At 73.1% G+C, this 56,874-nt stretch carries 43 protein-coding genes and 5 pseudogenes (2 of these 48 cut by a window edge); 15 read left to right on the top strand and 33 right to left on the bottom strand.

What is annotated here, in order from left to right:
• The 4 genes from ACZ8ZB_RS27785 to ACZ8ZB_RS27770 form a co-directional block, all read right to left on the bottom strand.
• A protein-coding gene (locus ACZ8ZB_RS27785; protein ID WP_470740358.1) for an XdhC family protein crosses the window boundary here: on the bottom strand, positions 1-1,076 show its 5' portion. 76 nt of this gene lie to the left of the window's left edge; 1,076 of the gene's 1,152 nt are visible here — the first part of the coding sequence; its start codon is at positions 1,074-1,076; the stop codon falls past the left edge of the window.
• A gap of 66 nt (positions 1,077-1,142) precedes the next feature.
• Positions 1,143-3,530, bottom strand: a complete 2,388-nt coding sequence (locus ACZ8ZB_RS27780) for a xanthine dehydrogenase family protein molybdopterin-binding subunit (RefSeq protein WP_470740357.1) — start codon at positions 3,528-3,530, stop codon at positions 1,143-1,145.
• A gap of 2 nt (positions 3,531-3,532) precedes the next feature.
• Positions 3,533-4,051 carry a (2Fe-2S)-binding protein gene (locus ACZ8ZB_RS27775; protein ID WP_470741594.1) on the bottom strand — a complete coding sequence of 173 codons (519 nt, stop codon included), beginning with the start codon at positions 4,049-4,051 and terminating at the stop codon, positions 3,533-3,535.
• Positions 4,051-4,941, bottom strand: coding sequence for an FAD binding domain-containing protein (locus tag ACZ8ZB_RS27770; RefSeq protein WP_470740356.1), 891 nt, complete (start codon positions 4,939-4,941; stop codon positions 4,051-4,053). Before ACZ8ZB_RS27770 ends, ACZ8ZB_RS27775 begins: the two co-directional genes overlap by 1 nt.
• Before the next feature lie 343 nt (positions 4,942-5,284).
• Between ACZ8ZB_RS27770 and ACZ8ZB_RS27765 the strand changes: the two genes are divergently transcribed.
• Positions 5,285-6,958 (top strand): PucR family transcriptional regulator, encoded by a 1,674-nt coding sequence (locus ACZ8ZB_RS27765; protein ID WP_470740355.1) that lies wholly within the window; start codon positions 5,285-5,287, stop codon positions 6,956-6,958.
• A 155-nt stretch (positions 6,959-7,113) separates the two neighbouring features.
• Complete coding sequence (locus tag ACZ8ZB_RS27760; protein WP_470741593.1) at positions 7,114-7,881, top strand: hypothetical protein; 768 nt, start codon at positions 7,114-7,116, stop codon at positions 7,879-7,881.
• Positions 7,882-8,013: 132 nt separating this feature from the next.
• On the opposite strand, the gene ACZ8ZB_RS27755 is transcribed toward ACZ8ZB_RS27760, so the two are convergent.
• Positions 8,014-8,841 carry a GntR family transcriptional regulator gene (locus tag ACZ8ZB_RS27755; RefSeq protein WP_470740354.1) on the bottom strand — a complete coding sequence of 276 codons (828 nt, stop codon included), beginning with the start codon at positions 8,839-8,841 and terminating at the stop codon, positions 8,014-8,016.
• A 167-nt stretch (positions 8,842-9,008) separates the two neighbouring features.
• On the opposite strand from ACZ8ZB_RS27755, the gene ACZ8ZB_RS27750 reads away from it, so the two are divergent.
• Positions 9,009-9,869 carry a (2Fe-2S)-binding protein gene (locus ACZ8ZB_RS27750; RefSeq protein ID WP_470740353.1) on the top strand — a complete coding sequence of 287 codons (861 nt, stop codon included), beginning with the start codon at positions 9,009-9,011 and terminating at the stop codon, positions 9,867-9,869.
• A gap of 302 nt (positions 9,870-10,171) precedes the next feature.
• The gene (locus ACZ8ZB_RS27745; protein WP_470740352.1) at positions 10,172-11,215 is read left to right on the top strand and encodes a DUF2637 domain-containing protein; all 1,044 of its coding nucleotides are present in this window, start codon (positions 10,172-10,174) and stop codon (positions 11,213-11,215) included.
• Positions 11,216-11,252: 37 nt separating this feature from the next.
• On the opposite strand, the gene ACZ8ZB_RS27740 is transcribed toward ACZ8ZB_RS27745, so the two are convergent.
• The 3 genes from ACZ8ZB_RS27740 to ACZ8ZB_RS27730 all read right to left on the bottom strand — a co-directional run bounded on the left by ACZ8ZB_RS27740 (position 11,253) and on the right by ACZ8ZB_RS27730 (position 15,105).
• Complete coding sequence (locus ACZ8ZB_RS27740) at positions 11,253-11,654, bottom strand: ATP-binding protein (protein ID WP_470740351.1); 402 nt, start codon at positions 11,652-11,654, stop codon at positions 11,253-11,255.
• A gap of 166 nt (positions 11,655-11,820) precedes the next feature.
• Positions 11,821-13,563 carry a pyruvate dehydrogenase gene (locus ACZ8ZB_RS27735; protein ID WP_470740350.1) on the bottom strand — a complete coding sequence of 581 codons (1,743 nt, stop codon included), beginning with the start codon at positions 13,561-13,563 and terminating at the stop codon, positions 11,821-11,823.
• Between the two features lie 66 nt (positions 13,564-13,629).
• The gene (locus ACZ8ZB_RS27730; RefSeq protein WP_470740349.1) at positions 13,630-15,105 is read right to left on the bottom strand and encodes a protein phosphatase 2C domain-containing protein; all 1,476 of its coding nucleotides are present in this window, start codon (positions 15,103-15,105) and stop codon (positions 13,630-13,632) included.
• 171 nt (positions 15,106-15,276) lie between these two features.
• Between ACZ8ZB_RS27730 and ACZ8ZB_RS27725 the strand changes: the two genes are divergently transcribed.
• Complete coding sequence (locus ACZ8ZB_RS27725) at positions 15,277-15,759, top strand: DUF456 domain-containing protein (protein ID WP_470740348.1); 483 nt, start codon at positions 15,277-15,279, stop codon at positions 15,757-15,759.
• A gap of 9 nt (positions 15,760-15,768) precedes the next feature.
• Here ACZ8ZB_RS27725 and ACZ8ZB_RS27720 read toward each other — a convergent pair whose 3' ends face one another.
• From ACZ8ZB_RS27720 to ACZ8ZB_RS27700, 5 genes are all read right to left on the bottom strand, one after another.
• The gene (locus ACZ8ZB_RS27720) at positions 15,769-16,263 is read right to left on the bottom strand and encodes a methylated-DNA--[protein]-cysteine S-methyltransferase (RefSeq protein ID WP_470740347.1); all 495 of its coding nucleotides are present in this window, start codon (positions 16,261-16,263) and stop codon (positions 15,769-15,771) included.
• Positions 16,264-16,265: 2 nt separating this feature from the next.
• Entirely contained in the window at positions 16,266-17,708 is a 1,443-nt protein-coding gene (locus ACZ8ZB_RS27715) for a bifunctional transcriptional activator/DNA repair enzyme AdaA (RefSeq protein WP_470740346.1), read from the bottom strand.
• 11 nt (positions 17,709-17,719) lie between these two features.
• Positions 17,720-18,823, bottom strand: a complete 1,104-nt coding sequence (rsgA, locus tag ACZ8ZB_RS27710; RefSeq protein WP_470740345.1) for a ribosome small subunit-dependent GTPase A — start codon at positions 18,821-18,823, stop codon at positions 17,720-17,722.
• A gap of 434 nt (positions 18,824-19,257) precedes the next feature.
• A complete protein-coding gene (locus ACZ8ZB_RS27705; RefSeq protein WP_470740344.1) occupies positions 19,258-20,709 on the bottom strand; it encodes a cellulose binding domain-containing protein in 1,452 nt (483 codons plus the stop codon).
• A gap of 225 nt (positions 20,710-20,934) precedes the next feature.
• Positions 20,935-22,257 carry a radical SAM protein gene (locus ACZ8ZB_RS27700; protein WP_470740343.1) on the bottom strand — a complete coding sequence of 441 codons (1,323 nt, stop codon included), beginning with the start codon at positions 22,255-22,257 and terminating at the stop codon, positions 20,935-20,937.
• Between the two features lie 155 nt (positions 22,258-22,412).
• On the opposite strand from ACZ8ZB_RS27700, the gene ACZ8ZB_RS27695 reads away from it, so the two are divergent.
• From ACZ8ZB_RS27695 to ACZ8ZB_RS27685, 3 genes are all read left to right on the top strand, one after another.
• The gene (locus ACZ8ZB_RS27695) at positions 22,413-23,666 is read left to right on the top strand and encodes a D-arabinono-1,4-lactone oxidase (RefSeq protein ID WP_470740342.1); all 1,254 of its coding nucleotides are present in this window, start codon (positions 22,413-22,415) and stop codon (positions 23,664-23,666) included.
• A gap of 128 nt (positions 23,667-23,794) precedes the next feature.
• On the top strand, positions 23,795-25,021 hold the full coding sequence (locus ACZ8ZB_RS27690) for an ROK family transcriptional regulator (protein ID WP_470740341.1): 1,227 nt from the start codon (positions 23,795-23,797) through the stop codon (positions 25,019-25,021).
• 259 nt (positions 25,022-25,280) lie between these two features.
• On the top strand, positions 25,281-28,145 hold the full coding sequence (locus tag ACZ8ZB_RS27685) for a glycoside hydrolase family 2 TIM barrel-domain containing protein (protein ID WP_470740340.1): 2,865 nt from the start codon (positions 25,281-25,283) through the stop codon (positions 28,143-28,145).
• Positions 28,146-28,151: 6 nt separating this feature from the next.
• On the opposite strand, the gene ACZ8ZB_RS27680 is transcribed toward ACZ8ZB_RS27685, so the two are convergent.
• Together ACZ8ZB_RS27680 and ACZ8ZB_RS27675 are read right to left on the bottom strand one after the other, a co-directional pair.
• Positions 28,152-28,661: a hypothetical protein gene (locus tag ACZ8ZB_RS27680; protein ID WP_470740339.1), complete on the bottom strand. Its 510-nt coding sequence runs from the start codon at positions 28,659-28,661 to the stop codon at positions 28,152-28,154.
• Positions 28,658-30,388: a PHP domain-containing protein gene (locus tag ACZ8ZB_RS27675; RefSeq protein ID WP_470740338.1), complete on the bottom strand. Its 1,731-nt coding sequence runs from the start codon at positions 30,386-30,388 to the stop codon at positions 28,658-28,660. Before ACZ8ZB_RS27675 ends, ACZ8ZB_RS27680 begins: the two co-directional genes overlap by 4 nt.
• Positions 30,389-30,558: 170 nt before the next feature.
• Here ACZ8ZB_RS27675 and ACZ8ZB_RS27670 point away from each other — a divergent pair, with 170 nt between their 5' ends.
• On the top strand, positions 30,559-31,146 hold the full coding sequence (locus ACZ8ZB_RS27670; protein WP_470741592.1) for a TetR/AcrR family transcriptional regulator: 588 nt from the start codon (positions 30,559-30,561) through the stop codon (positions 31,144-31,146).
• 13 nt (positions 31,147-31,159) lie between these two features.
• Here ACZ8ZB_RS27670 and ACZ8ZB_RS27665 read toward each other — a convergent pair whose 3' ends face one another.
• The 8 genes and pseudogenes from ACZ8ZB_RS27665 to ACZ8ZB_RS27630 all read right to left on the bottom strand — a co-directional run bounded on the left by ACZ8ZB_RS27665 (position 31,160) and on the right by ACZ8ZB_RS27630 (position 36,848).
• On the bottom strand, positions 31,160-31,948 hold the full coding sequence (locus ACZ8ZB_RS27665) for an isocitrate lyase/PEP mutase family protein (RefSeq protein WP_470740337.1): 789 nt from the start codon (positions 31,946-31,948) through the stop codon (positions 31,160-31,162).
• Complete coding sequence (locus ACZ8ZB_RS27660) at positions 31,945-32,406, bottom strand: hypothetical protein (RefSeq protein WP_470740336.1); 462 nt, start codon at positions 32,404-32,406, stop codon at positions 31,945-31,947. Before ACZ8ZB_RS27660 ends, ACZ8ZB_RS27665 begins: the two co-directional genes overlap by 4 nt.
• Positions 32,407-32,511: 105 nt before the next feature.
• Complete coding sequence (locus tag ACZ8ZB_RS27655) at positions 32,512-33,579, bottom strand: rhamnogalacturonan acetylesterase (RefSeq protein ID WP_470740335.1); 1,068 nt, start codon at positions 33,577-33,579, stop codon at positions 32,512-32,514.
• 1 nt (position 33,580) lies between these two features.
• On the bottom strand, positions 33,581-34,663 hold the full coding sequence (locus ACZ8ZB_RS27650; RefSeq protein ID WP_470740334.1) for a glycoside hydrolase family 43 protein: 1,083 nt from the start codon (positions 34,661-34,663) through the stop codon (positions 33,581-33,583).
• Positions 34,664-34,796: 133 nt separating this feature from the next.
• Entirely contained in the window at positions 34,797-35,627 is an 831-nt protein-coding gene (locus ACZ8ZB_RS27645; protein WP_470740333.1) for a class II glutamine amidotransferase, read from the bottom strand.
• Between the two features lie 37 nt (positions 35,628-35,664).
• Positions 35,665-35,868 carry a hypothetical protein gene (locus ACZ8ZB_RS27640; RefSeq protein ID WP_470740332.1) on the bottom strand — a complete coding sequence of 68 codons (204 nt, stop codon included), beginning with the start codon at positions 35,866-35,868 and terminating at the stop codon, positions 35,665-35,667.
• A gap of 134 nt (positions 35,869-36,002) precedes the next feature.
• Positions 36,003-36,110, bottom strand: a pseudogene (locus tag ACZ8ZB_RS27635) (DUF7144 family membrane protein); the annotation flags it as partial.
• Positions 36,111-36,194: 84 nt separating this feature from the next.
• Complete coding sequence (locus ACZ8ZB_RS27630; protein ID WP_470740331.1) at positions 36,195-36,848, bottom strand: HdeD family acid-resistance protein; 654 nt, start codon at positions 36,846-36,848, stop codon at positions 36,195-36,197.
• Positions 36,849-37,039: 191 nt separating this feature from the next.
• On the opposite strand from ACZ8ZB_RS27630, the gene ACZ8ZB_RS27625 reads away from it, so the two are divergent.
• Positions 37,040-38,287, top strand: a complete 1,248-nt coding sequence (locus ACZ8ZB_RS27625; protein ID WP_470740330.1) for a DUF2252 domain-containing protein — start codon at positions 37,040-37,042, stop codon at positions 38,285-38,287.
• Positions 38,288-38,307: 20 nt separating this feature from the next.
• Here the strand turns inward: ACZ8ZB_RS27625 and ACZ8ZB_RS27620 are convergent.
• The 3 pseudogenes from ACZ8ZB_RS27620 to ACZ8ZB_RS27610 form a co-directional block, all read right to left on the bottom strand.
• A pseudogene (locus tag ACZ8ZB_RS27620) lies at positions 38,308-38,502 on the bottom strand (hypothetical protein); the annotation flags it as partial.
• Positions 38,503-38,538: 36 nt separating this feature from the next.
• Positions 38,539-38,721 (bottom strand): annotated as a pseudogene (locus tag ACZ8ZB_RS27615) (response regulator transcription factor); the annotation flags it as partial.
• Positions 38,722-39,027: 306 nt separating this feature from the next.
• A pseudogene (locus ACZ8ZB_RS27610) lies at positions 39,028-40,422 on the bottom strand (winged helix-turn-helix domain-containing protein); the annotation flags it as partial.
• Positions 40,423-40,810: 388 nt separating this feature from the next.
• On the opposite strand from ACZ8ZB_RS27610, the gene ACZ8ZB_RS27605 reads away from it, so the two are divergent.
• Positions 40,811-41,632, top strand: a complete 822-nt coding sequence (locus tag ACZ8ZB_RS27605) for an ATP-binding cassette domain-containing protein (protein WP_470740329.1) — start codon at positions 40,811-40,813, stop codon at positions 41,630-41,632.
• Entirely contained in the window at positions 41,629-42,285 is a 657-nt protein-coding gene (locus ACZ8ZB_RS27600; RefSeq protein ID WP_470740328.1) for a hypothetical protein, read from the top strand. Before ACZ8ZB_RS27605 ends, ACZ8ZB_RS27600 begins: the two co-directional genes overlap by 4 nt.
• Before the next feature lie 106 nt (positions 42,286-42,391).
• Here ACZ8ZB_RS27600 and ACZ8ZB_RS27595 read toward each other — a convergent pair whose 3' ends face one another.
• Complete coding sequence (locus ACZ8ZB_RS27595) at positions 42,392-44,176, bottom strand: hypothetical protein (RefSeq protein WP_470740327.1); 1,785 nt, start codon at positions 44,174-44,176, stop codon at positions 42,392-42,394.
• Positions 44,177-44,326: 150 nt separating this feature from the next.
• Between ACZ8ZB_RS27595 and mmuM the strand changes: the two genes are divergently transcribed.
• Positions 44,327-45,238 (top strand): homocysteine S-methyltransferase, encoded by a 912-nt coding sequence (mmuM, locus tag ACZ8ZB_RS27590; RefSeq protein ID WP_470740326.1) that lies wholly within the window; start codon positions 44,327-44,329, stop codon positions 45,236-45,238.
• A 1-nt stretch (position 45,239) separates the two neighbouring features.
• Here mmuM and ACZ8ZB_RS27585 read toward each other — a convergent pair.
• Positions 45,240-45,668, bottom strand: a pseudogene (locus tag ACZ8ZB_RS27585) (ATP-binding protein); the annotation flags it as partial.
• A gap of 82 nt (positions 45,669-45,750) precedes the next feature.
• On the opposite strand from ACZ8ZB_RS27585, the gene ACZ8ZB_RS27580 reads away from it, so the two are divergent.
• A complete protein-coding gene (locus tag ACZ8ZB_RS27580) occupies positions 45,751-46,569 on the top strand; it encodes a helix-turn-helix domain-containing protein (RefSeq protein ID WP_470740325.1) in 819 nt (272 codons plus the stop codon).
• Positions 46,566-46,829, top strand: coding sequence for a DUF397 domain-containing protein (locus tag ACZ8ZB_RS27575; protein ID WP_470740324.1), 264 nt, complete (start codon positions 46,566-46,568; stop codon positions 46,827-46,829). Before ACZ8ZB_RS27580 ends, ACZ8ZB_RS27575 begins: the two co-directional genes overlap by 4 nt.
• Before the next feature lie 35 nt (positions 46,830-46,864).
• Here ACZ8ZB_RS27575 and ACZ8ZB_RS27570 read toward each other — a convergent pair whose 3' ends face one another.
• The 5 genes from ACZ8ZB_RS27570 to ACZ8ZB_RS27550 form a co-directional block, all read right to left on the bottom strand.
• On the bottom strand, positions 46,865-47,320 hold the full coding sequence (locus tag ACZ8ZB_RS27570; RefSeq protein WP_470740323.1) for an SMI1/KNR4 family protein: 456 nt from the start codon (positions 47,318-47,320) through the stop codon (positions 46,865-46,867).
• A gap of 154 nt (positions 47,321-47,474) precedes the next feature.
• Complete coding sequence (locus ACZ8ZB_RS27565; RefSeq protein WP_470740322.1) at positions 47,475-48,068, bottom strand: SMI1/KNR4 family protein; 594 nt, start codon at positions 48,066-48,068, stop codon at positions 47,475-47,477.
• Between the two features lie 31 nt (positions 48,069-48,099).
• Positions 48,100-50,721: an RHS repeat-associated core domain-containing protein gene (locus ACZ8ZB_RS27560; RefSeq protein WP_470741591.1), complete on the bottom strand. Its 2,622-nt coding sequence runs from the start codon at positions 50,719-50,721 to the stop codon at positions 48,100-48,102.
• Positions 50,630-56,530: a LamG-like jellyroll fold domain-containing protein gene (locus tag ACZ8ZB_RS27555; RefSeq protein ID WP_470740321.1), complete on the bottom strand. Its 5,901-nt coding sequence runs from the start codon at positions 56,528-56,530 to the stop codon at positions 50,630-50,632. Before ACZ8ZB_RS27555 ends, ACZ8ZB_RS27560 begins: the two co-directional genes overlap by 92 nt.
• Positions 56,531-56,614: 84 nt before the next feature.
• On the bottom strand, positions 56,615-56,874 hold the final stretch of the coding sequence (locus ACZ8ZB_RS27550; RefSeq protein WP_470740320.1) for a DNRLRE domain-containing protein. 1,675 nt of this gene lie beyond the right edge of the window; only the last 260 of its 1,935 coding nucleotides appear in the window; its start codon lies off the right edge, out of view; the stop codon is at positions 56,615-56,617.

The raw sequence follows: 56,874 nt of genomic DNA, 5'->3' as shown, positions 1-56,874 counted from the left end.
GGCGCGCCGCTGCCGCCGCACCGGTTCGCGACGATCTCCGCCGCGATGGACAGGGCGGTCTCCTCCGGTGTGCGGGCGCCCAGGTCGAGGCCGATCGGCGACCTGAGGCGGGCCAGCTGCGGGCCGGTCACGCCGGCCTCGCGCAGGCGGGCCTCGCGGTCCAGGTGGGTGCGGCGGGAGCCCATCGCGCCGACGTAGGCCACCGGCAGACGCAGGGCCAGTTCCAGCAGGGGCACGTCGAACCTGGGATCGTGGGTGAGGACGCACAGGACCGTGCGCGCGTCGACGGGCGTGCGTTCCAGGTAGGCGTGCGGCCACTCGACGACGATCTCGTCGGCCTCCGGGAAGCGGGCGCGCGTGGCGAACACGGGGCGGGCGTCGCACACCGTGACGTGGTGGCCGAGGAACTTGCCGGCCCGGACCAGTGCCGACGCGAAGTCGACCGCCCCGAAGACGATCATCCGGGGCGGGGGGACGGAGGACTCGATCAGCAGCGTGAGCGGTGCTCCGCGACGCGAGCCCCGCTCACCGATCTCCAGGGTGCCGGTGCGGCCGGCGTCCAGGAAGGCGACCGCCTCGGCGGCGACCGTGCGGTCCAGCTCCGGACGGCCGCCGAGGCCGCCCTGGTGCGAACCGTCCGGGCGGACCGTCAGCGCGCGGCCCCTCAGCTCCGCCGGGCCGTTCACGATCCGCGCCACCGCCGCCGCCTCCCCGCGCGCGGCGGCGGCGAGCGCGGCGGCGAGCACCGGGCGGGCGGGATCCGCCGCCCGTACCGGTGCGACCAGGACGTCGATGACCCCGCCGCAGGTCAGCCCCGCGGCGAAGGCGTCCTCGTCGCTGTGGCCGAAGCGTTCCAGGACGGTGACGCCGTCCCTCAGCGCCTGCTCGCACAGCTCGTACACCGCGCTCTCCACGCACCCCCCGGAGACCGAGCCGACGGCCGTCCCCGCGGCGTCGACCGCGAGCGCTGCGCCGGGCCCGCGGGGCGCGCTGCCGCCGGCCGCCACCACGGTGGCGACCGCGAAGTCACGGCCCTGCTCGACCCACCGGTCCAGCTCCTCGGCGATGTCCAGCATCTCTCGCTCTCCTCGGCTGCGGTCGGGCGGACGGTGGAGGCACGGCCGCCCGCAGCGGCGGCGGGGTCACACGGCCCCGGTGGTGAGGTGTTCCGGGCGGACCGGGGTTCTCCTGAGTTCCAGGCCCGTCGCGGCGCGGACGGCCGCGAGGACCGCCGGGGTCGAGGAGAGGGTGGGGGCCTCACCGACGCCGCGCAGGCCGTACGGGGCGTGGTCGTCGGCGAGTTCGAGCACGTCGACGGGGATGGCCGGGGTGTCGAGGATGGTGGGGACGAGGTAGTCCGTGAAGGACGGGTTGCGCACCTTCGCGGTCCTCGGGTCGACGACGATCTCCTCCATGACCGCCATGCCCAGGCCCTGGACGGTGCCGCCCTGGATCTGACCGGTCACGGACAGCGGGTTGAGCGCCTTGCCGACGTCCTGCGCGCAGGCCAGCTCGACGACCTTCACCAGGCCGAGTTCGGTGTCGACCTCGACGACGGCGCGGTGCGCGGCGAAGGAGTACTGGACGTGTCCGTTGCCCTGGCCGGTGCGGGGGTCGAAGGGTTCGGTCGGCCGGTGCCGCCACTCCTCCTCCGCCTCGACGGCCTCGTCGCCGAGGACGTCCACCAGGTCGGCGAGCACCTCGCCGTCGTCGGTGACGACCTTGCCGTCCTCCAGCAGGAGTCCGGCGTCCGCCCAGGCCGGGTGGTACGGGCCCAGCTTGCGCCGGCCCAGCTCCAGGACCTTCCCGCGCACCAGCTCGCAGGCGTTCCTGACCGCGCCGCCGGTGACGTACGTCTGCCGGGAGGCGGACGTCGAACCCGCCGAGCCGACCCGGGTGTCGGCCGGGTGGACGGTCACCCGGGCGACGCCCAGTTCGGTGCGGGCGATCTGGGCGTGCACGGTGACGCCGCCCTGGCCGACCTCCGCCATCGCGGTGTGCACGGCGGCGACCGGCTCACCGCCGGCCACCTCCAGGCGGACCCGGGCGGTGGAGTAGTCGTCGAAGCCCTCGGAGAAACCGACGTTCTTGATGCCGACCGCGTAGCCGACCCCGCGGACGACGCCTTCGCCGTGCGTGGTGTTGGACAGGCCGCCCGGCAGCCGGCGCACGTCGACGCCTTCGCCGGACTCCCACCGGCGCTCCGGGGGCATGGGCATCGCCTTGACGCGGCGCAGGAGTTCGGCGACCGGCGCCGGGGAGTCGACGGGCTGCCCGGTGGGCATGAGCGTGCCCTGCTCCATGGCGTTGAGCTGTCTGAACTCCACCGGGTCCATGCCGAGCCGCGCCGCCAGCCTGTCCATCTGCGCCTCGTACGCGAAGCACGCCTGGACCGCGCCGAAGCCGCGCATGGCGCCGCAGGGCGGGTTGTTGGTGTAGAGGGCGAGGGCCTCGATGTCGACGTCGTCGACGGCGTACGGGCCGACGCCGAGCGAGGCGGCGTTGCCGACCACGGCCGGGGAGGAGGAGGCGTACGCGCCGCCGTCGAGGACGATGCGGGCCTTGACGTGGGTGAGCCTGCCGTCCGCGGTGGCGCCGTGCTCGTAGGACAGCTTGGCCGGGTGGCGGTGGACATGGCCGAAGAAGGACTCGAAGCGGTTGTAGACGATCTTGACGGGCTTGCCGGTGCGCAGGGCGAGCAGACAGGCGTGGATCTGCATCGACAGGTCCTCCCGGCCGCCGAACGCGCCGCCGACGCCGGCCAGCGTCATCCGCACCTTGTCCTCGGGCAGGCCGAGCACGGGCGCGATCTGGCGCAGGTCGGAGTGGAGCCACTGGGTGGCGATGTGGAGGTGGACGCCGCCGTCCTCCTCGGGGACCGCGAGACCGGACTCGGGTCCGAGGAAGGCCTGGTCCTGCATGCCGAAGGTGTACTCGCCCTCGACGATCACGTCCGCGCGGCGCCGGGCGGCGTCCACGTCGCCGCGCACGACGGGCTGGCGGTGGACGATGTTGGGGTGCGGGACGCGGCCGGCGTGGTGGTCGGCGCGGTTCTCGTGCACCAGCACCGCGTCCGGGGCGGTGGCGGAGGCCTCGTCGGTGACGACGGGGAGTTCGCGGTAGTCGACCTCGATCCTGGCGGCGGCGCGGCGGGCGGTCTCGGGGTGGTCGGCGGCGACGATCGCGACCGGTTCGCCGTGGTGGCGGACCTTGCCGTGCGCGAGGACGGGGGTGTCCTGGATCTCCAGGCCGTAGTTCTTCACGCCGGCCGGCAGGTCGTCGTACGTCATCACGGCGTACACGCCGGGGGTGGCGAGGGCCGCACCGGTGTCGATGGACACGATCTCGGCGTGGGCGACGGTGGAGCGCAGGATGTGGCCCCACACCATGTCCTCGTGCCACATGTCGGAGGAGTACGCGAACTCGCCGGTGACCTTGAGGGCGCCGTCCGGGCGGAGGGTGGACTCACCGATGCCGCCCTTGGTCCCCGAGCCCTGCGTGAGGGCGGTGGGAGTCCCGTTCGTCGGCATGCTCAGACCTCCTCGGACCGGCGGGCGGCCGCCAGGCGGACCGCGTCCATGATCTTCTCGTAACCGGTGCAGCGGCACAGGTTGCCCGACAGGGCCTCGCGGATGTCCTCGTCGGTCGGGTCGGGGTCGCGCTCCAGCATCTCGTCGGCGGCGACCAGCAGACCCGGCGTGCAGAAGCCGCACTGGACGGCGCCGGCGTCGATGAACGCCTGCTGGACCGGGGAGAGCCCGGCGCCCCGGCCGGTCCGCGCGCCGGTCCCGCGGGAGCGCCGCCCGGCGAGGTCCGCCAGGCCCTCCACGGTGACGACCTCGCGGCCCTGGACCTGGCCCGCGGCGACGAGGCAGGAGCACACGGGCACGCCGTCGAGACGCACGGTGCACGATCCGCACTCGCCCTGTTCGCAGGCGTTCTTGGAACCGGGCAGGCCGAGCCGTTCGCGCAGCACGTACAGCAGGGACTCGCCCTCCCAGACGTCGTCGGCCCGGCGGGGGCGTCCGTTGACGGTGAGGTCGATGCGCATCACGCGGCCCCCTCCGTGGTGCGGCGGGCGCCGCGGTACGACTCCCAGGTCCAGGTCAGGGTGCGGCGGGCCAGGACACCGACGGCGTGGCGGCGGTAGGCCGCGGTGCCGCGCACGTCGTCGACGGGGGCGCAGGCGGCGGCGCACAGGTCGGCGAACCGCCTGACGAGGGACGGGGCGACGGCCTTCCCGTTGTCCCAGAGGCCGCCCTCCTCCAGGGCCGCGTTCAGGAACTCCTCGGCGGTCCGCGCCCGGACCGGTGTCGGGGCGGCCGAGCCGATCCCCGTCCGTACCGTCCGGGTCCGCGGGTGCAGCGCGAGACCGAAGGCGCACACGGCGATGACCATGGCGTTGCGGGTGCCGACCTTGGAGTACTGCTGCGGGCCGTCGGCCCTCTTGACGTGGACGGCCCGGATCAGCTCGTCGGGCGCCAGCGCGTTGCGCTTCACGCCGGTGTAGAACGCGTCGATCGGGATGCGGCGCGATCCGCGCACCGACTCGGCCTCGACCTCGGCCCCTGCGGCGAGCAGCGCCGGGTGGGCGTCGCCGGCCGGTGAGGCGGTGCCGAGGTTGCCGCCGACGCCGCCGCGGTTGCGGATCTGCGGGGAGGCGACCGTGCGGGAGGCGAGGGCGAGGCCCGGCAGCTCGGCGCGCAGGTGCTCCACGATCCGGGCGTACGGGACGGAGGCGCCGAGCCGTACGCCGTCCTCGCCGACCTCCCACTCGTACAGGTCGCCGACGCGGTTCAGGTCCATGAGGTACTCGGGCCGGCGGTGGTCGAAGTTGATCCCGACCATCACGTCGGTGCCACCCGCGATCGGCACGGCGGCGGGGTGCTCGGCCTTCGCGGCGAGCGCCTCCTCCCAGCTGGCGGGGCGAAGGAAGTCCATGACCGGCTCTCTTCTTCGTCTCGTGGGGCGTACGGATCAAGCCAATCCGGGTGCGGCGGGGCCGGCTCGTCCCGGTGCGGTTCGCTCGGGGTGCGGCCAGTACACCGCCGTGCGCTCCGTGGGGTCAGTCACGGAAGCCATGAAGGAGTTGGCTGGCCAGCGAGGTCATCTTGTAGATTCATATGAACGGAGGTCGCCTGTGATCTCCCCACTTTCCTCCGGAAACAGGGGACACGGTCCAGGACACGGCCGACACCCCTGATCGGCCACCCGAGGGGCCCTCTCCGGGAGGTCCCTCCACGGTCCATCGCAGGTATCGAGACAAGAAACGACGGAGACGAGAATGCGGCTGCGCGCACTGCTGGACACCGACGCGCTGGGCCTGAGGCTGCTCGGCGGCGAGGACGAGCTGGAACGCGGTGTGCGCGGGGTGATGACCACCGACCTGAGGGACCCGAGCCGCTACCTCTCCGGCGGGGAACTGGTGCTCACGGGCCTGGCCTGGCGCCGGGACGCGGCGGACTCCGAGCCGTTCGTGCGGATCCTGGCGCAGGCCGGGGTGGCCGCCGTCGCGGCCGGCACGGCGGAGCTGGGCGACGTGCCGGACGACCTGGTCGTGGCCTGTGCGCGGCACCGGCTGCCGCTGTTCGCGGTGCACGAGTCGGTGGCCTTCGCGACCATCACCGAGCACGTCGTGCGGCAGGTGTCGGGCGAGCGCGCCGGTGACCTGGCGGCCGTGGTGGACCGGCACCGGCGGATGATGACCTCCGGGCCGGCGGGCGGCGGCCCGGAGGTCGTGCTCGACCTGCTGGGCTCGGACCTGGACCTGCGGGCGTGGGTGCTCTCGCCCACCGGCCGGCTGGTCGCCGGGGCGAAGACGGCGGGCCCGGCGCTGCCCGCCGACGTGTGCGCGGGGCTCGCCGCGGAGCATCTGGCGGCCGCCCGCACCGGCCGGCGCGGCCCGCACCGGGTCACGCGGGACCAGACGACGTACAGCCTCTTCCCGGTGCACGGCAGCGGACGCTCCGCGTCGGCGCCGCACGACGTGCGCGAGACGGTGCTGTCGGACTGGGTGCTGGTGGTCGAGGCGGACGCCGGGGACTGGGCCGAGGAGCGGCTGGACCTGCTGCACGGCGTCACCCAGCTGATCGCCGTCGAGCGGGACCGCAGGGACGCGGCGCGCACGGTGCGGCGCCGGCTCGCGCAGGAGGTGCTGGAGCTGGTGCAGACGGGCGCAGCGCCCGCGGAGATCGCGGCGCGGCTGCGGGTGGCCGCGCCGGTGCTGCTGCCCGGGCTCGGGACCGCGCCGCACTGGCAGGTCGTGGTGGCCCGCGTCGACTGGGACGGCGGGCAGGGCGACGACGGGCCGGCGGCCCGGGCCCTGCTGGAGGAGATCCTGGTCGACCCGGCGTCGACGGGGCCCGAGCACTCCGACCGCGTCGCGGTGGCCCACACCGGCGACGAGGCGGTCGCCCTCGTCCCCCTGTCCTCGGTGACCGGCGAGCACGACGACTCCGGCGCCGGCGTCCTCGCCGACACGCTCCTCTCGTCCGTGCGCGACCCGCTCACGGCCGGGCTCGCCGGCGACGGCCGGCTCACCCTCGGCGTCTCCGCCGCCGTGCACTCGGCGGAGGGGCTGCGCGGGGCGCTGGAGGAGGCGCGGCACGCCCGGCGCGTGGCCGCGGCCCGCCAGGGCCGGGTCTGCGCGGCCGGACACCAGGAGCTCGCCTCGCACGTCCTGCTGCTCCCCTTCGTCCCCGACGACGTGCGGCGCGCCTTCACCGCCCGCCTCCTCGACCCGCTGCGGGACTACGACCGCCGGCACCGCGCCGAGCTGATCCCCACCCTGGAGGCGTTCCTCGACTGCGACGGCTCCTGGACCCGCTGCGCGTCCCGCCTCCACCTGCACGTCAACACGCTGCGCTACCGCGTCGGCCGCATCGAACAGCTGACGGGCCGTGACCTGTCCCGCCTGGAGGACAAGCTGGACTTCTTCCTCGCGCTGCGGATGATCTGAACCGGTCGGGGGCGCGCGATTCAGGCCCGTGATCCGGGACTTTGTGAAATCCTTCACCCACCCTCTTGGCCGGGCCCGGTGGTTCGTGCTGAGATGCGGCCACCACTCAACAGCTCGATGGCGTGCTCGGGGAGGGCAACGTGGCGCATACCGCCATGTCCGGTGACGGAACGACCGCCGACGACGATCCCCTCCAGACGACGGTGTGGCGGCTGCGCTCCCGCGCCTGCTGGGCCGACGCCGCCGCCCTGCTCGAACCGGCCGGCCCGGACGCGGCGCTGCAGCGGGCGTCGTTACTGGTGGAGCGGTGTCTGTACACCGAGGCGGGATGGGAGGAGGCCGAGGACGCGCTGCGCACGGCCGAGGCGCTGGCGCACAGCGACGACGAGCGGGGGGCCGCCGCTTGCGAACGCGGGTACCTGGCCTATGCCGCCACGCTGTTCCAGGTCCGCGACCGGGCCGACGAGGCGCGGGCCGCGCTGGGCCGGGCGGCGGCGCTGATCGCGCCGGGCGCGGCGGGGCGGGCGCTGCTGGACTTCCGGCGCGGGCTGATCGCCGAGAACCTCACCCGGTCGCCGCAGGCGGCGCGGGCCGCGTACCGGCGTGCCCACGCGGGCGCCACCGCGCACGCCGACCCGCTGCTGCTCTCGGCCACCTGGCGCCACCTGGCCGGACTCGCCCTGCGCGACGGCGAGTTGGCGGAGGCCCGACGCGGTTTCGCCGAATCCCTGCGGATCCGCGAGGAGTTGGGCTACCTCGTCGGCACGGCCCCGGCTCTGGTCTCCCTGGCCGAGACGGAGACCGAGCCGGAGGCGTCCCGCCTCCGCGAGGAGGCCCGCCGCCTCTTCCGCCTCCTGGGCGGCGTCCCCACCTGGCTGGCCCGTCACCTCACCCCGCCGGCCCCGGACACGGCGACGGCGTGACCGGCCCGGCCCGCTCCCGGTCCGTCCGGGGGCGGGCCGGGCCGAAGAGGGGGTCCGGGGGCGCAGCCCCCGGGGAAGGGAAGGGGCGGCGGGGGCGGGAAGACCCGGCAGCGGCCCCACGGACCGCCCCGCTCAGACCGCCCCGTCGAAGTGCTCCCCCACCAGCGACCGCACCACGTCCAGATCACCCGCGATCAACGCGTCCAGCAGCGCCGTGTGCTCATGGGCGTCGGCCACCAGCTCCGCCCGCCCACGGGCGCCGGGCACACCCCCGACCGGAGGCCACTGCGCACGCCGGTGCAGATCCTCGGCGATCCGGACCAGCTGCTCGTTGCCGGCGAGCTCGAGCACCGCCCGGTGAAAGGCGCGGTCCGCCTCCGCGTACGTCGCTCGGCACCCGGAGGACGCCGCGCGGACCGTCGCCTCGGCGAGCGGCCGCAGCTCGGCCCACCGCTCGACGGCCACCGTCCGCGCCAGCCGCATCATCACCGGAACCTCGATCAGCGCCCGGATCTCGGCGAGCTCGGCCAGTTCCCGCGCGCCCCGCTCGACGACCCGGAACCCCCGGTTGGGCACGACCTCCACCGCGCCCTCCAGCGCGAGCTGCTGCATGGCCTCCCGCACCGGCGTGGCGGAGACGCCGAACCGTTCCGCCAGCACGGGCGCGGAGTACACCTCGCCGGGCCGCAGGTCACCCGTCACCAGCGCGGTGCGCAGGGCGTCGAGGACCTGTCCGCGCACGGAGGGCCGCTGGACGACGGGCCGGGGAAGGACGGGTTCGCCGTGCGTGTGCTCGCCGCGCGCGGCACCGCCCTCGGCACGCTTCGGCCGGTCGCGCCGGTCACGCTCCCGGCCGGCGTCCGGACCCGCCGGCTGGGCGGGCACCCGGAACCGGCCCGCGGCGGCCGGGCCGGTCGCCGCGTCCCCCGTCGCTGCGGAGCCCTGCGTGCCCTGCTTCACCAGGTCCTCCTGCGGACGTTTCGGTACTTGAGGTCATTACGGCGGGTTGTCGCCTGTGCGTCAAGCACCATAAACGCACGGGGGCACCGGCTTCACATCGCCACGATGTTCGGTAAGGTGAGCCTTACCTTTATTGCCCTGCTCCTCGAGACGTGAAGGGTGGCCCCATGCCCGTGCCCGGTTCGGCCGTCGCGGACGCTTACGCCCGCCTGGCGGAGGCGTTCCCCGCCCTGGGCGTCACCGAGCTCGCCGCCGGCGAGGCGGCCCCCACGGGCGGCGGCTGGGTCTCCGCGTCGGAGCTCGCGCGGGGCGGGGCCGAGCTGGAGCGGTTCCTCGCCTGGGACGACACCCAGGTGCTGCGGGACTACGGGCAGCAGGGCCGTCCGGACGTGATCGCCGGCTTCGGCCTGCACCGTTACGCCTGGCCCGCCTGCCTGCTGATCACCGTGCCGTGGTTCCTGCACCGCCGCGTGCCGCGCTACCCCGTGACGCACGTCTCGTTCGACCGCACCGCCGCCGGTCTCGCCGTGGGCCGCATGGCGGTGCGGCCCGACGGCTTCGCCTGCCTGCCCGGCGATCCCGCCGCCGCGCTGCCCGGCGCCCGCGTGGTGCCCGACGAGGAGGCGCTGCGAGCGGAGGTGCGCGCGGCCGTCGCCCAGCACCTCGAGCCCGTGCTGGCCGGTTTCGGCCCCCGGATGCGGCGTCGCGGCCGGGCCCTGTGGGCGATGGCGACCGACGAGATCGTCGAGAGCCTGCGGTACGTCTCCCAGCTGCTCGGCGAGGAGGAGCGGGGGCTGCGGGAGCTGGAGCTGCTGCTGCCGGGCGCGACCGCGCCGTACGTCGGCGCGGCGGCCTTCCGCCGGCCGACCGGGCCCGACGGGGAGCCGGCGCCCGCCACCCGGGACCGGGTCAGCTGCTGCATGTTCTACACCCTGCGCCCGGCGGACATCTGCGCCACCTGCCCGCGCACCTGCGCCACCGGGCGGACGGCCGGGCGGGCCGACGCCCTGGTCGCGCAGGCCGGCTGACACCGCGCCGGACGAGGACGCCGCCGTCCGGCGCGCGGGACCGTCCGCCGAGCGCGCCGCGGAGGTCACAGGGGCTTCGCGATTCCCTCACCCGTCACGGGAACTTTCCGTGGAACCACACCCACGGGTAGTTCTGCTCGAACTCAATTCCCTCCCCTCACGCGGCAGTTCGAGAAGAATGCCGCCCCGTGCACCCCCTCGCACCCCCTTGGCGGCCTCTTGCCCCGAAACCCCCTGAGGGCCGCCGGGACTGGGCCACTATGGCGGGCGTCACGCCCTATCCCAATGCGAGGGACCCCTAGATGAGACTGACCGACATATCGCTGAACTGGCTGCTTCCGGGCGCCGTACTGCTCCTGGGCATGCTGGCGGCGGTGGCGGTGCTGGCGCGCGGGAAGCGCTCCTCGGTCAAGAGCACGAGCGCGGACGACTCGTGGGAGCGCAGCGAGGAGCGCCGCAGGCGCAAGGAGGCCGTCTACGGCACCGTCTCCTACCTCCTGCTGTTCTGCTGTGCGGCGGTGGCCGCCGCGCTCTCCTTCCACGGCCTGGTCGGCTTCGGCGAGCAGAACCTCGGCCTGTCCGGCGGCTGGCAGTACCTCGTCCCCTTCGGTCTGGACGGCGCGGCGATGTTCTGCTCGGTGCTCGCCGTGCGCGAGGCCAGCCACGGCGACGCGGCCCTCGGCTCGCGGATACTCGTGTGGACGTTCGCCTTCGCCGCGGCCTGGTTCAACTGGGTGCACGCGCCCCGGGGCGTCGGACACGCGGGCGCCCCGCACTTCTTCGCGGGCATGTCCCTGTCGGCGGCGGTCCTGTTCGACCGCGCGCTGAAGCAGACCCGCCGGGCCGCCCTGCGCGAACAGGGCCTGGTGCCCCGCCCGTTGCCGCAGATCCGTATCGTCCGCTGGCTGCGCGCTCCCCGGGAGACCTACCGGGCCTGGTCGCTGATGCTGCTGGAGGGCGTGCGCAGCCTCGACGAGGCGGTCGAGGAAGTGCGCGAGGACAAGATCCGCAAGGACGAGGCGAAGCAGCGCAGGCGGGACCAGCAGCGCATGGAGCGGGCCCGGCTGAAGGCGATCAGCCGGGGCCACCGCGGTTTCACGGGCCGGGGCGGTGGGCGCGAGCTGGAGCCGCCCACGGTGGAGCGCGACTCCGACGCGGTCTCCGCGGAGCCCGCCATACCGGCGGCGGAGTCCCTGCCCGCCCGCGCGCGTCCCTCCCTGCAGCCGGTGCGTACCGGCGCTGGCCCGAGGACCGTCGACCTCACCGCCGAGGACGACACCCAGGCCCTGCCGCGCCTGGATTCCCTGGAGCGCAAGCTCAAGGACCTGGAGCAGCAGTTCGGCTGACGCCCCGCCGCGGCCCGAGGGGGGCGGTCCGCACCCCTCAGGCCGCGTCCGCGTCGAGTTCGAACCAGACGGACTTGCCCACCCCGTGCTTCCTGACGCCCCATCCGTCGGCGAGGGACTCGACCAGCACCAGGCCCCTTCCGTGCGTGCCGTCGTCGATGCTCGGTAATCGCGGCCGGGGCTCCCGGTCCACGAAGTCACGTACCTCGACCCGTAGTCCACGGGGTCCGAGGGTGGCCGTCAGGACCGCCTCGTGGTCGGTGTGGACGAGCGCGTTGGTGACGAGCTCGCTGGTGAGCAACTCCGCGACCGCGGAGCGCTCCGACGTCCCCCAGTGTCTGAGCAGTTCCCGCAGCGCCCTGCGGGACTCGGGCACCGCCCGCAGATCCGCCCGCCCCAGCGTGCGCCTCAGCCGGTCCGCCGAAGCCTGACTCTTCATGACCCCCGCCCGCGTGCCGATGTCGCTTCCCCCTGTACTCGAACACCTCCACGGGAATGCTTGCCCGGTCACCCACGCGCCAGTCATGCCGGACGGCCACGATCCGTGGTTGGCCGAAGTGCGATGGCCACCCAACCGCGCGGGGCCCGGCGCCGGGTGGCCCGCGTCACGGCCGGGGCACGTTGCGCAGGTTGGAGCGGGCCATCTGGAGCATCCGGCCGACGCCTCCGTCCAGCACGATCTTGGAGGCGGACAGCGCGAAACCGGTCACCATCTCCTTGCTGATCTTCGGCGGGATGGAGAGCGCGTTGGGGTCGGTGACGATGTCGACGAGTGCCGGGCCCTTGTGCCTGAACGCGGACTTCAGCGCCCCGGCGAGCTCCTTCGGCTTCTCCACCCGCACCCCGTGGGCGCCGCACGCGCGGGCCACGGCGGCGAAGTCGGGGTTCTTCATGGCGGTGCCGTGCGAGGGCAGTCCGGCGACCAGCATCTCCAACTCGACCATGCTCAGCGAGGAGTTGTTGAACAGGACCACCTTCACCGGCAGGTCGTACTGCACCAGGGTGAGGAAGTCCCCCATCATCATGGTGAACCCGCCGTCGCCGGACATCGACACGACCTGCCGGCCGCGGTCGGTGAACTGCGCCCCGATCGCCATCGGCAGCGCGTTCGCCATCGAACCGTGGGTGAACGAACCGATGATCCGGCGGCGGCCGTTGGGCGAGACGTAGCGGGCGGCCCAGACGTTGCACATGCCGGTGTCGACGGTGAACACCGCGTCGTCGTCGGCGATCTCGTCCAGGACGGCGGCCGCGTACTCGGGGTGGATCGGCACGTGCTTGTCCACCTTCCGGGTGTACGCCTTCACCACCCCCTCCAGCGCGTCCGCGTGCTTCTTCAGCATCCGGTCGAGGAACTTCCGGTTCTCCTTGGTGCGGACCCGCGGTGTCAGACAGCGCAGGGTCTCCTTCACGTCGCCCCACACCGCGAGGTCCAGCTTCGAGCGCCGGCCGAGGTTCTCGGGCCGCACGTCGACCTGGACGATCCGCACGTCGTCGGGGAGGAAGGCGTTGTACGGGAAGTCGGTGCCGAGCAGGATCAGCAGATCGCACTCGTGGGTGGCCTCGTAGGCGGCGCCGTAGCCGAGCAGTCCGCTCATGCCGACGTCGTACGGGTTGTCGTACTGGATCCACTCCTTGCCGCGCAGGGCGTGCCCGACCGGCGACTTGATCTTGCTCGCGAACTCCATGACCTCGGCATGCGCGCCCTTGGTGCCCGCGCCGCAGAACAACGTGACCTTCTCGGCCTCGTCGATCATGTCGACGAGGCGGTCGATCTCGGCGTCGCCGGGACGGACCGTGGGCCGGGAGGTGACGAGGGCGGTCTCGAGGGGCTTCTCGGGGGCGGCATGGTCGGCGATATCACCCGGGAGGGTGACGACGCTGACGCCCGAGCGGCCGACGGCGTGCTGGACGGCCGTCTGGAGCAGCCGGGGCATCTGCTGCGGGCTGGAGATCATCTCGCTGTAGTGGCTGCACTCGCGGAAGAGCTGCTCGGGATGGGTCTCCTGGAAGTAGGAGAGACCGATCTCGCTGGACGGGATGTGGGAGGCGAGGGCGAGGACCGGGGCCATGGAACGGTGGGCGTCGTACAGCCCGTTGATGAGGTGGAGGTTGCCGGGTCCGCAGGAGCCGGCGCAGGCGCCCAGCCGGCCGGTGATCTGGGCCTCGGCGCCTGCGGCGAAGGCTGCGGTCTCCTCGTGCCGGACGTGGATCCAGTCGATGGCGGAGTTGCGGCGCACGGCGTCCACGATGGGGTTGAGGCTGTCTCCGACGACGCCGTAGAGGCGTTTGACCCCCGCGCGGGTGAGGATGTCGACGAACTGTTCCGCGATGCTCTGCTTGGCCATGGCTTCCGTCTGCCCCTCGGGTGTCGAAGATGCCTGACGGGTTCCATGAATTCACACGACGCGCGCTCACGCCTCCCAAACGGCGACGGCCGTACGGTCGTCCGCGTACCCCTTGACCCGTACCTGGGTGTCGGCGAGGAAGGCGGCGAGGCCGGGCGGTTCGGGGCGGGACCACCGGTCGGCGAGGTGCGCGCGGAGCTCCCGCTCGCCGCGCAAGGGGTCGGCGAGGCCGGTGCCGCACATCAGCAGGGTGTCGCCCGGGCGGGCCACGGAGGTGCGGAAGCGGAAGGGCTCGCGAGGTGGTCCGGGGGCGGGCTCGTACGGGCTCGGGGGTGTGGGGATGCCCAGGTCCATGGTGAGCCGGTCGCCCTCGGCCGTCCCGGAGGGCGGCGAGCCGAAACCGACCACGGGCTCGCCCTTGGCCTCGGCGCCCTCGGGCTCGATGTCCTGCCACGCGCCGTCCCGCAGCCGGAACAGTCCGCCGGGGCCGACGCCGAAGAAGACCCGGGTGCGGCATGCGGGGTCGGCGGGCAGCAGGAGGCAGCGCAGGGTGGCCGTGCGGGCGTCGGCTTCGAGGCCCCGGTCGGCCGCGGCGGCGCGGAGTCTGCCGAGGCTGCGGTCGGTGAGGCGGTGCAGGCCCGACTTGAGGTCGCCGCGCCGGGCGGCCCTGATGTCCTCGGCGAGGCGGGCGTGGCTGCGGCCCACCGCCGCGCCGATCCACCGGCAGGCTTCGGCGGCGGCCCGGTGCGCTCCGGGAGCGGTCCGGGCGCCGGTCGCCAGCGCCACGAGGACGAGGGCCTGCTCCCCCGTCCCGAACCGGGCGGTCAGCAGCGCGTCGCGGCGGGGTTCGCCCCGGTAGCGCGCGGAGTCCCCGCGCACGGAGGCGGCGCGCAGGGTGCAGGCGCCGTAGCGGGCCCCGTCCAGCACGGTGTCCGGGACCAGGCCGTCCAGTTCGTCGGGGTCGGCCGGCGGGAGTGCGGTGGGCTCGGGGTCGTAGGTGGGCGGCCGGGGTCCCACGTGGGCGCGGGACGGGGGCGGGCCCGGGAGCGGTTCGAGGCGGGAAGGGCGGGGGGCGGGACCGTCCGCGGGCTCCGCGGCCGGTGGGGCCGTGGGGGGCGGGGCCGTGGGGGGCGGCGGGGGCGCGGTGGCGGGGGTCCAGGGGCCGAAGGCCGTGCCGGGAGCGGCGGGCGGCGGTGACGGTCGCCGCCGGGGCGGGCGGGCGGCCCCCGGGGGAGGGGCCGGCGGATCCCCGGCCACGGCTGGCGGGGGTTCCCAGGGGGCGCGGGGCGGGGGTTCGACGTGTCGCGGCGGGAGGTCCGCCGGCGCGGCGGGACCGGCCGCACGGGGGCCCGGGACCGTCGGTGCGGGGGGTGGGCCGGCCGGGGCGGGCCCGTCCGCGTCCAGCGTGCCGGACGCCGAGGCGAAGCGGTCGTCCAGGGAGTCGGGCGTCGGTGCGGGGCCCGTGTCACCGGTGGCATCGTCGTACAGCTGTTCCCACCAGTCGTCCTCGGGACCGGTGGGCCTTCCCCCCTGCTGGCTCATGCCACCGATTCTCCACCGCGCGGGCCGGATGGAAACGGGGCATCGGGAAAATCCCCGCTCGCGGCGCGCCCCGGGCGGCCGGCCGGGTGAACGGTGGGGCGGCCGTGCGGGGCGGGGCTGCCGGGACCGTTCCGTTCTGCGCCGTTCCCCGGCCTCCTGCACCCTGGACTGATGGGAGCGTGGGACCTCCTGCTCGCCGGACTGGTGCTCCTGCTCGGGCTGTGGGGAGTGCTGCTGCCGGGGGTGCCCGGGTCGTGGCTGGTGTGGGCCGGGGTCCTGTGGTGGGCGCTGAAGGATCCCCGGCCCGTCGCGTGGTGGGTGTGCGTGGGGGCGACCGTGGTGCTGTTCCTGTCCCAGGTGGTGCGCTGGGCGCTGCCGCCCCGCCGGCTGCGGGCGGGCGACGACGCCGCCCGGACGCTGGCGTACGCGGGCGGCGGATCGCTCCTCGGTTTCGTGCTGCTGCCCGTGGTGGGCGCGGTCCCGGGCTTCCTCGCCGGGATCTACCTCGGCGAGCGGCTCCGGCCGGCCCGCCACCGCGAGGCGGTGGCGGCGCTGTGGGCGGCGATGCGCTCGGGCGGCTGGAGCGTGCTGACGGAGCTGTTCACCTGCCAGCTGATCACGGCGGCGTGGCTGGGCGCGGTCTTCTGGGGCTGAGTCCTCGGCTCACGGCCGCAGCACGCCCTCGTGGGTGAGCAGCCGCACCTTGCGCTCCAGTCCGCCCGCGTATCCGGTCAGCGAGCCGTCGGCGCCGATCACCCGGTGGCAGGGGCGGACGATGAGCAGCGGGTTCGCGCCGATCGCGCCGCCGACGGCCCGCACGGCGGCGCGGGGCGCGCCGATCCGGGCCGCGATCTCGCCGTAGGAGACGGTCGCCCCGTAGGGGACGTCGTCGAGCGCGGCCCACACCTTCTCCCGGAACGGGGTGCCGACGGCGCTCATGGCCAGCCGGAACTCCTTGAGGTCGCCGGCGAAGTACGCGGTGAGCTGCCGCTCGGCCTCGCGGAACGGTCCGGGATCGTGCCGCCAGCCGTCGAGCACGGTGCGCCCGCCCTTCTGGCCGGGAACGGAGAGCGAGGTCAGCTCGCCGGTCGGGGCCGCGGTGAGCAGCAGCGGTCCGACGGGGCTGTCCACACCGGTCCAGTACGTCGTGGTCGTCACGGTTACTCCAACTCCCCTGCTGCGCGCAGGTGGTTCAGGGCGTACGAGCGCCAGGGGCGCCAGGTGTCGGGAACGCCGGGTCCGGGCGGGGCCACGTCGGGGTCACCGAGCGCGCGGGTGCGGATCTCGGCGATCGTACGGGCGTCGAGGCCGGGGACGGCGGCCAGGGCGCCGTGGGCGTCGTCCCGGTCGGCGCCGGGTCCGAGGCGTACGGCGCCGTCGGCGAGGGCGGCGGTGAGCGCGCCCAGGGCGCCGCCGGGCTCGGCCCCGGCGAGGACGGCGGCTTCGGGGAACAGGTGGGTGAGGGTGCCGCAGGGGGCGTCGAGCCGCTTGCCGTACCGCTGGACCAGCCGTGCGGCCTCGTCGCGGCCCACCAGCGCCCGCACCGCCAGTTCGTTCGGGTCGGCGGCGCCCGGTGAGCGCAGTCCGGGCCGGGCGGCGACCAGCGGGGCGAGGCGGGCGTCGGCCCCGAGCCGTTCGTCGACGGCGTACGGGTCGGCGTCCAGGTCGAACAGCCGCCGCAGTCGTTGGACGGCGGTGGTCAGGTCGCGGAGGTCGGTGAGGTGGACGCGGGCGTCGAGCCAGCCGCCGGGGCGGTTGCCCGGCCCGCTGTGGGGGCGTTCCTCCACGGCGGCGATGCCGGTGCCGTGGGGCAGGCGCAGGGTGCGCCGGTAGGTGCGGGTGCCCGGGGCGCCGCTCACGTCCTCGACCCCGGGGACGGCCTCGCGTGCCAGCAGGTCGAAGACGGGGCCGGCCCGGTAGGGGCCGCGGTGGGCGAGCCGCAGGGGGATTCCGGCGGACGGGGCGGCGGTGCGTGCCGCGGCCCGTCCCCGGCGGGGCGCGGCGGCGCGCAGTCCGCTGGGAGTGGTGGCGTACACGGCCCGTACGGTGTCGTTGAACTGCCGCACGCTGGCGAATCCGGCGGCGAAGGCGATCTCGGTGACCGGCAGCCCGGTGGTCTGCAGGAGCACGCGCGCGGCGTGCGCCCGCTGGGCGCGGGCGAGCGCGACGGGCCCGGCGCCGAGCTCGTCGGTGAGCTGGCGCCGCACCTGGCGGGCGCTGTAGCCGAGCCGTGCGGCGAGTCCGGCGACGCCCTCGCGGTCGACGACGCCGTCGGCGATCAGCCGCATGGCCCGGCCGACGACGTCGGCCCGCACGTTCCACTCGGCGGAGCCGGGCACGGCGTCCGGGCGGCAGCGCCGGCAGGCGCGGAAGCCGGAGCCCTGCGCGGCGGCGGCGGTCTCGAAGAACCGCACGTTGTGCCGCTTCGGGGTGACGGCGGGACAGCTGGGCCGGCAGTAGACGCCGGTCGTCACCACGGCGAAGAAGAACGCCCCGTCGAACCGGGCGTCCCGGCTGCGCACCGCCTCGTACCTGCTGTTCTCGTCCTTCACACCGTCCAGTCTCCGCCGGCCGGGGAGCCCCGGCTGGCGGAAATCGGACATGAAGGTGTGCGCTACCGCAGGCGGCCCCGCTTGGCCTCCATCGCCGCCCTGCCGATGGCGTTCTTGCGCTTCCAGTCCTTGCGGATCTCCGCGCGGAGCCTGGCGTCGGTCTTGGCGACGATGTACTGGTTCTCCCGGAGCAGCTTGCGGTAGCTGTCCAGGCGGCGCTGCGGCAGCTCGCCGGTCCCGACGGCGTCGAGGACCGCGCAGCCCGGCTCGCTCTCGTGGGCGCAGTCGTGGAACCGGCAGTCCTCGGCGAGCTCCTCGATCTCGGCGAACACCTGGCCGACGCCGGCGGAGGCGTCCCACAGGCCGACGCCCCGCAGTCCCGGTGTGTCGATGAGGACTCCCCCGCCGGGCAGTGCCAGCAGGTTGCGGGTGGTCGTGGTGTGGCGGCCCTTGCCGTCGACGTCCCGGACGGCCCGCACGTCCATCACGTCCTCGCCGAGGAGCGCGTTGGCCAGGGTGGACTTGCCCGCGCCGGACTGCCCGAGCAGCACCGACGTACCGCCGGACGTGATCGCGGCGAGGACGTCGAGTCCGTCCCCGTCCCGCGCGCTGACGGGGAGCACCGGCACGCCGGGCGCACTGGTCTCCACGTCCTGGACGAGGTGTGCCCGGGTCACCGCGTCCGGCACCAGGTCGGCCTTGGTGAGGACGACCACCGGCTGCGCCCCGGACTCCCAGGCGAGCGCGAGGAAGCGCTCGATCCGGGCCAGGTCGAGTTCGGCGGCGAGGGAGACGGCGACGACGGCGTGGTCGACGTTGGCGGCGAGGACCTGTCCCTCGGACCGCTTGGAGGAGGCGGAGCGCACGAACGCCGTCCGTCGCGGCAGCAGCGTCCGCACGTAACGGGGGTCGGAGCCCTCCGGGTCGACGACGGCCCAGTCCCCCGTGCACACGACCTTCATCGGGTCACGGGGGACGACGAACTCGGTGTCCGCACGGACCGTCCCGTCCGCGGTGGCCACGTCGCACTGCCCCCGGTCGACCCGGACCACCCGGCCCGGCACCAGACCCTGCGCGGCGTACGGGGAGGACTCGGCCTCCCACCCCTCGTCCCAGCCGAGGCGGGCGAGAGGGTGCGACGAGAACGGAAGAGAGGAGAGATTCAAGGGAAACCCTTCGAAGGGCGGCCCCGGCACGGCGCGTCCACCGACGCGCGAGGAAGAGGTGAGGTCAGCCGGAGGCCACGGAGGTGAACGGAACGGATGACTGGAAGCGGGCAGCACCCATCACAGAGACAGCCATCGGTCACACCTCCCACGATCCTCGACCCGAACGAACAGCACTCATCGAGCGCTTCGCCAACACGGCACAGCCTAGGGTCACCGACGACCGCGCGCCATTCCTTTTCCGGGTTCCTCCGGCGCGAGCACAGCGCTCGGGGGAACCCCGTCCGGCGTGCACGCCGGACGGGGAGGAGGAACCGGCCCGCATCGACGGCATCCGGTGACCGGCACACGTCGCGCACGGCCACCGTGTGATCCGTGGTCACGGCGGCCCGCCGCCGGCCCGGTCCGGCACCTTGTTCCTCCGGACCTCCGCGTCACGCGATCGTGCAGGTGCGGCCGTTGAGCGTGAAGCCGGACGGTGGGTGGTTGGCGCCGTCGTGGGACGCGAGGAAGCCGAAGGCGAGTTTCCCGCCGGCGGCGACCGACTTGTCGTAGTCGGCGGCGGTGGCGGTGACCTGCGGGCCGTCCTGGCCGGGCGAGGCGTCCCACATCCGGGTGATCCGCTGGCCGTCGGGGAAGGTGAAGCCGACGCGCCAGGTGTCGAGGGGTTCGCGGGTGGTGACGGTGACGGTGGCCTGGAAGCCGTCGGGCCACTGGTTGACCAGGTCGTAGTCGGCCCGGCAGGCGGCCGGCTCGCCGGAGGCGGTGGTGGAGGAGGTGCCCTGCGGTCCGGGGTCGGGGTCCTCCCGGTCCGGGGAGCGTTCGGGGGTGCGCTCGGCGGACGGCTCCGGGGACGGGAAGGCCGTGGGGGCGGGGGGCAGGGAGGGGCCGGGGTCGGCCGCCGGCTGCCGGTCGGCGTCGGAGCGCGCGGCGCCCTCGTCGGCCGTGTCGCCGAACGGCATCAGGGAGACCGCGAGCGCGAGCAGGGAGACCAGGAGGGCGGCGACCAGCAGTCCGTGCCGGGCGAGGCGTGTCCTGTCCGTGCCGTCCGCCGGGCCGCCCGCGTCCGGGTCGGCCCGGTCCGGGCGGCCGGCCCCGAGCCGTACCTCGGCGGCGCGGCGGCGGCGCTCCAGATAGGCGAGGCCGCCCCAGCCGATCACCCCGCCGGCCAGCGCGCCGGGCAGTCCCCCGCCGTGCAGCCGCAGGCAGGCGGCGGCCTCGGCGCACCGGTGGCAGGTGGCGAGGTGCCGGGAGAGGTCGTCGGGGGTGTCCGCGGCGGGCGAGCGGGTGACGGCGTCGAGCAGCCGGGCGTAGCTGCGGCACTCGGCGTCCAGGGGCGAGTCGAGGTGGTTGCGGTGGCAGCGGTCCCGGAACAGGCGGCCGACCTGGGCGAGTTCGTCGGCCGCGGTGGCGGGGTCGAGGCCGAGCCGGCGGGCCACCAGGGGCAGCGGCAGGGCCTCCGCCTCGGCCAGCCAGAGCAGTTCGGCGTCCGCGGGCTGCAGGTCGCGCAGTCCGCGCAGGGCGACCGGGCGGTCCAGTGGCGGGCCGGTGTGGCGGGCGGCCTGCTCGGAGTGGAGCCACAGCCGCAGATCGGGGTCGAGCTTGTGTCCCTGTCCCGCGTCCTCCCAGGCGGCCGCCGTGCTGCGGACCGCCGTCAGCAGCAGGGGTATCCGGGGCAGCCGAAAGGGGCGGCGGCCGTGGCCGCGGACGGTGCCCGACTCCGCCTCGCGCAGCTCCCGTATGCCCTGCGCGAAGGCCTCGCGGGCCAGTTCCGCCGCGGCGGCGGATCCGGCCGTGCACAGGTCGGCGTAGGAGAGCGCGGCGTCCCAGCACTCGGTGAACAGCGCCGCCTCGGTGGCGTCCTGGGGGCTCGGCAGGTCGGGCATGGGACTCCCGCATCACGAACGAGGTCAACTCGCCATAGGGGCAGTGGAGTTGGGGAAACCTCGCGGCAGTGGCAGAGCTTTTCACGTCCCCGACACAACTGACAAGCGCTTCCCTCACTTTCCGTGGCGGCACCGCGACCCCCCGCAGGGACCGTACGCGCGGAAGGCCGGAACGTCCCGGTTCCGGCCTTCCGCGTCCGACGGGGCGGCGACGCCCCGGGCGCCTCAGACCGCCTCGGCGGACTCCTGCGCCGGGAGGCTGTCCATGAAGGAGCTGACGGAGAAGACCGCGTTGCCGGGTCCGGGCGGGCCGTAGCCGGGGGGCGAGGAGAGTCCGAAGTCCTCCATGGTCTGCCGGTACGCCTGGAGCAGCCGGATGTGGTACTCCAGCGGGGCGCCCTGCGGGTTGGCCTTGCCGAGCGGGGTGGTCGGCTCCGGGCACCAGGTGGTGAAGCGGGGCGTGATGCCGTGCGACATGAAGAAGCGCAGGCCCTCGGTGGTGGAGGCGATGGCCTCGTCGACCGTCTTGAAGCCGAAGGGCTCGGCCATCTCGACGCCCGCCACGAAGTTGGGGATCACGTTGCGCGCGCCGAAGACCTCCGCCGAGTCGAGGATCCGCCTGTGCCACTCGTCACGGCCGACGTAACGCTCCTTGCCGGGGCAGTACATCTTGAACAGGTACTCGTCCCACACCTCGTAGTTGGGGTGGTAGATCTGCACGCCGTAGTCCTTGAAGCGCTGCACGTCGTCCCTGGGCAGCGCCTGGGCGACGACCTTGCCGATCCAGCGGCCGGGGAAGCGCTCCTCGATGGCCTTGGCGTAGTGGCCGTAGAAGTCGGCCTCGTCGCGTCCGGAGACGGTCCTGGTGATGGCGCCGCCGGTGAGGGTGTAGGCCGTGGACGCCTTCGCGGTGTCGTACCGGTCGATGATCTCGAGGGCCTCCAGGACCTCCTCGACGTCCTTCACCCCGGTGTAGGGCCGGCCGGCCGCCTTGTGCTGGCGCCAGTTGTGATTGATGTCGCAGTACTGGCACTCCTCCTTGGCGCCGAAGTACTGGCAGACCCGGAAGACGGTCAGGTAGATCAGGTAGCCCCACTGGATGGTGGGGGCGACCTCCATGACCGACTTCCCGTTGGAGAGCTTGTGCCGGTAGTACTCGGGCATCGGCGGCACGCCGACGTCCGAGATCCGCCTGCCGTCGAGGTAGAGGCCGAGCACGCCGTGCTCGTCGGCGGCGACGCGGTAGGGGGAGGCCGGGTTCACGCGCACGGACACGACCGTGCGGCGCAGGTCGTACGGGCCGCCGGTGAGGATGATCTCCTCCGGCGGGCGGCGCAGCGCGGCCTCGCCCAGCTCGGGCAGGGTGCCGTGGTCGAAGGAGAAGATGAAGTACGACTTCGGTTTGACCTCACCGCCCTCGTTGTCGCTGAGCGCGGACGGATCGAAGGCCACACCGCCGCGCAGCAGGTCCTCCTTGAAGACGGCCTCGCGCGGCACGTGCGGGAACCGCTCCATCAGATCCTCGACCAGCGCGGTGCGGCTGCCCATCGAAGTGTCTCCTCCCGGTTCGGACGTACGACTCCTCACGGTATGCCCCCGCCCGGACGTCCGGGGTGGCGGGTCCCCCCACAGGGCGTGGACCGCTCACGGGATAGGTTCCGGCGGGGGACCTTTCCGGTCCCGGGCGTCAGGAGGGACGAGCGATGGCCGAGACCGTGACCAACTGGGCGGGCAACATCACGTACGCCGCCAAGGAGCTGCACCGCCCGCGGAGCCTGGACGCGCTGCGGGACCTGGTCGCCGGGAGCCCGCGCGTGCGGGTCCTGGGCAGCGGGCACTCCTTCAACGAGATCGCCGAGCCCGGCGAGGACGGCGTCCTGCTCTCCCTCGACGCGCTGCCCGCCGAGATCGACGTGGACACGACCGTCCGGACGGTACGGGTCGGGGGCGGCGTGCGGTACGCCGAGCTGGCGCGGGAGGTGCACCGGCACGGGCTGGCGCTGGCGAACATGGCGTCGCTGCCGCACATCTCGGTGGCCGGTTCGGTCGCCACCGGCACGCACGGCTCCGGTGTCGGCAACGGGCCGCTCGCCTCCTCCGTGCGTGCGGTGGAGCTGGTCACGGCGGGCGGCGCCACGGTGACCGTGGAGCGTGGCGAAGAGCGGTTCGGCGGCGCGGTCACCTCGCTGGGCGCGCTCGGTGTCGTCACCGCGCTCACCCTGGACCTGGAGCCGGCCTTCGAGGTCGAGCAGCACGTGTTCACCGAGATGCCGCTGGAAGGGCTGGATCCCGCCGCGTTCGAGAAGGTGATGTCGGCGGCGTACAGCGTGAGCCTGTTCACCGACTGGCGGGCGCCCGGCTTCCGCCAGGTGTGGGTGAAGCGGCGCACCGACCAGCCGCTGCCGGACTTCCCCTGGGCGCCCGCGGCGACCGGGAAGATGCACCCGGTGCCGGGGATGCCGGCGGTGAACTGCACCGAGCAGTTCGGCGTGGCCGGTCCCTGGCACGAGCGGCTGCCGCACTTCCGGGCGGAGTTCACCCCGAGCAGCGGGGCGGAGCTGCAGTCGGAGTACCTGATGCCACGGGAGTCGGCGGTCGCCGTGCTGCACGCGCTGGACGGGATCCGGGAGACGGTCGCCCCCGTGCTGCAGACCTGCGAGGTGCGCACCGTCGCCGCCGACGACCAGTGGATCGGCCCCTCCCACGGCCGGGACACGGTGGCCGTCCACTTCACCTGGATCGAGGACACGGCGGCGGTGCTGCCCGTGGTGGCGCGGGTGGAGGAGGCGCTGGCGCCGTTCGGGGCGCGGCCGCACTGGGGGAAGGTGTTCACCACGCCGGCGGCGGAGCTGCGCGCCCGCTACCCGCGCCTGCACGACTTCCGGGCCCTCGTCCGCGACCTGGACCCGGCCGGCGCGTTCACCAACGCGTTCGTCCGGGACGTCCTGGGCGACTGACCCGCGCCGGCCCCGCCCGGGCTTCGTCGGGCCCCTTTCCCAACCCCTTGTCGAAGGGTCCGCCTCCCCCATAGCCTTGCCGCGCGCCGGTGCCCGGTCGGCCCGGTCCGGCAGGGAGGGGCAGCCCGGTGAGACGCACGTCACGGGACATCCGTACGGCCAACCGCTACCAGGTGCTGCGCCAGATCATCGCCGCGTCGCCCACCTCCCGGCAGGAGCTGGCGGCCGCCACGGGCCTGAGCCTCGCCACCGTCGCCACCCTGGTCGGGGAGCTGCTCGGCCTCGGCATGATCACCGAGGTCGGTTTCGAGGACTCGGCCGGCGGCCGTCCCCGGGGCCTGGTGGCCGTCAACGCGCCGGGGGGCGCGCTGATCGGTGTGGATCTCGCCGAGACCTACGTCCGGGCCGAGCTGTTCGACCTCGCGCTGAACGTGCTGGCCCGCGCCGAGGAGGAGGTGCGCCCCGGGGAGAGCCGGCCCGAGCAGGTCGTGGGGCACGTGGCCGCGGCGGTGGGGTCGGTGGTGGCGCGGGCCGGGGTGGAGGGCGCGCGGGTGCTCGGGGCCGGGGTGAGCGTGCCGGGCCAGGTGGACCGGGACACCGGTGTCTGCGCGTACGCCCCGAACTGGGACTGGCACGACGTGCCGCTGCTCGACCTGCTCACCGAGCACCTCGCCCACCCCCTGTACCTGGACAACCCGTTGCGGGCCTGCGCGGTGGCCGAGCTGTGGTTCGGGGCGGCGCGCGGGCACGGGGACGCGGTGGTGGTGAACCTCGGGACCGGGGTGGGCGCCGGGCTGGTGCTGGGCGGCGCGGTGCACCGGGGAGTGAGCGACAGCGCGGGCGAGTGGGGGCACACCACCCTCGTCCTGGACGGCCGCCCCTGCCACTGCGGCGACCGGGGCTGTGTGGAGACGTACACCGGCGCGCCCGGGATCATGCTGAACCTGCGGGAGCTGAGCCCGGACAGCCCGCTGCTGCGGCCCGGCGACCAGACGGCGACCATCGACGCGCTGGCCCGGGGGGTGAGGGCGGGCGATCCGGTGGCGGTGGAGGTGCTCGGGCGCACCGCCCGCCACCTCGGCGCCGGGATCGCCGATCTGGTCAACCTCTTCAACCCGGAGGTGGTCGTGCTCAGCAGCTGGGTCGCGGCCGCGTTCGGCGAGCCGCTGCTCGACGAGGTACGGACGGCCGTCGCCCGGCACGCGCTGCGCCGCCCGCTGGCCGCCGCCCGGATCGTCCTCTCCCCGATCCCCACCGACCCGGTGTGCCTGGGAGCGGCGACGTTCGCGCTGGAGGGGGCGTTGCGGTCGGCGGGGAAGGGCGCCGGGAAGCGCGCCGACGGCAACCGCCGGTAGGTCCGGGCCCGTTCGCCATCACGAACGGGCCGCAACGCTTCGCACGGACTTCGTCCGACCCCTTGCCGAAGTGTTGTCCGAAGGTTAACGTCCCGCGCACCGCAAGCCTTGAGCGCCACCCGCCGACAGCCGCACTCGAGACAAGGACGTCGTCATGCCGGCATCGGGCGACAGCACGTGGGACCGTCCGGCGCCGGCTGGTGCGGGGCATCGCGCGGACCGGGATCGAGGGCCGAAGCCAGACCGACCTAGGAGACCCATGTCATCGCACACCCCGGCGACCGGCTACGTCGAGGACGTCTCACCCGGCCGCGGGACCCTGCCCCCGCGCGCCTGGTACGCGTCCTCCGACGCGGCGTCCCTGTCCCTGAACGGCGGCTGGCGCCTGCGGGTGTCCGCCACCGCGGACGCCGAGGACGACTCGTTCGCCGCGCCCGGATACGACGCCGGCCACTGGGCGGAGGTGACCGTGCCCGGCCACTGGGTGCTCCAGGGCCACGGCGCGCCGATCTACACCAACCACCTCTACCCCTTCCCCGTCGATCCGCCGCACGTCCCCACCGAGAACCCGACCGGCGACCATCTGCGCGTCTTCGACCTGCCGGGCGACTGGCCGGCCGGCGGCGGGGCCGTGCTCCGCTTCGACGGGGTGGAGTCCTGCGCCCGGGTGTGGCTGAACGGCACGGAGATCGGGGATTTCAAGGGATCGCGGCTGCCGCACGAGTTCGCGGTCGGGCACCTGCTGGAGCCGTCCGGGAACGTCCTCGCGGTCCGGGTCCACCAGTGGTCGGCGGGCTCGTACCTGGAGGACCAGGACCAGTGGTGGCTGCCCGGCGTCTTCCGCGACGTGACCCTGCTGCACCGTCCGGCCGGCGCCGTCGGCGACTTCTTCGTGCACGCCTCCTACGACCACGTCACCGGCGCGGGCACCCTGCGCGTCGACTCCGCCGTCGAGGGCCGGGTGACCGTGGCGGAGCTCGGCGTCGACGTGGCGGCCGGCGAGCCGGTGACGCTCCCGGTCGAGCCGTGGACGGCGGAGACGCCCCGGCTGTACGACGGGGTGCTGGCCACGGCGGGCGAACGCGTCCCGCTGCGCATCGGCTTCCGCACGGTCGTCGTCGAGGACGGCCTGCTCAAGGTGAACGGGACCCCCCTGCTGTTCAAGGGCGTCAACCGGCACGAGTGGCACCCGCGCGAGGGCCGCGCGCTGGACCTCGCCACCATGCGCGAGGACGTGCTGCTGATGAAGCGGCACAACGTCAACGCGGTCCGCACCTCGCACTACCCGCCGCACCCGGCCTTCCTCGGCCTGTGCGACGAGTACGGGCTGTGGGTGATCGACGAGTGCGACCTGGAGACCCACGGCTTCGTCGAACAGGAGTGGCGGGACAACCCCGTCGACGACGAACGCTGGACGCCGGCCCTGCTGGACCGGGCCGCGCGCATGGTCGAGCGGGACAAGAACCACCCGTCGGTGGTCATGTGGTCGCTCGGCAACGAGGCCGGCACCGGACGCGGGCTGACCGCGATGGCCGACTGGATCCACGACCGGGACCCGTCCCGCCCGGTGCACTACGAGGGCGACCCCGGCTGCCGCGACACGGACGTGTACTCGCGGATGTACCCGCCGCACGAGGAGGTCGAGCGGATCGCCCGGGGCCTGGACGGCGGCACCCGCCGCAGGCGCGAACTGCCGCTGATCCTCTGCGAGTACGCACACGCCATGGGCAACGGCCCCGGCGGGCTCACCGAGTACCAGGAGCTGTTCGAGCGGTACGACCGGCTCCAGGGCGGCTTCGTCTGGGAGTGGATCGACCACGGCGTCGAGCACCCGGAGCTGGGCCACGCCTACGGCGGTGACTTCGGGGAGGAGCTGCACGACGCCAACTTCGTCTGCGACGGACTGGTCTTCCCGGACCGCACGCCGTCACCGGGCCTGATCGAGTACAAGAAGGTGATCGAGCCGGTCCGGATCGGGGCGGGCGACGCGGACGGCACCGTACGGGTGACCAACCGGTACGACTTCACGGACCTGTCCCATCTGGAGTTCTCGTTCTCCTACCAGGTGAACGGCCGGCCGGCGGGGGCCCGCCGGCTCACCGTGCCGCCGCTCGGCCCCGGGGAGTCGGCGGAGGTCAAGCTGCCCGCGGCCCCGGACGGCGGCGGCGAGGAGGTGCAGTGGACGGTGGAGGCGCGGCTCGCCGAGGACACGCCCTGGGCCGGCAAGGGCCACGAAGTGGCCTGGGCACAGGGAACGGCGGCCCGCCGCGCCCCGCTGTCCGCGGCGACCGGCGTACGCCCCGCCGTCGACGGGGACCGCATCACCCTGGGACCCGCGGTCTTCGACGCCCGCACCGGCGCGCCGCGCACCCTCGCCGGTGTCCCGGTGAGCGGTCTGCGGCTGGACGTGTGGCGGGCGACCACCGACAACGACGACGGGGCGGCCTGGCAGACGGACACCCGGTACGGGCCGCTCTGGCGCGAGCTGGGCCTGCACCGGATGCGGCACCGCGTCGAGGCCGTCGAGACGGACGGCGACGCGCTGACCGTACGGACCCGGGTGGCGCCCGCCGGGCGGGAGACGGGCCTGCGGACGGCGTACCGCTGGACCTCCGACGGCACGCGCGTACGGCTGACCGTCTCGGTCGTGCCGGAGGGCGAGTGGCGGGTTCCGCTGCCCCGGCTCGGCATCCGCTTCGGCCTCCCCGGGGCCACCCCCGAGGACGCCGTCGTCTGGTTCGGCGGCGGGGGCGAGTCGTACCCGGACACCCGGGCCGCCTCCCGGGACCTGCGGTGGAGCGCGAGCGTGCGGGAGCTCCAGACGCCTTACGTCCGCCCTCAGGAGAACGGCGCCCGCGCCGGCGTGCGGTGGGCGGAGATCGGCGGTCTGCGGGTCGACGGCGAACCGGAGTTCTGGTTCACGGCCAGGCCCTGGACCACCGAGCAGCTGGACGCCGCCCGGCACCGCACCGACCTCGTCCCCGGCGACACGGTCTGGGTCCACCTGGACCACCGGCTGCACGGCATCGGCTCCCAGTCCTGCGGCCCGGGCCCGCTCCCCCGGTACTACCTGTGGCCCGAGCCCGCGGAGTTCTCCTTCGTCTTCTCGGAGCCGCGCGACTGAGGGGGCTCAGTGGTCCGCGCAGCAGGGCGTGGGGTCCGGGGCCTCGAACGGCACCAGGGTGCCGCCCAGGGCCGGGGTGGCGGCGAGGACGAGTTCGTCCCGCCGCCACTGCGGCCGCACGTGGTCACGGGTCACGAGGCGCGTGTCCGGGCCGGGCGGCTCGGGCGTGCCCAGGACCGTCACGCGGGTGATCGCGGAGCCGGCGAGCAGTTCCGCGACGGTCGTCGTGCCGGTGAGCGCGGAGACGCCCGGGTAGAGCACCGCGCGTCCCACCTCGTCGGGCAGGCCCGGGGAGACCGTTCCGTACCCCGCGAGCCGCTCCCGGAGGGTGTCCGGGAGCGGCCGCGCGGGCAGGGACAGCGACACGACGACGCGCGGACGGTCGTCGCGCACCAGGTGGGTGCAGCCGAACACGTCCTCGGGGAGGTCGAGTCCGGCCGCCATCCGGTGCAGCAGGCGGTCGGCGTCGAGCAGGTCCCCGGTGCCCGCGTCCACGGTGAGGGCGTAGGGCGTCACGACGGCAGGACCCACACCGGGTTGGAGTAGAACCACAGGTCGCGCCACGGGTCGGCGTCGCCCACGACGTCGAGGGCGGGGCCCGCCGGGTCGACCTTGGCTCCCATGGCGCCGACGGCGGTCCGGTTGCCGTCGGTGCCGCGCAGCCGGAGGTACACCGGGCGGTCGACGCGGCCGAGGTCGAAGGTGACGCGGACGGTGCCGGCCGACTTGTCGATCTCGTAGGACCGGGCGACCTTCGCCGTGGGCGCGGTGAACGTGTCCTTGTCGGCGACCGGGCCGGTCACGTCGCCCTGGATGACGTCGACGCGGGCGAGCTTGGGGGTGAACCCGGCCCAGTTGTTGCCGCCGGCGAGGGCGATGTCGGCGGTCAGCGTGACCTTGGTGCCCTTGCGCACGTGCAGGGCGCCGCCGAGGGTGGCCCAGCGGGCGCCGCCGGCGACGCGGACGTCGAGGCCGCTGATGAGCTGGCCGTGGTCGACCCAGATGCGGCCGGCGCGGATGCCGTCCATGACGGCGGCGTAGGAGAAGCCGTCGGCGCCGACGTGGGTGCGGCTGTACTGGCCGGGCCAGTAGTCGCCCTCGGTGACGTCGATCTGTCCGGCGTAGACCGGGTCGTCGTAGCGGCCGTTGGCGTTGAAGTCGCCGCCGCCGCGGGCGGCGGTGTCGCCGTACACCTGGTGGGAGTCGGAGTTGGCGGTGATCCACCAGGGGCGGCCCTCGGCCAGGAGGCTGTCCCACAGGCCGCCGACGGTGGCGGTCATCCAGTCGAAGCCGCCCCAGGTGCGGTAGCTCTCCAGCGGGTAGCCGGGGAAGGAGTTGGCGCCGGGGCTGCCGTCGTAGATGCCGCGGGCGCGGCCCATGCCGAGCGGCTTGGGCAGGCCGGCGGCCTGGTGTCCGGGGGCGCCCTCGAAGCCGACGGCGATCTGCCGGTCGCCGGCGCCGGTCGCGTCGCGCCAGGCGCGGATCTCGTGCGGGGAGTCGATGCCCTTGCGCGCGGGGTGGTTGGCGAGCATCAGGGCGTCCTTGACCTTGCGCCGCCTGACCTGGTCGGCGAGGAAGTTCAGCCCGGCGACGGCGAGCGCCTCGTTGGCCGGGGTGGAGGCGGTGGCGCCCTTGACGCCGCCGTCGTAGTCGGTCTCGAACTGCTTGAGGACGGAGACCTCGTTGCGGCCCGGGTGGACGAAGACGGTGCCGTGCTCGGCGGCCGGGATGTTCCACTCCAGGCCCTGGAAGACGAGGGTGTCCTGGTGGGCGTCGCGGGCCTCGAGGATGTCCGGGTTGACCCTGTCCACGCCGATCCTGGCGTGGGTGGCGCCTCCGTGGTCGGTGATGACCAGCCAGTCCATGCCGTGCCGGGCGCCCTGGCGGACCTGGTCGGCGACGCGGTACTTGCCGTCGCTGCTGTACTGGGTGTGGATGTGGTGGTCGCCCGCCAGCCACAGGAAGCCCTTGCTCCTTCCCCTGCCGCGACCGCTGTCACCCGCCGCGTGCGCGGGCGTGGCGGCGCCGGCGCCGGCGGAGAGCACGGTGCCGGCCGCGAGGCCCGCGCCGAGCAGCCCGGCCCGGCGCAGCAGCGTACGGCGGGACCTCTGCTCGGGGTTCAGCGCCTCGTCGGGCACGGAGGTGTCGAAGGCCGCGGGCAGGGGAGCCGTCGTCTCGTGCCGGTGGTCGTGTCCGTGATGGTGGTGATGGTGTCCGTGTGCGTGTGCGTGCCCGTGACCCATGGAGTGCCTCCTCGATACCGCGGCGCGAGGACGCCGCGTGTGGAGGATCAAGGAGACGCGTGAACGTTGAACGACATACGGATGAGCGGTACATGCCCTGGACGCGGCGGCTCGCGCACATCTGATCGGTAGGCTGGGCGCTTCCTGTCGGGTTTGCTTCGGAGGCCTCCATTCCCCGCGCCGGACTCACCGCCGACCGTCTCGTCGCGGCCGCCGCCGACCTCGCCGACGAGGCGGGCTACGAGAACGTCACCCTGTCCGCGCTGGCCCGGCGTTTCGGCGTGAAGGACGCGAGCCTGTACGCGCACGTGCGCGGGCTGCGGGACCTGCACGTCCGGATGGCCCTGCTCGCGGGCGGGGAGATGATCGACCGGATCGCGACGGCGGTCGCCGGACGGACCGGGAGGGAGGCGCTGGCCGCCTTCGCGAACGCCTACCGGGAGTACGCCCTGACCCACCCGGGCCGTTACGCGGCCGCCCAGCTCCCCCTGGGCCGGTTCCCGGTGACCGGCTCCCCCGTCCTGCGCCGCACCGCCGAGATCACCTACGGCCTGCTCCGGGCGTACGGACTGCGGGAGCCCGACCTCACCGACGCCGTGCGCCTGCTGCGCAGCACCTTCCACGGCTACTGCGCCCTGGAGTCCGCCGGCGCCTTCGGCGACCCCCGGGACGTGCGGGCCTCCTGGGACGCGGCGGTCGGGGCCCTGCACGTCGCCCTGGTGAACTGGCCGCGGTCTCCGGAGGGTCGACCGTCGTAGGCGCGTGCCGGGGTCACCCGGGGGAAGCCGCGCCGTCGCTCCCGCCACGGCCCCGCCGGCTCAGCGACTCGACCTCCTCGTACGACGGCGTCGTGCCTTGCGGCCTGCGGCCCGCCCGGACGGCGGCCGCCGCCTCCACCGCGGCGCCCAGCGCCCGCCGGTACAGCAGCGAGCCGAGGCTGACGCGGCGGACGCCGAGGTCGGCGAGGCGGGGCACGGACGGGCCGGCGGGCGAGTGGAGGACGTTGAGGGGGACGCCGTCCAGGCCGCGCACCAGGGCGGCGATCTCCCGGGGGTCGGTGAGGCCGGGCACGAACACGCCGTGCGCGCCCGCTTCGACGTAGGCGTCGAGGCGGCGGGTGGTGTCCTCGCCGTCACCGAGCCAGTGCGTGTCGGTGCGGGCGTTGACGAAGAGGCCGGGGGCCGCCGCCCGGACGGCGGCGATCTTCGCCGCGTGCCGGTCGGCGGGCCCGAGTCCGTCCTCCAGGTTGATGCCGGCGGCGCCCAGCGCGTACAGCTCCCGGGCGAACTCGGCCACCTCGTCCGGGTCGTCGCCGAAGCCGCCCTCCGCGTCCACGGAGAGCAGGAACGGTCCCGGGCCGAGGGCGCGGGCGAGCCGCAGCGTCTCCTCGCGGGTGGCCGCGGCTCCGTCGGGCAGCCCGGCCGCCGCGGCGACGGCGAGGCTGGTGGTGCCGACGGCCGGGAAGCCGTGCGCGGCCAGGAGGTGCGCGGAGGCGTGGTCCCAGGCGTTGGGCAGCAGCAGGGGTTCGTCCGCGTGGTGGAGGTCGGCGAAGGCTCTCACGACAGGTCTCCGACGGCGTCCGCGTAGTAGACGGACTCGGTGAGGTGGCGGGCGAGTTCGCGGAAGCTCCAGCCCTCGCCGGGCGAGTCGTCGAGCTGTTCGTCGGTGAGCGCGTCGAGGCGGTCGGCCCAGATGCGGGCGAGCCTGGTGAGGCGGCTGCGGGCCTCGTCGAGGTCCTGCGGGGTGAAGGGGGCGAGATCGGCCTCGGTGGTGATCAGGGAGGCGTGCCAGTGGTCGGGCTGCGGTTCCTCGCCGGCGAGCCGGGCCTCCATCTCCGCGAGGTGGTCGACGAGGTGGTCGGCGACGCGGCGGATCGCCTTGTGCGGGGTGTAGAGGCGGTCGTCGACGTGGGCGGGTTCGCCGTTCCAGCGGGTCCAGGTGGCGGCCAGGGCGAGGACGTGGTCGACCATGCCGGTGACGGTCGCGGAAGGGGTGGCGGTCTGCGGGTGCTCGTGCATGCGGCCACGCTAGGAGCGGGACGCTTCGGCGCCGGCCGAACTGTCCGGGCGCACGGGGGCGGCGGGCCCGGGGCGCCCCGGTTCCGGCCGGGGCGCCCCGGGGTTTCACCCCGTCCTGACCTTGCTCCGGGGCACCAGACGCAGGTTCAGCAGTTCCTCGCGGACCAGGTCCGCGTACACGGTGGCGCCGTGCACGGAGGTGTGCGTGTTGTCCCGTTTCCCGTCGGTGAGGTACAGCGCCTTGGAGCCCTCCACACCGAGGGACTCCACCAGCGCCCTGGTCCGCGCCGTGAGGTCGATCAGCGGGACCCCCCGGTCGGCGGCGACGGAGCGGATGACGGCCGGGTGGTCGACGCCGAGTCCGTTGACCAGCAGGGCGGTGGCGTTGTCCAGGGTGCCGTCGGCGTTGAACCGGCGCCGCACGACCGGGGTCACCAGGACCGGCTCCCCGCCCCGCTCCCGCACGCCCGCCACCAGTGCCTCGAGGCCTGCCCGGTAGGTCGCCCCGTCGGTGGTCTTGTCGTTGTGGGCGAGCTGGATCAGGACGAGGTCGCCGCGCCGGACCAGTGGCCGGACGGTGTCCCACAGGAGCGGGTTGCCGAGGTAGCTGACCGTGCTCTCCCCGGAGTCCGCGTAGTTGGCCACGGACAGCCCCTCGCGCAGGTACTGGGGCAGCCGCTGGCCCCAGCCGGCGTACGGGTCGCCGGGCTGGTCGCAGACCGTGGAGTCGCCGACCAGGAGGATCTGCCGGGCGTGCCGGGCCGGGGTGACCCGGATGCCGGCGAGCGCGGGCGCGCTTCCGCCGACGGCGAGGTCGAGTCCGGGGGTGCCCTCGGCGCCGAGGGGTTCGCCCTCGGGGGTGCGGACGTTCACGGTGAAGCTCCGCACGACGCGTTTCCCGGCCGGGGCGGCGGTCTCCGGGAGCAGGGCGCGCCGGCTCTCGCCGCCGAGGGCGGTGCTGGACGCCCGGTCGCCGCCGAGGGTGACCCGCACGTCGTAGGTGCCGGGCGGCAGGTCGAAATGGCAGGCGGTGGCCGTGCAGTTCTCGATGCCGGGGGCGGGCGGACGCTCCTCGTGCGGCTGCTGCGCCTGGGCCGGTACGGCCGACAGGACGGCGCCCAGCGCCACGGCCGTCGTCACGGCGGCCCGGCCGAGCGTGCTGCTGCGTCTCATGTCACGCCCCCTCCCCCGCCGCGGTGTCGGCCACGGGGACGCCGAAGTCGGGGGTGCCGTCCGCCTTCCAGCCGAGCCTCTGGATCCGGGTGTGCCGGTTGGGATCGTCCAGCGGGTCGCCGGTGATCTCCTTGTACTGGCGGGCGTGGTAGACGAGGACGTCGGTGCGGCCGTCCTCGGCGACGGTGAAGCAGTTGTGGCCGGGCCCGTACTGCCCGGTGCTGTCGTTGCCGGTGAAGACGGGGACGGGCGACTTGGCCCAGCTCGCCGGGTCCATGAGGTCGCTGTCCTCGTCGGCGGTCAGCAGGCCCACGCAGTAGTGGTGGTCGGTGGCGCTGGCCGAGTAGGTCATGAACAGCCGGCCGTTGCGGTGCAGGACGTAGGGCCCCTCGTTGACGGCGAAGCCGATGCGCTCCCATTCGTACTCGGGCGTGGTCAACCGTACTTGGGGCCCGGTCAGGGTCCAGGGGTTCGCCATCTCGGAGAGCCAGACGGCGGTGTTGTTGTCCATGCCGGGTTCGTGCTGGGCCCAGGCGAGGTAGCGGGTGCCGCGGTGGGCGAAGGTGGTGGCGTCCAGGGAGAAGGTCTCCCACGCGGTCTTGAGCTGCCCCTTCTCGACCCAGGTGCCCTTGAAGGGGTCGGGGTGGGCGTTCTCGAGCACCCAGATGCGGATCGCCCACACGTCCTCAGCGGGCGCGGCGGCGAAGTAGACGTACCACTTGCCGGCGACGCGGTGCATCTCCGGCGCCCAGATGTGGGCGCCCATGTCGCCGGTGGGGTGCGCCCGCCAGATCACCGACTCGGCGGCCCGGCCGAGTCCGCCCAGGGTGCGGGAGCGGCGCAGGACGATCCGGTCGTACTCGGGGACGGTGGCGGTGAAGTAGTAGAAGCCGTCGGTGTGCCGGGTGATGTGCGGGTCGGCGCGGTGGGGGACGAGCGGGTTCACGTACGGGGCCGCCTTCGCCGGCGGGGCGGCGTGGGCGGCGGGGGCCGCCGCGGCCAGGGCGCCCGCGGCGAGGGCGCCCTTCAGCAGGAGCCTGCGGGCGGGGGGCGGGTGGGGCAGGTCGTCGGCGGCGCGGCTCACGTGGTCTGCCTCTCGTGGGGGAGGACGATGACGTTCGTGGTTTCGAACGACATCTGACATGACGAACGCCGCCAAGGTAAGGGTGTGTCAGGGGGAGGTCAACGGGTCCGGCGCGACGCGGAGGTGCCGGCCCTCACGCAGCGGGCGCGAAGGAGTGCATCTCGTCCCCCTCGGGCCCCACCACGCCGTACGTGCCCTCGGGGACGGCGTTCCAGGCGCCGGGCAGGTCGCCCAGGGGTTCGGAGACGATGAGGCGGGCGTCGCCGGAGATCTCGCGCAGGAACGCCACGTCCGGGTGGAGGGAGCGCAGCGTCTCCACGCGGGTGCTGTAGAAGAGCGAACGCGACTCCTTCTGGCTGGAGTAGCGGAACGCCCACAGACGCACGCCGTCGGTCACCGAGACGGTCATCTGCAGCGGGAACTCCACTCCGTGCTCGTGGCCGACGCGTTCCACCAGGCCGGCCATCCGGGCGACGGCGCCGGGCGGGTCCTCCTCCAGACCGAGGGTCAGCGCCAGGTAGAACATCATCTCCGAGTCCGTGGACCCCTCGACGTACGGGAACAGCTCCGGCGCGACGGACAGCGCGAGGTCGCGCCTGACCAGGTGGAACTCGGCGATCGCCCCGTTGTGCATCCACATCCAGCGGCCGTGCCGGAAGGGGTGGCAGTTGGTCTGCTGCACCGCCGTGCCGGTCGAGGCCCGGATGTGGGCGAAGAAGAGCGGCGAGACGACGTGCTCGGCGATCTCCCGCAGGTTGCGGTCGCTCCACGCCGGGCCGATGTCCCGGACGACGGCGGGGCTGTCCTTGTGCGAGGCGTACCAGCCCACGCCGAACCCGTCGCCGTTGGTCGTCTCGACGCCCATCCTGGCGTGCAGGCTCTGGTCGATCAGTGAGTGGACCGGTTTGTAGAGGATGCTCTCCAGCAGGATGGGGGTGCCCGAATAGGCGAGCCAACGGCACATGTCCACCGCCTTCCCGGCCGCGACCGCGGCCGTCGTGTCACGGGCCGTCCTCCCGCCGTCCCAGGGCGAGCCGTATCACCCGCGGCCAGTCGGGTGCCCCGCTCCCCCGCCGGGTACGCACCGCGCCGCGCGGGACGCGCACGCGCAGCGCTCCGGGGACGGTCCGGCACACCACGGGGGCCGGCAGCAGCACGTGCTCCCCGTCCACCCCGGCCGCGACGGCCGGGGTGTCCGCCTCCACGACGACCTCCCCGGCGGCGAGCCGCAGCGGACCGGCCGCGCGCCGTGCGCGCCCGGTCCGCCAGGTGGAAGCGGTCCGCCTTGCCGCCGCCGGAGCGCGGGTTCATCAGCGCCCAGGGACGGCGCGGCGGCGACGCGGGCCCACAGGACCCCCCGGGCCGGGCCGAGGCTGACGAGCCCTCCGATGGCGCCGAGCACCAGGCGGGTCCAGCCCCACGCGCTGAGGTCGAACTGGAAGACGTAGTCCTGCGTCGTGCTTCAGCGTGTGCCACGGGGGGGCCGCCGCCTCACCCGGGGCGGGTGAAGTCCCGCTCCCGGCTGGACGGCTCAGCCGGTTTCCGGGGGACGGCGGGGCGTCCCCGCGGGGCCCGACCCGCGCAGCGCGGCCCGCCAGGCCAGGGCGACGGCGGCCTCGGCCAGTCCGAGGAGGACGAGCCACAGGCCGAGGAGCCGGGTCAGCGCCCGGGCCGATTCCGCGGGCAGGACCAGGACGACGATCCCCGCGACGACGGCGAGCAGCGCCGCGCCGAGGTGCGGCAGGTCCCGCGAGGCGACGGCCGTGAAGAGGACGAGCATCCCCGACACCAGCCAGACCACTCCGACGATCAGGGAGAGGGCGGCGACGGTCTGCAGCGGGTTGCGCAGGCAGAGCACCCCGGCCAGGACGTACAGCACCGCCAGCAGGAGTTCGGGCAGCCGTGCGCCCTGCTCCTCCCGCCCCAGGACGCCGACGAACCGGAACGCCCCGGCCACCAGCAGGTACAGGCCGACGAGCACCGCGAGGACGTGCAGCGTGGCGTCCGGCCACACCAGCACGACGACGCCCGGTACGAGGGTGGCGACGGCGGAGGCGAGGATCCACTGCCACGAACGCCCGAGCGCTCCCAGGACCTCGGCGGGGCCGTCCGGCGGTCCGGGGGGCGCGCCGCCGGGCGTGTGCGTCCGTCCGGGGCCGGGCGCCGGACCGGGTGTCGTGCTCATGGCTCCTCCTCCCGCGCAGCGCGCCCGGACCGCGGCGCGGGCGCGGGCGCGGGACCAGCCTTCCCCCCCGGCCGCCGTCGCCGGGTCACCCACCGCGGGTGATCCGGCCGGGGCGCGGGCGCGGTGGGATGGCGGCGAACAGTCGTCGTTCGGCGGGCAGTCGTCGTTCGCGGCGCAGGCGGGAGACAGCGATGGCCGTACCGAATCCGTTCAGCGCCTTCCTCTCCCCGGCCGAGCGGGCCGCGTACGGCAAGGAGGCGCGCGGCCGTGCGCCGCGCTCGTCCCACGGCCGGTTCGAGGCGGCCCGGGACCGGCCCGACCCCGTCGACGTGATCGAGCGGCAGTCGGCGACCCGGCTGCCCGAGCTGGTGCCGGTCCGCTACGGCCGCATGCTCGAGTCCCCCTTCCGGTTCTACCGGGGAGCGGCGGCGGTCATGGCGGCGGACCTCGGCCCGGCCCCGCACACCGGTCTGACCGTGCAGCTGTGCGGCGACGCCCACCTGCTCAACTTCCGCCTGCTGGCCTCCCCGGAGCGCCGTCTCGTCTTCGACGTCAACGACTTCGACGAGACGCACACCGGTCCCTTCGAATGGGACGTCAAGCGGCTGGCGGCGAGCCTCGCCGTCGCCTCCCGGGCGAACGGCTTCCCGGCCGAGGCGCAGGACGAGGCCGTGCGGGCCTGTGTGAAGGCCTACCGCAGGCGCATGCGGGAGTTCGCCGGCATGCGCACCCTCGACGTCTGGTACGCGCAGGACGACGCCGACCGGCTGCGGGAGCTGATGACGTCGTCGACGGACCGCGAGGCCCGGCGACGCGCCGCCCGGGCGGCACGCGCCCGGACCCGCACCCACCTGCAGGCCTTCGCGAAGCTCACCCGGGTCGAGGACGGGGAACGGCGCATCGCCCCGGACCCGCCGCTGATCACGCCCCTGCGCGATCTGCCGGACGCCCCCTCCGCCGAGGAGAAGGCCCTGCGCGAGGTCCTGGACGGGTACGTCCGCTCGCTGTCGTCGGAGCACCGGCACCTGCTGGGGCGCTACCGCCTGGTCGACGTGGCCCGGAAGGTGGTGGGCGTCGGCAGTGTCGGCACCCGCTGCTGGATCGTGCTGCTGCTCGGCTGGACGCACGCCACGGGCCTCGACGGACGCCCCCGGGACTTCTACGTGCGGCAGCTGCGCGACTGGAAGGGCATCGCCCGCCCGGAGACCATGGACCCGGCGCTGCTGCGGCTGTTCGCACGGCTGTGCGGGGCGAGCCTGGCGCGCGCCCACGCCCGTTCCGGCGACCCGGTCGCCATCGCCGCCTACCTGGGGCGCGGCGACCGCTTCGACCGGGCGCTCGCCGGATTCGCGCAGGCCTACGCGGACCGCAACGAACGGGACTTCGAGGCGCTGCGCGGGGCCGTGCGGTCCGGCAGGGTGCGCGCCGAGCGCCCGTGAGCCGTCGGCCCGGGGCGCTGCTCCGGCGCCTGGCGCATCTCCAGGACCCGCAGGCCCAGTGACTGGCAGCGGGCCAGCAGCCCGTACAGGTGCGCCTCGTCGACGACGTGCCCGAACAGCAGGGCCTGGCCGGACATCGTCGCGTGGTCGAGCTCCGGAGAAACCTTGATCAGCGGTTCCGAAAGATGCCCGTCGACACGGATCTCGTAGCGCATGAGCCGCTCGACGGGACCGTCGTGGGGTTCCCCTCCTCACAACAGGCCCAGTTCGCGGGCGCGGCGCACCGCCTCGTTGCGGCGGTTGACGGACAGCTTCCGGTAGACGTTCTTGAGGTGGGTCTTGACCGTGTTCACCGACACGTACAGCTCGGCCGCGATCTCCTCGGTGGACATGGCCAGGGCCAGCCGCCGCAGCACGTCGCGCTCGCGCCCGCTCAGCTCCTCCACGACCGGTGGCGGCTCGTACGGGCGTGGGGGCGGTCCGGTGCCGGACGTGCGCCGGCCGGCCGGCGGCGGGGCCGCGTCCAGGTAGCGCCGGATCCACGGCCCGGCCTCGGTGAAGGGGCGGCGCAGCCTCTCCCGACGCGCCTCCGCCAGCGCCCGCGCCACGAGCCTGCGCGCGGTCACGCCGTCCCCCGCCTCGTCGGCGGCCTGGGCCCGCACCAGCGTGGCCCGGACGGTCACGGCGGGTCCGGCGCGCCTCTCCGGACGCGCCCGGTCGAGCAGTCGGACGGCCGCGTCGGCCCCGTCGTGCTCCGCCAGCCCGTGCCGCGCGCGGTGCGGGTGGGTCAGCCCGGCGTCCGTCTCGCGCCGGGCCAGCCGTTCGGCCGCCCGCACCAGCTCCGGGGCGGGTCCGGTGCCCTCCCGCCCCGTGCGGGAGAACAGTGCGGCCAGCGCGTCGGAGTGCGGCCCGGTGAGGAACTGGCCGATGGCGAGGTCGTCGACCAGGGCGTCGGCGGTGAACTCCCAGTCGCCGGCGGCGGCCCCGTGCCCAAGCGCCTCGGCGAGGCGTCCGGACCTCCGCAGCCACGCGGCGGCCCGCCGGTGCAGCTCGGGTTCCAGACCGGGCAGGCGCACCCGCAGGTGGGCGCGGAGGATCTCGGCGAACAGGGGGTGGAGGCGGTACAGGCCGTGCCCGAGGTGCTCGACGAAGGCGTCGTCCCTGCTCAGCCGGGCCAGGACGGCCCCGGCGTCGTCGCGCCCCGTGAGCGCGTCCGTCAGGCCGGGGCAGAACCGGTCGAGCACGCTCACCCGCAGCAGCAGGTCCTGGGTGTCGGCGTCCTGCCGCTTGAGCACCTCCGCCAGCAGGAAGTCGGCGATCGCGCTGCGGTCCGCCTCGAACTCCTCCAGGTACCCCTCCGGGTCCCGGCTCTCCCTCGCCGCCAGCGCGCACAGCCGCAGCCCGGCAGCCCATCCCCGGGTGCGCTCCACGAGCGCGCGCACCGCGGCCGGGGGCAGCCGCAGCCCGTGCAGCTCCATCAGCTCGGCGGCCTCGTCCGGGGTGAAGGCCAGCTCGGCGCCTCTGATCTCCGTCAGCTCGCCCGCGGCCCGGTAGCGGTGCAGGGGCAGCAGCGGCTCGGTACGGGTGACGAGGACCAGCCGCAGTCCCGGCCCGGCGTGGTGGAGAACGAACTCCAGCTGCTCGGCGATCTCCGGGGCGGTGACCCGGTCGAACTCGTCGAGCACCAGGACCACGGGCCGCTCCCGGCCGCTCAGCGTGGCGGCGAGCCGGGCCTGGAGGGCGGGGCTCACCCGGTTGGCGTCCGCCGGGAGCCCGATGCCGTCGGGCAGCGGTACACCGACGGCGTGCAGGGCGCGCAGCACGTACGCCCAGAACATCCCGGGCCCGTCCCCTGCCGCCTCGGTGGTGAACCAGGCGACCGGCGGACCGCCCCCCAGCCGCTCCGCCCACTCCGCCCACTCCGCGACGAGCAGGGTCTTCCCGGCCCCCGCTGCGCCGTTCACCATGGTCAGCGGGGTCCGCAGCCCCTGGTCGAGGTGCCTGGTCAGCCGCTCCCGCCGCACGTACGTCACCGGGCGCGCGGGCACGGCGAACCGGGTCCGCAGGAAGGGGTCCCCGTGGGGATCGGCGAGGGGTTCCGCGGCGGACGAGCCGTCGTCCTCAAGCCCGGTCATGGCGCTCACCGCCCTTGTTCGGCCGTGCCCCTCCCAGCATCCCAGCACCGTGCCCGGAGGGCACGCCGTGACCGGCGCCCCGGCTGCCGCGCCGGTTCCCCCGGGAGCCGCTCCGCGGCGGTGTCCCCGCAACCGCTGCGCGAGGGGCGGGGGCGGAGCTGGACACCTCGGCGCCCGGCGGGTAGACAAGCACGCGGAGCCTCCGGCGGAGACGGTCCTCTCGGCTGAGCACCGTCTCCGCCAGGGGCTTCACCCGCCTGCCGGCCGAACCGCTCCACTCGCCCGCCGGGCCGGGAGGGCCGGTGTGCGGGCACGTCGAGGAGTCGGGTTGTTACGGTGCGAGGCGGTCGGCAAACGGTACGGCGGAGGACGGTGGATCCTCCGCGACGTGGACATGGAAGTCACGGCCGGTGACGTCCTCGCGGTGGTGGGCGGCAACGGTTCGGGGAAGTCGACCCTGCTGAGGATCCTCGCCGGACTGTCGCGGCCCACCACCGGCAGCGTGTCGGGGCGACCGCCGCGCATCGGTTACGTACCGGACCGCTTCACCGCCCACGACCGCATCCCGGCGCTCTCCTACCTCACCCACATGGGGCGCATCCGCGGCATGCCGGCCTCCGCCGCCCGCGCCCGGGGCGATCACCTGCTGGAGCGGCTGGCCCTGGCGGGCGGGCGGAACGCGCCGCTGCGCACGCTGTCGAAGGGCAACGCGCAGAAGGTGGCGCTCGCCCAGGCCCTGCTCGTCCGGCCCGACCTGCTGGTCCTCGACGAACCCTGGTCGGGTCTGGACGCCTCGGCCCACGGTGTCCTCGCCGAGCTCGTCGACGAGGTGGCCGCGCAGGGCGGCGCGGTGGTCTTCACCGACCACCGCGAGGCGCTCACCGGAGCGCGCGCCGACGGCACCTACGTCGTCCACGACGGCCTGGTCACCCGGCGCGGCGGCCGGCGTGCCGGAAGCCGCGCCCCGACGGTCGAGCTGGCCCTGACCGCACCGGCCGCCGGCGTCGTGCCGGACGAGGTGGACTGGCCCGCGCTGCCGGGTGTGCTGGACACCTCCCGGCGAGGCGGAGAGGTCGTCCTGCGGGTGGCGCGGGAGCACTCGGACGCCGTACTGCTGACGGCGTTGCGGCACCGGTGGTCGGTGGCCGGCCTGACCGGGACCGCGGACGGACCCGGTTCCCGGGCGGGCGGGCGGAGGTCCGCTCCGTGATCGCCCTGATCCGCTACCTTTCCACGGTCCTGCTGCTCTCCCAGCGCTACCTCGCTCCGCTGCTGCTGTTCCTCGGCCTGGTGGCCGTGCTGACCAGCGGCGACACCGGGCCGCTCACCGCGACCTACGCCTCGGTGGCCGGGGCCATGCTGCCGTGCTCGCTCTGGCTGACCGTGGCACTGGCCGGTCTCGAGGACCCGGCGCACCGCTCGGTCGTCGCCGTCGGCGCCGGCGGTCATCTGCGCGTCCTGCTCGCGACGGTCGCAGCGGCGGCCGTGTGGTGCCTGCCGCTCACGGCCACCGGCCTGGTGCTGCCGTTGGTGTTCGGGGCCCGCACCCCCGGCCTCGCGGACCTGGTCCTGGGGACCGTGGCCCAGCTCGTCTGCGCTTTCAGCGGCATGGCCGTCGGGCTGGTCTGCTCGCGGCTGGTGTTCCGGCGCCAGGGCTACGCGCTCGCCCTCGCCCTGGCGCTCCTGCTGGCCCTCCTGCTGGGCAGGGGCGTCTCCCCGGTCAACATCCTGCTCACCCGCCTGCAGGACGCGCCGGACCCGTCGGCCGCCCTGGCGCCCGTGAGCGTCCTGCTGACCGCCGCCGCGGGCTTGCCGGCGGCCGCGGTCGCCCTCACCCATGCGATCACCCGCAGAAAGGCATGAGCCCCGTGACCGCCCGCAGAAAGGCATGAGCCCCCATGGCGGTGCACCCGCGCCGGTGATCGCCGGAAGTGTGGCCGACATCCGGAGCCGTCCGCACGGACGGGTCCTACCAGCGGCTCGGCTCCCTGTAGGTGAGTCCCAGCCTCTCCGCCCCGTCCTTGCTTCCGCCGATCATCTCCGCGACGGACTTCGGGTCCGTGTCCCTCATCGACTCGACGATCTCGGCCGCGAGGGCCTCCGGGGCCCGGCCGCGTACGTCGACCACCAGACCGAACTGTACGGAGGGAGCCTCGAAGGAGCCCCTGCGAGCCGGGTGGGTGAAGGTCAGGCGCACGGTGTCGAACTCCTTCAGCCAGGACGTGCACCATCCAGGCGCGCAGTCCCACCGGCCCAGGATGGCCGGATCCGCGTGGAGCCGGTCGGCCACCAGCCGGGCCACCGTCCGGGCCGGCCACTCCCAACCGTGGTCCTGCTCGGCTCGGGCGACCTCCCGGTCGTACTCCGCCGCGTCGAACCGGACCTCCTGTGGCGGATCGCCCGGCATCGAGGAGCGCCAGTCCTTCCAGACCACCTCCGCCCCGTCACGCACGATCGTGACGTGGAGCCCGCCGCAGCACCCTTCGGTGCAGTACGCCTCGGCGAGCATGACTTCCCTCGGTTCGCCCGTGGCCCTGAGCCGCCCGCTGTGGACCAGCCGCTCGGGGCTTTCGGCGGGACCCTTGTCGAACGCGGCCGCGACGACCGGCACACCGTCGATCACGATCCTGGCCTCCACTCGGGGGAAGCCGGCCGGGTTCGGATCGGGTACCACGACCCGGATCGCGAACTTTCCTTCCGGTATGTCGTTCCGGGGCGCCTCGCCGAGGACCCAAGCGGCGCGCCGGGCCTCGACCGGATCGTCGGAACGCGTACCGCGGCGCAGCGTCTCGACCCACGGCCGGGAGGACAGCACGTGGTTGATCCGCTCGACGAGACCTCGGCGGAGTCCGCCCACCACCGGGGCGGCCGGCCCTGTGCACAGGTCCTGGGCGACCATGGTCAGCACGGCGGCCCGCTGCAACGTCGCAGGCCGTCGGTCGGCGAGAGCGACCCACCGTCGATAGACGACCGCGGCTTCCTGATACCGGCTGATCTCGGACCGGTAGTTACGCGTACTGGTCATCGCGAGCAGGAGGTTGCCGACTTGGTCCCAGAGGGCGTCGTCCGCCGTCGGACGGCCGAGCAGCTCCGCCAGACCGTGCTCCTCGGCGATCCGCCGCGCGTGGTCGCTGGACAGCAGGTCCCCGGGTGTCGACCGCACCCACCGGCGCACGACCGGATCCGCGTGCGCGGTCAGCGCCCGGACGGCGAGAGTCCGCGGATGGCCTCGTGATCGCTCGGCGAGCCGGATGAGGTCGTGCGCCGCGCCGGGTACCTTCGCGAGCGTCTCCACAGCGAGCTGGTCGGCGAAGCACAACAGCCCGACCGTCCTGACGGCCGGGACGTCGTGCGGTTCGGCATGGCCGCAGAGCAGCCCCAGTCCGACGAGGACCGCGCGCCGGTCCCAGCCGTTCCTGATGAGCCACCGGGCCGCATCGAGGAGCCGTTGCGAAGCTTCGGGCGCGAACTCGCGCGGGACTCCGGTCACGTACCTGGTGTCGGCCGCCAGACGAGTGCACCGGTCGTGAAGGTCCGCGGGTGACAGGGCCGGATCACCGACGAACTCCCGCAGCACGGTGGCGAGGGCGAGCCCGCGTCCTGGAGAGGGACCACCTGGACGGTCTCCTCCACCGGGCCAGGGACGGCCGCCGTCCGGGAGCGGCCCGTCCGGGTACAGCCGGGACAGTCGCCGCGCATGCTCGAACAAGGAAACCGGGCGGTCGAGCGCACCGCGCTCGTGGACCACGCTCACCGGCCGGAGGAAAACTCGATTCTCTTCGTCATGCGCGGAACAGTACACGCCCGACGACGCCGCTCGCGACGGATATCACCGCGCGGATCAGCACGCCCTCCCGGCCCACGGACCTCGGCACACGGAACCACCTCGGCTAGCGTCGTCGGTATGAGCACCCCTCCCGCCCTCGCCGGGGCACTCGCGCACGGCACGGTCGTCCTCGACGGCGGCATGTCCAACCAGCTCGCGGCGGCCGGACACGACCTGAGCGACGAGCTGTGGTCGGCCCGGCTGCTGGCCGAGGCCCCGGAAGCGGTGACGGCGGCCCACCTCGCGTACTTCGAGGCGGGGGCGGACGTGGCGATCACGGCGAGCTACCAGGCCACGTTCGAGGGCTTCGCGCGGCGCGGGATCGGGCGGGAGGAGGCGGGCCGGCTGCTGGCCCTGAGCGTGGGGTGCGCCCGTGAGGCGGCCCGGCGGGCCCGGGCGTCCCGCCCCCTGTGGGTGGCGGCGTCGGTCGGCCCGTACGGCGCGATGCTCGCGGACGGCTCGGAGTACCGGGGCCGGTACGGGCTGGGCGTGGCGGAACTGGAGCGCTTCCACCGCCCGCGCATGGAGGTCCTGGCGGGGGCCGCCCCGGACGTCCTCGCCCTGGAGACGATCCCCGACACGGACGAGGCCCGGGCCCTGCTGCGCGCGCTGCGCGGTCTCGGAGTGCCGGCCTGGCTGTCGTACTCGGTGTCCGGCGACCGCACCCGCGCCGGCCAGCCGCTGGAGGAGGCCTTCGCCCTGGCGGCGCGGGCGGACGAGGTGATCGCGGTCGGCGTGAACTGCTGCACGCCACAGGACGCGGACCGCGCGGTGACCCTCGCGGCCCGGGTCACCGGCAAACCGGTCGTGGTCTACCCCAACAGCGGTGAGGCCTGGGACGCCGGGGCGCGGGCGTGGACCGGCCGGTCGACGTTCAGCGCCGGGCAGGTGACGGGCTGGCGTGCGTCGGGGGCCCGGCTGATCGGAGGGTGCTGCCGGGTGGGACCGGAGACGATCGCGTCGGTGGCGTCGGCGCTGCGGACCCCGTAGCGAACTCGCACCACACGACCTTCCCGGGCTCCCGCTCCCCCACGCCCCACCTGTCCGCCAGCCCGGCCACGAGCAGCAGCCCGCGCCCGCCCTCGTCGGGCTCACCCTGCGGTACGGCGGGCACACCGCCCCCGCTGTCGTGTACCTCGACGCGTACGCCGTCGGCGTACGGCAGGAGACGCAGGAGGAATCCACGGCCGGGCGGCACGCCGTGCAGCAGCGCGTTGGTCGCCAATTCACTGACGCACAGCAGCACATCGTCCGTGCGCCCGCGCACACCCCAGTCCTCCAGCGCCCGGCGCGCGAACGCCCGTGCACCGGGCACGGAACGACGCTCACGACCGAAGAAACGCTCACGTGGGGAGGGGGCCGGGGTCGGGGGTGAAGTTTCCTGATTCACGGGACGAGAGTGACGCTCCGTACCCACCATGGAACAGTCCGCGCACCCGTACGGCTCGACCGTACGCGTACGCGACGGTGAACGTACGCGCACGGGTGGGGAGTTCGACCTCATGAGCACCACGACACGGCGGAACGCCTCGGCGATGAAGATGGTGGGCGCGCTGCTCGCCCTGTACCGCCAGGCCGCCGGCCACACACAGAGGTCACTGGGCGAGCGGTTCGTCATCAGCGAGCAGCAGATCGCGTCGATCGAACAGGGCAGACGCCCGTTGAAGCCGGACCTCGCCGAGCAGCTCGACGAACTCCTCTGCACCAAGGGCGCGTTGTCGGTCGCCCTGAGCAGGATGCCGGAGGTGGATCTGATTCCGCTGTGGGCGGAGGAGTACCTGGACCGGGAGCGGGAGGCGATCGCGATCTCGTGGTACGAGGCCTCAGCAGTACCTGGCCTACTCCAGACCGAGGAATACGCCCGAGCGGTCTTCCAGAGCCGCGTACCGGTGTACGACGAAGACCACATCGAGCAGTTGGTGACAGCGCGCATCGAGCGTCAAGAGATCCTTCACCGCAAGATGCCGCCAACCACGAGTTTCGTCATCTGGGAAGCCGCATTGCGTGATCGGTTGGGCGGCAAGGCCGTGCACGCCGAACAGCTGCGAAAGCTACTCGAGTGGTCCGGCGTCCCCGGAGTCGCGCTCCAGGTCCTGCCACTCGGCCGCACTTCGCACGCCGGTCTTGACGGCCCGTTCATCCTGCTGGAAACCCCCGAGCATCAACGGCTCGCATACATGGAGACCCAGCGTGGCAGTCAGCTGATCGCCGATCCCGGAGAGGTAGGGATCCTGACCCAGAAGTATGCGATGCTGCGGACGCAGGCCCTGAACACCGAGGACTCAAGGGCCATCTTGGATCTTCTCCTGGGAGAACAATGACTGGCACCGCACTTGAGTGGTTCAAGTCCAGCTATAGCGGCAGCGAAGGCGGCGCCTGCCTCGAAGTAGCCTACGCTTGGCGCAAGTCAAGCCACAGCGGCAGCGAGGGCGGCAACTGCCTCGAAGTCGCCCCTCACCCCACCGCCATCCACATCCGCGACTCCAAGACCCCGGGCGCCCCCCATCTCACGGTCACCCCGAAGGCGTGGACGGCCTTCCTGTCCGTACCGTCGAAGGACACCAGCGCGGCAACGGCGTAGAGCGCCCCTGAACGGCGCCACCCTATAGCCCGTCATCACACGCCAGGCGCGGGTCCGTACCGCGTCTCCGGCCTCTCGTCCGGAGTCATGGGCAGGTTCCGGAGCGCCACGGGGCCGGGGTAACAGGCGGAACCGCCCGGCCCCGTGACCTCTTCGCCGTTGAGCCAGCGCCACAGCCACTCGGCGAACCCCATGGAGTACTCGAAGAACTCACCTTCCCCATTCTCGACGAACAGGGTTCCCGCCCCCTGCCCGCCCTTGGGCGCATAGAAGATCGTCTCTCCTTGATTGGTGGAGGCGATCGGAATCAATCCGTCCGCATCACCGAAGCGCATCTCGGACACTCCAAGAGACTCACGGGGGTCCCCTTCGGGTTCGTCCTCGTCCCATTCGACCTGAGACCAAGCCTCCGACGTGCTGCGGATCTTCTCCGCGAGGTTCCATCGCCCCGTCGCCGGGTGCATCAGATACAGGTGCCCGTTGATCTCCACGGGCGCATAGCCGTCGACGATCTCCTTTTACTTCGCCGGGAGGGCTACCCCGAGGTCGCGCTCCAACCGACTCCAGGCCACCACATTGCGGTAGCGCATCGGCGGCTCGCCCAGCATGCCCCAAACGCGTTCCATACAGTGCCGTTTCACCCTGTCACCCAAACATTCCGGTGTAGGGGTCGACTTCACCGGTCCACGGGTCGAGTCCCACAGCACGTAGACGCGCCTGCTCACGCGCGTGCAGGAATGTGGGTGCCGAGCTTCCCCACAGGGTGACCGCACCAAGTGGGCACTCGTCGAATTCCGCGCGGAAGATGCGAACCAGGAATTCGATCATTCCGCACGGAAACTCCGACCACCTCGCGTCATCCTGGTTCCAGACCAGCACCGGCCAGCTGTCGGCGTCGCCGTTTGTGACACGCCAGCAGAGGATGTCAGCACTGCCATCCACCCCCCAGGCAATAAGACGCGGTGGTACCTCGTGCTCGGCCCCTGTAGTCCAGAGGGATTCGGCGTTCCGTGTCTCCGCCTCCATCCCCTGGTAGGTGGGCTCACCGCTCGCCGCACGTGGTTCGGGTAGGAAGAAGGACAGGTAGTCCTCCACTCCGCCTTCACCGTAAACGCCGAAGAACGCCTTGTAGTCCTGAGGGAAGCTGGTGCCCCAGCTGCCTTCCACGGCCTTCCAGTCGACGGCGTCGCCGGCCCCTTGATGGGGAGACATCAAGCCGCCGAGGGCATCAATCCACATGGTGCTGCCACTTCATCTTTGTCGAGTCTTGTCACTTCATTGGCCCTGTCGGTACCGGAATACCGGTGCGGCTATCGGTGACCGTACCAAGGTTCTTCCACTGGCCCTGCCTGGGGCTGTAGATGGAGTTCGGAACAACCTGGTTGAAAGACACTCCTGGAGAACCGTCGGGCCTGATACCACGGGCCGTCATTTCGAAGGAGACCGGAACAGTTCTGGAGCCCACATAACGCGGAGTTACCGTATAACGCACAACCTGCCCCCCGTATATAGCGTCCTTTACTTGTTCCTCGTAGTGATACATGTGCTCGTCGATCCGTCCGACACCTGTGACATTGGTATTCGCCTGTCGCGAGCAGGTCGCCAGGTTCTTGAGATCCGTACCGGAACCGCTGAGATCCTTGCCCAGCAAGTGGCAGATGTTGATGGACTTCGAAGAATCAAGACCCAAGTATCCAGCATATGCCTTGCCCCAGAGATATCCGGGCGGTGCCACCTTGCTCGGTTCCGTCTTCGTGCCTTCATGCGTCGCAAGATAGGCGCTGTCGAGGCACGCGTCTACGCCCGTCGCCCGGTTGCCGTACGCGGTGTCCAAGTCACCGGAGTCGACCCACCCCTCACCGTCACGTCGGCAGTCAGACCCGCGCTGGGCGTCCGTCCTACTGGCTGGTCCGCCACCGAGAAGCGCGTTGGGCATCAGCGACTCAAGAGGAACGTAATACTCAGTGATGTCGAGGACCGCGTGGATGACTGCTCTTTGGTCAATGGCCACAGCTCGGTCAAGGGACCATTCTTGTACTCGGGCGACGTCGACCCGCGGCTTCGGGGCCGGCCGTGCAGGAGCTGGTCTCGGGCTGCTGCCGCGGTTGGGGTTCTGGGGTGTGGGCGGCTTGGGGGGCTTGGTCGTGCTGGTGCGCTGGATCCCGCTACTGCGGACGGGGCTCCTGGGGTGCGCCCTGGAAGTCGACGAGCAGCCGTAGGTGCATCCCCGGGGCGTGGTCGGGCGACTCGGGGATGTGGTGGGTTTGGTGGGATTGAACCGCATCTCCCAGCGGTACAGCTCGATGGCGTTCTTCCGGGCCTGGGCTCGGCTGCTGGTGTGACTACGACTTGTGTTGCCGGACGTGCGGGTCTGCCTTGGCTTGCTCGTGCGCACAGTCCCGTTCTTCGGGGCAACGCCATAACCGCGACCATTTCCCACGCCCCCGAATTTGCCGCCCCCCACTCGGAAAGTGAAGGTGCCGCCACCGCAGATGCACGCATGCCCTGTCGGGTCCGTGCCGTTCAGCGGATCCGCGTTCGCGTAGCCGTACCGGTTGGCCTGAGCTGACGGGCTGGCATCGAGCTGCCAGGTGTCGCGGGAGGCGAAGCCGCCCGTGCCCGGCTGGTACCAGCGGGCCGCCATGTTGACGTCGCCGCTGTCCGGGTCGGTCCAGGCGGACTGGTAGCCGACGGCGGGCATGTCGCCCTCGGTGGCGGTCTTCGTGCCGAAGGGGTCGTAGGTGGTGGAGCCGGTGACCTCGGTGCCGTCGACGGACAGGCCCGCGACGAGGTCGGTGTGCTGGTCGGTGACGGACCACTGGGCGGTGGTGCCGTCAGTGCTGGCGAGCAGGGAGCCGCCCGGTGTGCGGCTGTAGTCCGTGGTGCCGTCACCGAGGAGGTTGTTGGAGCCGCCGTCGTAGCGGAACGCGGCGGAGCCGTTCCCGGCGACACGGTCGAGTGAGTCGTAGGTGTACGTCGACGCCCCGTCCGTCACCTTGCGCTCGAAGGCGTCGAAGGCGAGCGATCGGGAGTCGGTTCCCGTCCCGACCTCGCTGAGCGTGCCGCGCGGGGTGTGGCGGTACGTCGAAGTACCGTCGTCGAGCAGGCGGTTGCGTTCGTCGTACGTCGCCGTGGCCGATCCGGCCTTGACCCGGTTGCCGGCCGCGTCCCACTCGTAGTGGGTGGTCCGGTCCCCGCCGGTCCAGTACGACAGGCGTCCAGCCTCGTCGTAACCGTAGACGTGCTCGCCGGCTCCGGCCGTGCCGGCGGTTCCCTTCCAGGTCAGCCGGTCGTCCAGGTCGTAGGCGTAGGTGGTGGTCGCGACGCCGGTCGACTCGTCGGGGGTGGTGATGATGTCGTCGGTGAGACGCCCCAGACTGTCGTAGCCGTAGCTCCGCCGGGCCGATTCCACCCACTCGGTGGACCCCTCCGGCTGGATCGCGTACTGCTCCATGACCGGTCGGCCGACGGCGTCCCACTCGTACCAGATGTCCGCGCCGGTCATCCGGTTCCAGAGCCACTCCAGCCGGCCTGCCGAGTCATAGCCGTAGCTGGTCACGTTCTTGGCGTCCGACCGCTCGGTCATGTTGCCGTCGGCGTCGTAGGTGTAGCTCACAGCGCCGCCGGGGCCGTCCGCGGTCAGGAGCTGTCCGCGGTCGTTGTAGGTGTAGGTGTTCGGGTTGAGCGGCTCGGAAGAACCGACGGAGGTGAGGCGGCCCGCGAGGTCGTAGCCCAGGGTGCGGTCGGTGGTGGCCGCTTCGGCACCGGTGCCGGTCTCGTGGGTGAGGCGGCCCAGGCCATCATAAGTGCGCTCGCGCTTGACTCCTCCGGGCAGCAGTTCGGTGACGGCCTGGCCGGCCTTGTCGTAGACGGTCGTCCAGGTGCGGTCCACGGCGTTCGGGTGCGCGGTGGTGGCCGGCTCGATCGTGGATTCGGGCAGGCCCCAGCTGTTGAAGGTGTAGACGGTGGTGTTCCCCCGTCCGTCCGTCAGCCGGGTGCGGTTGCCCGCCGCGTCGTAGCCGAAGGTGGTGGTGATCGACTCGCTGTCGGAGACCGGTTCGACCTGCTTGGTCGTACGGCCGAGCGCGTCGTAGGTGTAGGTCGTGCGGGCCTTGGTCTCGGCGGAGATCACGGCGGTGCGGTTGCCGTCCGCGTCGAACTCGGCCTCCACGGTGCGCAGTGCCGTGCTGCCGGTGCCGTAGTCGGTGACGGCGGTCGTGTTGCCGAGGGTGTCGTACGCGGTCCTGGTGGTGCGGTTGGTCGCGTCGGTGGTGGAGGTCCGGCGGCCGAGTCCGTCGTAGGCGAACCGGGTGGTGCCCGCCGCGTCGGTCACCGACAGGACCTCGCCCGCCGGGTTGTAGGTGGCGGACGTGACGCGGTCGGCGGGGCTGGTCGACGTGGTCTGGTTGCCCGCGTCGTCCCAGGTGTAGCGGCTGGTGAGGTTCTGTGGATCGGGAAAACGTTCGACGGTGGTCGCGGTGAGCTGTCGGCCGAGTTCGTCGTAGGTGGCCTCGGTGCGGGCGCCGGTGGGGTCGGTGACCGACAGTTGGAGTCCGGTGGGGGTCCAGGTGTGACGGGTCACGCCGCCGCCGTCCACGCTCGGGGAGACGAGCGACCGCCCCGACGCGCCGGGTCCTCCAGGGCGCGCCGCCGTCCACGCTCGGGGAGACGAGCAGGTCCGGATCGCCGCTCTCCATGGCCGCCAGGGCGGCAGCCGCGTCGGCGACGGGGTCCGTTCGGCTGGTGAGTTGACCGAGCTGGTCGTAGCCGTAGCGGGTGACGCGGCCCAGTGGATCGGTGACGGACTGCGGCAGGCCGAGCGGGTTGTAGGTGGTACGGGTGGTGGCGGTCAGGGGTGCCGCGACGCCGGGCGGGCTGTAGTCGGGCAGGGTCACGGCGGTCGTGCGGCCGAGGAGGTCGACTTCGGTACGGGTGATCCGGCCGTGGGCGTCCTTGACCTCGGTGGCCTCTCCGAAGGTGTTGTACCCGGTCAGGACGGTGGGTCTCACCATGACGGGGGCCTGGCCGTTCTCCTCGGCCTTCACCTCCGGGGCGGATTCCGCCACCAGGCGGCCCAGTTCGTCGTACCGGTAGGTGGTGGTGTGTGCCGCGGGATCCGCGTCGGCGGTGTTGCCGCGCGGGCTCACGGAGGTCAGCGGCAGGCCGCGGTCGTCATAGGTGTGCGTGGTCGTGTGGGTGCTCGTGCCGTCGGTGACCGTTTCCTTCGTCACGTTGCCGGCGGGGTCGTACTCCGCTGTCGTCGTGAGCTTCTTGTCACCGGTGATCGACTGCGTCTGTTCCGTGATCCGGTCGTCCCCGTCGTAGGCGTACGTGCTGGTGCGGTTCAGGCCGCCCGGGTCGAGGATGCTGGCCTTGGTGCGGCCCAGGGCGTCCACGGTGAACGTCTCTGTGGTAGTGCCGCCGCCGGTGACCTGCTTGGTGAGGTTGCCGGCCGGGTCGTAGGTGTTGGCTTCCAGGATGATGTCGTGTCGGCCGGCGTCGGACTGTGTGACCTGCTTGGCAATGGTGGTGGCGGGCAGACCGTCGTCGAAGTAGGTGTAGGCGGTGGTGGCGCCCATCGCGTCCGTGGCCGAAGCCAGGCGGCCGGCCGGGTCGTAGGCGTTGGAGACCACGGTCAGGTCCCGTACGGTGCCCGAGGGATCACCGGTCCAGTCGTCCAGGACTGTGGTGGCGTGCTGACCACGGGCGGTGTAGGTGTACGTCATGTGCGTACCCGCCGGGTCGGTGGTGCCGGTGACACGGCCGAAGGCGTCGTGCTCGAACAGAGTGGTGTTCTGCTCGGCGTCGGTGACGCTGTCGTTCAAGCCGTGCGGGTTGTAGTGGTAGGCCGTGGTACGGGCGGGGTCTCCTCCCGTGGTGTCCTCAACCGTCTCGGACAGCAGGTTGCCGTCCTCGTCGTAGGTGCGGCTGATCTTCGCGGTGTGGGTGGTTCCGGTGATCTCGTTCTTCACGCCCGCGCCGGTCTCGGTGACGACGCGTGAGGCCGCGTCGTAGCCGTACGACGTGGTGACACCGGTCGGGTGCGCGTCGGAGACCTGCCGCTCGGAGGTCTTCCGCCCCAGCCCGTCGTACGTGTACGCCGTGACGAGCCCGGACGGGGAGGTCACCTCGGCCAGGTCACCGTTGGCGTGGTACCGGTAGGACGTCTGTGCGCCGCCCGGGGTGGTCTGCTCGAGCACCAGACCGGCCGGGGCCGTGCCGCCGCCCACCGCGGCTTCGCTGCCGGTGGTGTAGGCGGTGGAGGCGCTGGTGTCGTCCGGGCGTTTCGTGGTGGTGGGAAGCCCCAGGGAGTTGTAGGTGTACTCGGTGCGGTAGCGGTTGTCCTTGTGGTCGGTCGAACGCGGATCGCGGTAGGCCAGCGGCTTGTCGTTGCGCGGGTCGAGCGGGTCGCTCGCGTTGTGGTGGTACGACGAGAAGCTCGTCCAGCACGAGTCGGCGTCCCGGCAGGTCGTGGTCGACACGACGTTGCCGCGCGCGTCGTGGCCGGTGACCGTGGCGTGTCCGTTGGCGTCGGTGACCGTGTGCAGGTTGCCGGCGGTGTCGTAGGCGTACGCCGTGACCGCGCCCGTGGCGTCCTTGCTCGACACCGTGCGCTGTCCGCGCAGGGAGTCGTAACTGATGGTGCTGGTGTGCTGCTCGGGGTCCGTGACCGTGACGGTGGTGGTCAGGCCCGACGCCGCTGCCTCGGACTGGGCCCGGTAGTGCGCGGAGACCTGGTCGGCGGTCAGCGCGCTGCGGTACAGGGCGACCTCGTCCACCTGTCCGTCCAGGTAGTAGGTGCCCCCGGCCAGGCCCATCCAGCCCGAGCTGCCGTAGCCGCCGCCGACGTACACATAGGGGCGCGACTGGTCGGTGATGGTGCCGTCGAGCGAGCCCACCTTGACGCCGTCCAGGTAGAGGGTCTGGGTGGTGCCGGAACCGGAGAGCACGACGTGGTGCCAGTCGCCGTCGGTGACCGTCTGGGAGGAGACGATGGGCGTCGCTCCTGAGACGCCGGAGAGGTAGAACTCGCCGCGCAGCTTGCCGGAGCCGTCGATGTTGAGGGCCGGCCGCCATGAGGTCGGGGTCTGTCCGACGGGGGCGTTCTGGAAGCCCAGCAGTACCGCCGACGGTTTTGTGGTGCGGAACCACATCTCGGCGGACAGATCGGTGGTTCCGGCGAGGATCGAGCCAGGTATCTCGACGGTTCCGCCCTTGCCGAGGGTCACCGCCCGGTCGTCTCCCGCACCGAATATCCCGGACTGGTCGAGCTTGGACGCGTCGGTCGTGTCGGGGTGGAAGATGGCGTACATGCCGGGGCCGCCGACCTCGCTGGGCAGTGCGGTGCCGTCGTCTTCGCCGAGCCGCCAGTACGCGGCGGGGGCGTCCGCGACCGTGACGCCGCCGTACTGGTCTCCCCTGCCCGCGATGAGACTCCGGCGGGCCTGGATGTGCTGGCTGGGTGTGTCGGTCTGGCCGGGGGCGGGCGGGGTGTAGGACCACGTGGTGGAACCCGCCTTCTTGGTGAACGTCACCAACGCCTTGTCATAGAAAGCGACTTCGTCAATCTGTCCCGTGAAGTTGCGGTAGCCCTCGTCCTTGCCGTCCCAGCTGACCGAGGAGTAGCCGCCACCGATGAGTACGTGGGGGTACCGGCCCCCGACGACTCCCGTCGCCAGGCTGCCCTGATGGCTGCCGTCCACGAACAGCGCCTGCATGCCCTCGTTGCCGGTGAGCAGCACGTGGTGCCACTTGTTGTCCGTGACGGCCTGCTTGGACAGCAGGCTCTGTCCCGTGCCCCAGAACCGGCCGCGCAGTTTCCCGTCGTCGTCGATGAGCAGCATGGGCCGCCAGCCGGTCGGGGTGTCTCCGAACTCGGTGTCCTGGTTGGTGACCAGGACACCCGGGCCGGAGGTCTTGAACCACAGTTCCAGGGACATCGCCGTCGTCGTACCGATGGTTTCGGAAGGTACTTCGACCGCGCCGTCGCCGGTGAAGCTTGCCGCGGTGTCGTCGCCGTCGGCGAAGATGCCCGCGCTGCCCAGGCGTACGCCGTCCAGGTAGCTGCCGGCCAGTTCGTCACCGAGAGGGCTGGTGGCCGCCGCGCCGCCGCGCTCGCCCAGACGCCAGTAGCCGATGGGTCCACTTCGCTGGATCGATTCCGCGTAGGAGGACGAGGAGGACGAGTAGGCGGGCGCCGATACCTTCCAGGTGCCGCCGTTCTCGTCGGTGTGCTGGGTGAGTCGGCCACTGACCTGGTCATATCCGGCGGTCGCGTGCACCCGGCCGGACGGCAGAAGGACCTTCGTCATCTGCCCGATCGCGGATCGCTCCGCGTAGTGGTCGGCGACCGTGGCGGCGTCCAGAGTGTGATCGTAGAAGGCCACTTCGTCCATCTGACCCGTGAAGCGGTACTCGCCGCTCGCCAGGCCCATCCAGCCGGAACTGCCGTACCCGGCCCCGAGGTAGGCGTAGTCGCGGGACTGCTCGGTGAGTGCGCCTGCCAGCGAGCCGACCTTCGCTCCGTCCAGATAGAGAGTCTGGGTGTTCGCGCCGGCCGTGAGCACCGCATGGTGCCACTGGCCGTCGGTCACGGTCCGCGTCGACACGATGGGCGTGGCTCCCGGGCTTCCGGTGAGATAGAACTCGCCGCGCAGCTTGCCTTCACCGTCGATGTTCAGCACGGGCCGCCACGAGGTCGGCTTCTCGCCCAGCTCGGTGTCCTGGAAACCGACCAGGACACCGGACGGCGTACTCGTCCTGAACCACAGCTCGATGGTCGGGAAGGCCGCGTTCTTCAGCGTGTCGGCCGGCAGTTCGACCACCGAGTCGACGCCATCGAAGCCGGTTGAGGTGTCGGCCGTGCCCGCGATCGCCGACCCCGTGCCCAGTTGCGTGTCACGGTGGACGGCGTCGTTCAGGCCTGTGCGCGAGACGGCCTCGCTGGCGGCCACGGAGCCCTCGCTCTCGCCGAGCCTCCAGTACGACGTGGGAGCGGCGTCGAGCACACCGCTGCGGTAGACCGAACCGGTGCCGTACTCGTACACCGTGCACTTGGTCGTCGACGACGGCGGGCACACCTTCGTCAGCAGGTCGCCGTCGTAGTGGTACGTCCACTTCAGGCCGGGCGTGCTCGCATCGATCGCGTTCGTGGTCACCGACTCGACGCGTCCGCCCGACCAGGCGAAGGAGAGAGAGCGACCCGACAGGTCGTCGGTCACCTTCTTCACCGGGCCGCCGGTGGCCGTCTCGTGCGTGACGGTCTGTCCGCGTCCCGCGACGTCCGCGATCCGGGTGAGCACACCGCTGGAAAGGAAGTGGTAGGTGGCGCCGGACCGTTCCCGCAGTACCCAGTCGGTCGACTGACGGGCCAGGGTGAGCGAGCCTCTCGGAGGACCGGTGTAGGTACCGTCGGCGTTCTTGCCGAACCGCACCTGCGAGCCGTCGGACAGGGTCACGAGGACCGTGGCCATGGCCGGCTCCTCGCGCAGTCGCATGTCCCAGCGAGTGGACCAGCCACTGCCGAAGGCGTTGTCGCGGCGCGGATCGAGGGAGTTGTAGGTACGGGTGACCGCCAGTTCGGGACCGACCGTGGTGAGTGCCGCGTCGGTCGCGGCGGTGACGTAGTTGCCCGCACGCGTGCCGATCTCCTTGCCGTCGTCGGCGCCGCCGAGGTGGCTGGTGACCGTGGGCTGGGGCACCTGCGTGGTCAGCAGCGCCGGGCCGGGCCGGACGGAGGTCGCGGCGCCGTCGTAGGCATACGCGTACCAGGCGTAGGTCTTGCTTCAGGAGAGCCAGCCGGAGGGCACCGCCCACTGCTGCTCACTGGTGCGGGATCCTGTTCTGCAGTTCCTGCGCAGATTGCTGCCCTCGACCTCGCACACCTCGAAGGAGTACTGCAGTTCCGCCTTCGGATAGCGGTCGGCGTCCGCGCCCTTGGCCCACAAGGTGGGGGTCAGCGAGTCGACCGTGGCACCGCTGCCGGGCGACGCCGCCGTCAGTTGCGGCGGGATGTTGACCGAGGACAGTCTGATGGCCGGGCCGG

Source organism: Streptomyces sp. 12E (assembly GCF_055633275.1).
Note: the sequence above shows the minus strand (reverse complement) of the source record. Positions and strands in the feature narration are given on the sequence as shown.

Bases quoted from the DNA above. Each gene is read 5' to 3' on its own strand.
- ACZ8ZB_RS27780 (WP_470740357.1), bottom strand. From the start codon at position 3,530: ATGCCGACGAACGGGACTCCCACCGCCCTCACGCAGGGCTCGGGGACC.
- ACZ8ZB_RS27775 (WP_470741594.1), bottom strand. From the start codon at position 4,051: ATGCGCATCGACCTCACCGTCAACGGACGCCCCCGCCGGGCCGACGAC.
- ACZ8ZB_RS27770 (WP_470740356.1), bottom strand. From the start codon at position 4,941: ATGGACTTCCTTCGCCCCGCCAGCTGGGAGGAGGCGCTCGCCGCGAAG.
- ACZ8ZB_RS27765 (WP_470740355.1), top strand. From the start codon at position 5,285: ATGCGGCTGCGCGCACTGCTGGACACCGACGCGCTGGGCCTGAGGCTG.
- ACZ8ZB_RS27760 (WP_470741593.1), top strand. From the start codon at position 7,114: ATGTCCGGTGACGGAACGACCGCCGACGACGATCCCCTCCAGACGACG.
- ACZ8ZB_RS27750 (WP_470740353.1), top strand. From the start codon at position 9,009: ATGCCCGTGCCCGGTTCGGCCGTCGCGGACGCTTACGCCCGCCTGGCG.
- ACZ8ZB_RS27745 (WP_470740352.1), top strand. From the start codon at position 10,172: ATGAGACTGACCGACATATCGCTGAACTGGCTGCTTCCGGGCGCCGTA.
- ACZ8ZB_RS27740 (WP_470740351.1), bottom strand. From the start codon at position 11,654: ATGAAGAGTCAGGCTTCGGCGGACCGGCTGAGGCGCACGCTGGGGCGG.
- ACZ8ZB_RS27735 (WP_470740350.1), bottom strand. From the start codon at position 13,563: ATGGCCAAGCAGAGCATCGCGGAACAGTTCGTCGACATCCTCACCCGC.
- ACZ8ZB_RS27730 (WP_470740349.1), bottom strand. From the start codon at position 15,105: ATGAGCCAGCAGGGGGGAAGGCCCACCGGTCCCGAGGACGACTGGTGG.
- ACZ8ZB_RS27725 (WP_470740348.1), top strand. From the start codon at position 15,277: ATGGGAGCGTGGGACCTCCTGCTCGCCGGACTGGTGCTCCTGCTCGGG.
- ACZ8ZB_RS27715 (WP_470740346.1), bottom strand. From the start codon at position 17,708: ATGTCCGATTTCCGCCAGCCGGGGCTCCCCGGCCGGCGGAGACTGGAC.
- ACZ8ZB_RS27705 (WP_470740344.1), bottom strand. From the start codon at position 20,709: ATGCCCGACCTGCCGAGCCCCCAGGACGCCACCGAGGCGGCGCTGTTC.
- ACZ8ZB_RS27700 (WP_470740343.1), bottom strand. From the start codon at position 22,257: ATGGGCAGCCGCACCGCGCTGGTCGAGGATCTGATGGAGCGGTTCCCG.
- ACZ8ZB_RS27695 (WP_470740342.1), top strand. From the start codon at position 22,413: ATGGCCGAGACCGTGACCAACTGGGCGGGCAACATCACGTACGCCGCC.
- ACZ8ZB_RS27685 (WP_470740340.1), top strand. From the start codon at position 25,281: ATGTCATCGCACACCCCGGCGACCGGCTACGTCGAGGACGTCTCACCC.
- ACZ8ZB_RS27675 (WP_470740338.1), bottom strand. From the start codon at position 30,388: ATGGGTCACGGGCACGCACACGCACACGGACACCATCACCACCATCAC.
- ACZ8ZB_RS27660 (WP_470740336.1), bottom strand. From the start codon at position 32,406: ATGCACGAGCACCCGCAGACCGCCACCCCTTCCGCGACCGTCACCGGC.
- ACZ8ZB_RS27655 (WP_470740335.1), bottom strand. From the start codon at position 33,579: ATGAGACGCAGCAGCACGCTCGGCCGGGCCGCCGTGACGACGGCCGTG.
- ACZ8ZB_RS27645 (WP_470740333.1), bottom strand. From the start codon at position 35,627: ATGTGCCGTTGGCTCGCCTATTCGGGCACCCCCATCCTGCTGGAGAGC.
- ACZ8ZB_RS27630 (WP_470740331.1), bottom strand. From the start codon at position 36,848: ATGAGCACGACACCCGGTCCGGCGCCCGGCCCCGGACGGACGCACACG.
- ACZ8ZB_RS27625 (WP_470740330.1), top strand. From the start codon at position 37,040: ATGGCCGTACCGAATCCGTTCAGCGCCTTCCTCTCCCCGGCCGAGCGG.
- mmuM (WP_470740326.1), top strand. From the start codon at position 44,327: ATGAGCACCCCTCCCGCCCTCGCCGGGGCACTCGCGCACGGCACGGTC.
- ACZ8ZB_RS27580 (WP_470740325.1), top strand. From the start codon at position 45,751: ATGAGCACCACGACACGGCGGAACGCCTCGGCGATGAAGATGGTGGGC.
- ACZ8ZB_RS27575 (WP_470740324.1), top strand. From the start codon at position 46,566: ATGACTGGCACCGCACTTGAGTGGTTCAAGTCCAGCTATAGCGGCAGC.
- ACZ8ZB_RS27565 (WP_470740322.1), bottom strand. From the start codon at position 48,068: ATGTGGATTGATGCCCTCGGCGGCTTGATGTCTCCCCATCAAGGGGCC.